This is a genomic window from Paracoccus sp. S-4012 (genome assembly GCF_009674885.1).
Taxonomy (GTDB): Bacteria; Pseudomonadota; Alphaproteobacteria; order Rhodobacterales; family Rhodobacteraceae; genus Paracoccus.
Map to the genome: position 1 here is coordinate 443,200 of NZ_WKKA01000001.1, position 55,858 is coordinate 499,057.

Annotated in this window: 53 protein-coding genes (2 of these 53 running past the window's edge); 25 read left to right on the forward strand and 28 right to left on the reverse strand. The window is 71.7% G+C overall.

From position 1 onward, the window contains the following. The 3 genes from nusA to pip all read right to left on the reverse strand — a co-directional run. Nucleotides 1-1,083 carry the 5' portion of a transcription termination factor NusA gene (nusA, locus tag GI374_RS02200; protein WP_154335360.1) on the reverse strand. It extends 555 nt beyond the left edge of the window, so the window shows 1,083 of its 1,638 coding nt (coding positions 1-1,083); its start codon is at nt 1,081-1,083; its stop codon lies beyond the left edge, outside the window. A gap of 7 nt (nt 1,084-1,090) precedes the next feature. Then, on the reverse strand, nt 1,091-1,732 hold the full coding sequence (gene rimP, locus GI374_RS02205; RefSeq protein ID WP_154335361.1) for a ribosome maturation factor RimP: 642 nt from the start codon (nt 1,730-1,732) through the stop codon (nt 1,091-1,093). Between the two features lie 211 nt (nt 1,733-1,943). After that, nucleotides 1,944-2,912, reverse strand: a complete 969-nt coding sequence (pip, locus tag GI374_RS02210) for a prolyl aminopeptidase (RefSeq protein WP_154335362.1) — start codon at nt 2,910-2,912, stop codon at nt 1,944-1,946. Between the two features lie 51 nt (nt 2,913-2,963). On the opposite strand from pip, the gene ubiG reads away from it, so the two are divergent. Next, nucleotides 2,964-3,698 carry a bifunctional 2-polyprenyl-6-hydroxyphenol methylase/3-demethylubiquinol 3-O-methyltransferase UbiG gene (gene ubiG, locus GI374_RS02215; RefSeq protein ID WP_154335363.1) on the forward strand — a complete coding sequence of 245 codons (735 nt, stop codon included), beginning with the start codon at nt 2,964-2,966 and terminating at the stop codon, nt 3,696-3,698. A 4-nt stretch (nt 3,699-3,702) separates the two neighbouring features. Here ubiG and GI374_RS02220 read toward each other — a convergent pair whose 3' ends face one another. Genes GI374_RS02220 through GI374_RS02230 form a run of 3 tightly spaced genes read right to left on the reverse strand, consistent with a single transcriptional unit; the run spans nt 3,703 to nt 5,588 of the window. Then, complete coding sequence (locus tag GI374_RS02220; RefSeq protein ID WP_154335364.1) at nt 3,703-4,539, reverse strand: carbon-nitrogen hydrolase family protein; 837 nt, start codon at nt 4,537-4,539, stop codon at nt 3,703-3,705. Continuing rightward, nucleotides 4,539-4,805, reverse strand: coding sequence for a glutaredoxin 3 (gene grxC, locus GI374_RS02225; protein ID WP_154335365.1), 267 nt, complete (start codon nt 4,803-4,805; stop codon nt 4,539-4,541). Before grxC ends, GI374_RS02220 begins: the two co-directional genes overlap by 1 nt. A 33-nt stretch (nt 4,806-4,838) precedes the next feature. Continuing rightward, nucleotides 4,839-5,588, reverse strand: a complete 750-nt coding sequence (locus GI374_RS02230) for a double zinc ribbon domain-containing protein (RefSeq protein ID WP_154335366.1) — start codon at nt 5,586-5,588, stop codon at nt 4,839-4,841. Here GI374_RS02230 and GI374_RS02235 point away from each other — a divergent pair. Both GI374_RS02235 and hemH read left to right on the forward strand, forming a co-directional pair. After that, nucleotides 5,587-6,432: a methyltransferase domain-containing protein gene (locus tag GI374_RS02235; protein WP_154335367.1), complete on the forward strand. Its 846-nt coding sequence runs from the start codon at nt 5,587-5,589 to the stop codon at nt 6,430-6,432. The two genes, GI374_RS02230 and GI374_RS02235, sit on opposite strands and share 2 nt — an antisense overlap. Further along, a complete protein-coding gene (gene hemH / locus GI374_RS02240; RefSeq protein WP_154335368.1) occupies nt 6,429-7,463 on the forward strand; it encodes a ferrochelatase in 1,035 nt (344 codons plus the stop codon). Before GI374_RS02235 ends, hemH begins: the two co-directional genes overlap by 4 nt. 63 nt (nt 7,464-7,526) lie before the next feature. On the opposite strand, the gene GI374_RS02245 is transcribed toward hemH, so the two are convergent. Then, nucleotides 7,527-8,192 (reverse strand): L,D-transpeptidase, encoded by a 666-nt coding sequence (locus tag GI374_RS02245; RefSeq protein ID WP_370515091.1) that lies wholly within the window; start codon nt 8,190-8,192, stop codon nt 7,527-7,529. A 265-nt stretch (nt 8,193-8,457) separates the two neighbouring features. Between GI374_RS02245 and GI374_RS02250 the strand changes: the two genes are divergently transcribed. The 3 genes from GI374_RS02250 to GI374_RS02260 are packed head-to-tail and all read left to right on the forward strand — an operon-like array spanning nt 8,458 to nt 10,165. Continuing rightward, on the forward strand, nt 8,458-8,970 hold the full coding sequence (locus GI374_RS02250) for a CAP domain-containing protein (protein WP_154335370.1): 513 nt from the start codon (nt 8,458-8,460) through the stop codon (nt 8,968-8,970). Between the two features lie 38 nt (nt 8,971-9,008). After that, nucleotides 9,009-9,242 (forward strand): hypothetical protein, encoded by a 234-nt coding sequence (locus GI374_RS02255; RefSeq protein WP_154335371.1) that lies wholly within the window; start codon nt 9,009-9,011, stop codon nt 9,240-9,242. Beyond that, nucleotides 9,239-10,165 (forward strand): PLP-dependent cysteine synthase family protein, encoded by a 927-nt coding sequence (locus tag GI374_RS02260; protein ID WP_154335372.1) that lies wholly within the window; start codon nt 9,239-9,241, stop codon nt 10,163-10,165. Before GI374_RS02255 ends, GI374_RS02260 begins: the two co-directional genes overlap by 4 nt. Before the next feature lie 103 nt (nt 10,166-10,268). Here GI374_RS02260 and GI374_RS02265 read toward each other — a convergent pair whose 3' ends face one another. From GI374_RS02265 to GI374_RS02295, 7 genes are all read right to left on the reverse strand, one after another. After that, entirely contained in the window at nt 10,269-10,775 is a 507-nt protein-coding gene (locus GI374_RS02265) for a murein L,D-transpeptidase family protein (protein WP_154335373.1), read from the reverse strand. A 66-nt stretch (nt 10,776-10,841) separates the two neighbouring features. Beyond that, entirely contained in the window at nt 10,842-12,068 is a 1,227-nt protein-coding gene (locus GI374_RS02270; protein WP_370515092.1) for a class I SAM-dependent RNA methyltransferase, read from the reverse strand. Beyond that, nucleotides 12,065-13,918, reverse strand: a complete 1,854-nt coding sequence (locus tag GI374_RS02275; RefSeq protein ID WP_370515093.1) for an ABC transporter ATP-binding protein — start codon at nt 13,916-13,918, stop codon at nt 12,065-12,067. Before GI374_RS02275 ends, GI374_RS02270 begins: the two co-directional genes overlap by 4 nt. Further along, a complete protein-coding gene (locus tag GI374_RS02280) occupies nt 13,915-15,084 on the reverse strand; it encodes a CCA tRNA nucleotidyltransferase (protein ID WP_370515094.1) in 1,170 nt (389 codons plus the stop codon). The genes GI374_RS02275 and GI374_RS02280 overlap by 4 nt, the downstream gene beginning before the upstream one ends. Beyond that, the gene (locus GI374_RS02285; RefSeq protein WP_154335375.1) at nt 15,081-15,662 is read right to left on the reverse strand and encodes a CoA pyrophosphatase; all 582 of its coding nucleotides are present in this window, start codon (nt 15,660-15,662) and stop codon (nt 15,081-15,083) included. Before GI374_RS02285 ends, GI374_RS02280 begins: the two co-directional genes overlap by 4 nt. Continuing rightward, a complete protein-coding gene (locus tag GI374_RS02290) occupies nt 15,662-16,687 on the reverse strand; it encodes an Hsp33 family molecular chaperone HslO (RefSeq protein WP_154335376.1) in 1,026 nt (341 codons plus the stop codon). The genes GI374_RS02285 and GI374_RS02290 overlap by 1 nt, the downstream gene beginning before the upstream one ends. A gap of 241 nt (nt 16,688-16,928) precedes the next feature. After that, entirely contained in the window at nt 16,929-18,176 is a 1,248-nt protein-coding gene (locus GI374_RS02295; protein WP_154335377.1) for a PP2C family protein-serine/threonine phosphatase, read from the reverse strand. Between the two features lie 145 nt (nt 18,177-18,321). On the opposite strand from GI374_RS02295, the gene GI374_RS02300 reads away from it, so the two are divergent. Together GI374_RS02300 and mog are read left to right on the forward strand one after the other, a co-directional pair. Continuing rightward, nucleotides 18,322-19,557, forward strand: coding sequence for an argininosuccinate synthase (locus GI374_RS02300; protein ID WP_154335378.1), 1,236 nt, complete (start codon nt 18,322-18,324; stop codon nt 19,555-19,557). After that, nucleotides 19,554-20,096 (forward strand): molybdopterin adenylyltransferase, encoded by a 543-nt coding sequence (gene mog / locus GI374_RS02305; protein WP_154335379.1) that lies wholly within the window; start codon nt 19,554-19,556, stop codon nt 20,094-20,096. The genes GI374_RS02300 and mog overlap by 4 nt, the downstream gene beginning before the upstream one ends. A gap of 68 nt (nt 20,097-20,164) precedes the next feature. Here mog and dapD read toward each other — a convergent pair whose 3' ends face one another. Beyond that, nucleotides 20,165-21,013, reverse strand: a complete 849-nt coding sequence (dapD, locus tag GI374_RS02310) for a 2,3,4,5-tetrahydropyridine-2,6-dicarboxylate N-succinyltransferase (protein ID WP_154335380.1) — start codon at nt 21,011-21,013, stop codon at nt 20,165-20,167. Between the two features lie 96 nt (nt 21,014-21,109). On the opposite strand from dapD, the gene GI374_RS02315 reads away from it, so the two are divergent. Continuing rightward, the gene (locus GI374_RS02315; RefSeq protein WP_154335381.1) at nt 21,110-21,937 is read left to right on the forward strand and encodes an LOG family protein; all 828 of its coding nucleotides are present in this window, start codon (nt 21,110-21,112) and stop codon (nt 21,935-21,937) included. Nucleotides 21,938-21,940: 3 nt separating this feature from the next. On the opposite strand, the gene GI374_RS02320 is transcribed toward GI374_RS02315, so the two are convergent. From GI374_RS02320 to GI374_RS02345, 6 genes are all read right to left on the reverse strand, one after another. Then, nucleotides 21,941-22,840, reverse strand: coding sequence for a DMT family transporter (locus tag GI374_RS02320; RefSeq protein WP_154335382.1), 900 nt, complete (start codon nt 22,838-22,840; stop codon nt 21,941-21,943). Continuing rightward, entirely contained in the window at nt 22,840-23,352 is a 513-nt protein-coding gene (locus GI374_RS02325; protein ID WP_154335383.1) for an RNA pyrophosphohydrolase, read from the reverse strand. The genes GI374_RS02320 and GI374_RS02325 overlap by 1 nt, the downstream gene beginning before the upstream one ends. Before the next feature lie 8 nt (nt 23,353-23,360). After that, nucleotides 23,361-24,905, reverse strand: a complete 1,545-nt coding sequence (locus GI374_RS02330) for a S41 family peptidase (RefSeq protein ID WP_154335384.1) — start codon at nt 24,903-24,905, stop codon at nt 23,361-23,363. Continuing rightward, the gene (locus GI374_RS02335) at nt 24,902-26,236 is read right to left on the reverse strand and encodes a murein hydrolase activator EnvC (RefSeq protein WP_154335385.1); all 1,335 of its coding nucleotides are present in this window, start codon (nt 26,234-26,236) and stop codon (nt 24,902-24,904) included. Before GI374_RS02335 ends, GI374_RS02330 begins: the two co-directional genes overlap by 4 nt. Continuing rightward, on the reverse strand, nt 26,233-27,747 hold the full coding sequence (gene gpmI / locus GI374_RS02340) for a 2,3-bisphosphoglycerate-independent phosphoglycerate mutase (protein WP_154335386.1): 1,515 nt from the start codon (nt 27,745-27,747) through the stop codon (nt 26,233-26,235). Before gpmI ends, GI374_RS02335 begins: the two co-directional genes overlap by 4 nt. A gap of 73 nt (nt 27,748-27,820) precedes the next feature. After that, on the reverse strand, nt 27,821-29,230 hold the full coding sequence (locus GI374_RS02345; protein ID WP_154335387.1) for a coniferyl aldehyde dehydrogenase: 1,410 nt from the start codon (nt 29,228-29,230) through the stop codon (nt 27,821-27,823). Nucleotides 29,231-29,300: 70 nt separating this feature from the next. Here GI374_RS02345 and zapE point away from each other — a divergent pair, with 70 nt between their 5' ends. From zapE to GI374_RS02375, 6 genes are all read left to right on the forward strand, one after another. Further along, nucleotides 29,301-30,392 (forward strand): cell division protein ZapE, encoded by a 1,092-nt coding sequence (gene zapE / locus GI374_RS02350; protein WP_154335388.1) that lies wholly within the window; start codon nt 29,301-29,303, stop codon nt 30,390-30,392. A gap of 262 nt (nt 30,393-30,654) precedes the next feature. Then, nucleotides 30,655-32,067, forward strand: a complete 1,413-nt coding sequence (puuE, locus tag GI374_RS02355; protein WP_154335389.1) for an allantoinase PuuE — start codon at nt 30,655-30,657, stop codon at nt 32,065-32,067. Beyond that, nucleotides 32,064-33,008: a bifunctional allantoicase/(S)-ureidoglycine aminohydrolase gene (locus tag GI374_RS02360; RefSeq protein ID WP_154335390.1), complete on the forward strand. Its 945-nt coding sequence runs from the start codon at nt 32,064-32,066 to the stop codon at nt 33,006-33,008. The genes puuE and GI374_RS02360 overlap by 4 nt, the downstream gene beginning before the upstream one ends. A gap of 52 nt (nt 33,009-33,060) precedes the next feature. Then, nucleotides 33,061-33,540, forward strand: coding sequence for an ureidoglycolate lyase (locus GI374_RS02365; RefSeq protein ID WP_154335391.1), 480 nt, complete (start codon nt 33,061-33,063; stop codon nt 33,538-33,540). Next, nucleotides 33,537-34,166, forward strand: a complete 630-nt coding sequence (locus GI374_RS02370; protein ID WP_370515095.1) for a ribonuclease HII — start codon at nt 33,537-33,539, stop codon at nt 34,164-34,166. The genes GI374_RS02365 and GI374_RS02370 overlap by 4 nt, the downstream gene beginning before the upstream one ends. A gap of 84 nt (nt 34,167-34,250) precedes the next feature. Continuing rightward, a complete protein-coding gene (locus GI374_RS02375) occupies nt 34,251-35,378 on the forward strand; it encodes a site-specific DNA-methyltransferase (protein ID WP_154335392.1) in 1,128 nt (375 codons plus the stop codon). Between the two features lie 145 nt (nt 35,379-35,523). Here GI374_RS02375 and GI374_RS02380 read toward each other — a convergent pair whose 3' ends face one another. After that, entirely contained in the window at nt 35,524-36,654 is a 1,131-nt protein-coding gene (locus tag GI374_RS02380) for an alkane 1-monooxygenase (protein WP_154335393.1), read from the reverse strand. Between the two features lie 110 nt (nt 36,655-36,764). Here GI374_RS02380 and GI374_RS02385 point away from each other — a divergent pair, with 110 nt between their 5' ends. Beyond that, the gene (locus tag GI374_RS02385) at nt 36,765-38,126 is read left to right on the forward strand and encodes a mechanosensitive ion channel family protein (protein WP_154335394.1); all 1,362 of its coding nucleotides are present in this window, start codon (nt 36,765-36,767) and stop codon (nt 38,124-38,126) included. 3 nt (nt 38,127-38,129) lie between these two features. On the opposite strand, the gene hrpB is transcribed toward GI374_RS02385, so the two are convergent. Continuing rightward, nucleotides 38,130-40,535 (reverse strand): ATP-dependent helicase HrpB, encoded by a 2,406-nt coding sequence (gene hrpB / locus GI374_RS02390; protein ID WP_370515096.1) that lies wholly within the window; start codon nt 40,533-40,535, stop codon nt 38,130-38,132. Nucleotides 40,536-40,640: 105 nt separating this feature from the next. On the opposite strand from hrpB, the gene GI374_RS02395 reads away from it, so the two are divergent. Then, the gene (locus GI374_RS02395) at nt 40,641-42,020 is read left to right on the forward strand and encodes a YcjX family protein (protein WP_154335396.1); all 1,380 of its coding nucleotides are present in this window, start codon (nt 40,641-40,643) and stop codon (nt 42,018-42,020) included. Further along, on the forward strand, nt 42,017-43,126 hold the full coding sequence (locus GI374_RS02400) for a YcjF family protein (protein ID WP_370515097.1): 1,110 nt from the start codon (nt 42,017-42,019) through the stop codon (nt 43,124-43,126). Before GI374_RS02395 ends, GI374_RS02400 begins: the two co-directional genes overlap by 4 nt. 271 nt (nt 43,127-43,397) lie before the next feature. Here GI374_RS02400 and GI374_RS02405 read toward each other — a convergent pair whose 3' ends face one another. Continuing rightward, nucleotides 43,398-45,062, reverse strand: a complete 1,665-nt coding sequence (locus tag GI374_RS02405) for an NAD+ synthase (protein WP_154335397.1) — start codon at nt 45,060-45,062, stop codon at nt 43,398-43,400. A gap of 177 nt (nt 45,063-45,239) precedes the next feature. Between GI374_RS02405 and GI374_RS02410 the strand changes: the two genes are divergently transcribed. Both GI374_RS02410 and GI374_RS02415 read left to right on the forward strand, forming a co-directional pair. After that, a complete protein-coding gene (locus GI374_RS02410) occupies nt 45,240-46,742 on the forward strand; it encodes a 2-isopropylmalate synthase (protein ID WP_154335398.1) in 1,503 nt (500 codons plus the stop codon). A 208-nt stretch (nt 46,743-46,950) separates the two neighbouring features. Beyond that, nucleotides 46,951-47,703 (forward strand): DUF2243 domain-containing protein, encoded by a 753-nt coding sequence (locus tag GI374_RS02415; protein WP_154335399.1) that lies wholly within the window; start codon nt 46,951-46,953, stop codon nt 47,701-47,703. Nucleotides 47,704-47,722: 19 nt separating this feature from the next. Here GI374_RS02415 and GI374_RS02420 read toward each other — a convergent pair whose 3' ends face one another. Then, nucleotides 47,723-48,403: a DUF1045 domain-containing protein gene (locus GI374_RS02420; protein WP_154335400.1), complete on the reverse strand. Its 681-nt coding sequence runs from the start codon at nt 48,401-48,403 to the stop codon at nt 47,723-47,725. A gap of 114 nt (nt 48,404-48,517) precedes the next feature. Here GI374_RS02420 and GI374_RS02425 point away from each other — a divergent pair, with 114 nt between their 5' ends. Beyond that, a complete protein-coding gene (locus GI374_RS02425) occupies nt 48,518-49,540 on the forward strand; it encodes an aspartate-semialdehyde dehydrogenase (protein ID WP_154335401.1) in 1,023 nt (340 codons plus the stop codon). Nucleotides 49,541-49,722: 182 nt separating this feature from the next. Beyond that, nucleotides 49,723-50,679: a calcium-binding protein gene (locus GI374_RS02430; protein ID WP_154335402.1), complete on the forward strand. Its 957-nt coding sequence runs from the start codon at nt 49,723-49,725 to the stop codon at nt 50,677-50,679. Between the two features lie 39 nt (nt 50,680-50,718). Here GI374_RS02430 and GI374_RS02435 read toward each other — a convergent pair whose 3' ends face one another. Then, the gene (locus GI374_RS02435) at nt 50,719-51,363 is read right to left on the reverse strand and encodes a carbonic anhydrase (RefSeq protein ID WP_154335403.1); all 645 of its coding nucleotides are present in this window, start codon (nt 51,361-51,363) and stop codon (nt 50,719-50,721) included. Between the two features lie 151 nt (nt 51,364-51,514). Between GI374_RS02435 and GI374_RS02440 the strand changes: the two genes are divergently transcribed. Genes GI374_RS02440 through GI374_RS02450 form a run of 3 tightly spaced genes read left to right on the forward strand, consistent with a single transcriptional unit; the run spans nt 51,515 to nt 54,153 of the window. Further along, nucleotides 51,515-51,892 carry a hypothetical protein gene (locus GI374_RS02440; RefSeq protein WP_154335404.1) on the forward strand — a complete coding sequence of 126 codons (378 nt, stop codon included), beginning with the start codon at nt 51,515-51,517 and terminating at the stop codon, nt 51,890-51,892. A gap of 60 nt (nt 51,893-51,952) precedes the next feature. Then, nucleotides 51,953-53,335 carry a M17 family metallopeptidase gene (locus GI374_RS02445; RefSeq protein ID WP_154335405.1) on the forward strand — a complete coding sequence of 461 codons (1,383 nt, stop codon included), beginning with the start codon at nt 51,953-51,955 and terminating at the stop codon, nt 53,333-53,335. After that, nucleotides 53,332-54,153 (forward strand): C40 family peptidase, encoded by an 822-nt coding sequence (locus tag GI374_RS02450; protein WP_370515098.1) that lies wholly within the window; start codon nt 53,332-53,334, stop codon nt 54,151-54,153. The genes GI374_RS02445 and GI374_RS02450 overlap by 4 nt, the downstream gene beginning before the upstream one ends. Here the strand turns inward: GI374_RS02450 and truB are convergent. Next, on the reverse strand, nt 54,143-55,036 hold the full coding sequence (gene truB / locus GI374_RS02455) for a tRNA pseudouridine(55) synthase TruB (RefSeq protein WP_154335406.1): 894 nt from the start codon (nt 55,034-55,036) through the stop codon (nt 54,143-54,145). The genes GI374_RS02450 and truB overlap by 11 nt on opposite strands. A 147-nt stretch (nt 55,037-55,183) precedes the next feature. Continuing rightward, nucleotides 55,184-55,858, reverse strand: partial view of an alpha/beta hydrolase gene (locus GI374_RS02460; protein WP_154335407.1) — the 3' portion only. Its footprint extends 108 nt past the window's final position; only the last 675 of its 783 coding nucleotides appear in the window; its start codon lies off the right edge, out of view; it ends in the stop codon at nt 55,184-55,186.

Below are 55,858 nucleotides of genomic sequence, written 5' to 3' on the forward strand. Positions count from 1 at the left end.
GGCGTTGAACTCGGCCTGGCGACGCTTGCTCTCCTCCTCCTCGGTGAGGATGTCGATGTCGAGGCCGGTGAGCTGCGAGGCGAGGCGCACGTTCTGGCCGCGCCGGCCGATGGCCAGCGACAGCTGCTCCTCCGGCACCACGACCTCGATCCGCGGCGCGTCCTCGTCGACGACGACCTTGCTGACCTCGGCCGGCTGCAGCGCGTTCACGAGGAAGGTCGCCTGGTCCTGCGACCACGGAATGATGTCGATCTTCTCGCCCTGCAACTCGCCCACGACGGCCTGCACGCGCGAGCCGCGCATGCCCACGCAGGCGCCGACCGGGTCGATGCTGTTATCATAGGAGATGACGGCGATCTTGGCCCGGCTGCCCGGATCGCGGGCCACGGCCTTGATCTCGATGATGCCGTCATAGATCTCCGGCACTTCCATGCGGAAGAGTTCCGCCATGAACTGCGGGTCGGTGCGGCTGAGGAAGATCTGCGGCCCGCGGGCCTCGCGGCGGACGTCCTTGACATAGGCGCGGATGCGGTCGTTCGGGCGATAGCTCTCGCGGCCGATCTTCTCGTTGCGGCGCAGGATCGCCTCGCCGCGGCCCACGTCCACGATGATGTTGCCGTATTCCTCGCGCTTGACGATGCCGTTGATGATCGTCCCGGCGCGGTCCTTGAACTCCTCGTACTGGCGGTCACGCTCGGCCTCGCGGACGCGCTGCAGGATCACCTGCTTGGCCGATTGCGCGGCGATCCGGCCGAGCTCGACCGGCGGCACCTCGTCCACGATCATGTCGCCGACCTTCGGGTCGTCCAGGTAGGGCCGCGCCTGATCGACCGTCAGTTCGGCCTGGTAATTCTCGACCGCCTCGTCCTCGACCACGGTGCGGACGCGGGTGAAGCGGGCGTTGCCGGTCTTGCGGTCGATGCTGACGCGGATGTCCATCTCGGCGCCGTAGCGCGACTTCGCGGCGCGGGCGAGGCTGTCCTCCATCGCCTCGATGACGAGTTCCGGCTCGATCATCTTCTCGCGCGCGACGGCTTCCGCGGTCTGCAGAAGCTCGAGCTGGTTGGCTGCGGTAATGGCCATCAGGCGATCACTCCTTGGCGCCGGTCGCAGGACCGGCTTCGTCGGTTGCAATGTCGTCGTCGGTGTCGGCTTCGGTCTCGATAGCGTCGAAGGCGCCCTCGTCGAGGGCGGCGTCGTCGAGCGTGCCCGCCTCCTTGCGCTGCTTGAGCATCTCGGCGATCAGCTCGTCAGTCAGCACCAGCTTGGCGTCGGTCAGCCATTCGAAGTCGAGGCCGATGGTCTGCACCTGCCCCTGCTCCTCGAGGTTCAGCAGCACCTCATTGCCCTCCACGCCCGCCAGCACGCCCTTGAAGCGCTTGCGGCCGTCGATCGGCTGGCTGGTCTCGAGCCGGACCTCGTAGCCCTCGAAGGTCTCGAAATCTTTGAGGCGGGTCAGCGGCCGGTCGATGCCGGGGCTGGAGACCTCCAGATGATAGGCGTCCTCCAGCGGGTCTTCCACGTCGAGAACCGCGCTGACCGCGATCGAGATGTCGCCGCAGTCCTCGACGTTGATGCCGCCCTCGGGCCGGTCGGCCATGATCTGCAGCGTGGCCGTGCGGCCCCCCTGCAGCCGCAGGCGGACGAGTTCGTAGCCCATGTCCTGGATCACCGGCTGCACGATCTCGGCGAGGCGGCGGTCGATGGCGGTCTTGGCGATGAGGTCGCTCATGCGGGTCGTCCTCGGCGGGGCGGGGGTCGGGAAACGAAAAACGGGCCGTCAGCGGCCCGTGCGGAAGCATCCGGTGGGGCAGGGGGTGGAAGCCTGCTCCGCTGTTGGAAGGCATATAGCGAGGCCGGGGCGGCGTTGCAAGGGATGCGGCGGAAAGGGTCGATCCTTCTGCGAAGGATCGTTCCGGTTTCTCGCAGGGAAATCGCTTTTGTCAGCCCATCTCCCGCCAGTCGTCCATCACCCGCACCAGCATCGCCGCGATCGCCGGCTCGCTCAGCGCATGCCCGGAGGACGGCACCATCCGCAGGTCGGCCGCAATCCAGCCATCGGCCAGCTCATGCGCCGAGACCGGCGGGCAGACCATGTCGAAGCGCCCCTGCACGATTGCCGCCGGCAGATGCTCGATCCGGTGCCGCTGCGCGAGAAGCTGGCCCTCCTGCAGAAAGCAGCGGTTGGCGAAATAGTGGCATTCGAGCCGCGCGAACACGCGCGCGTAGTCCGACGGCGCCGGACCCCCGCCAGTGTCGCCGAACCCCGCGAGCGAGTTCTCCCAGGCCAGCCAGGACTGGGCATGCGTGGCCTCCACCGCCGCATCGCCGCTGAACAGCCGCCGGTGATAGGCCGCGATCATGTCGCCACGCTCGTCCTCTGGGATCGGCGCCTGGAAGCGCGCCCAGAGCTCGGGGAAGAACCGCGCCGCCCCGCCGCCGTAGAACCAGTCGAGCTCGCGCCGCCGCCCGAGGAACACGCCGCGCAGGATCAGCCCCGCCACCGCCTCGGGCCGCGCCTGCGCATAGGCGAGCGCGAGCGTCGCCCCCCAGCTGCCGCCAAACAGCAGCACCGGGCCGAGGTCCAGCGTGACGCGGATCGCCTCGATGTCCTCCAGCAGATGCGCCGTCGTGTTGCGGGCCACGGAGGCGCGCGGGGTCGAGCGGCCGCAGCCCCGCTGGTCGAACAGCACCACGCGGTAATGCGCCGGGTCGAAGAAGCGCCGCATGAAGGGCGAGCAGCCGCCCCCCGGCCCGCCATGCAGCACGACGACCGGCCGCCCCTCGGGATGGCCGAACTGCTCGACATAGACGCGATGCCCGTCGCCCATGTCGATCTGCCGCCGGTCGAAGGGCTCGCCCCCTGGATAGAGCCGCCCGCCCGCGCCGATTTGACCGTGTTCCCTGTCCATGCCTCAGCTATACCCTTGGCCGGCGACGCCCGCCACCGGAGGACCGCGAAGATGAGCAGCATCGACGAGGGGGAACTCGCCAAGTTCGAGGCGATGGCGGCCGAGTGGTGGGACCCGAAAGGCAAGTTCCGGCCGCTGCACCTGATGAACCCGGTGCGGCTGGACTATGTGGTTGGGCAGGTCGCGGCGCAGGTCGGGCGCGACCGGCGGGCGGAGCGGCCGTTCGAGGGGCTGCGATTGCTGGACATCGGCTGCGGCGGCGGGCTCCTCAGCGAGCCGATGGCGCGGCTCGGGGCCGAGGTGGTCGGCGCCGACGCGGTGGCGCGCAACATCGAGGTCGCGCGGCTTCATGCAGCGCAGCAGGGGCTGGCGATCGACTATCGCGCCACCACCGCCGAGGCCCTCGCCGCCGCGGGCGAGCGGTTCGACGCGGTCCTCGCGCTCGAGATCGTCGAGCATGTGGCTGATCCCCCCGCCTTCGTCGCCACCTGCGCGGGGCTGGCGCGGCCCGGCGGCCTCGTGATCGTCTCGACGCTGAACCGCACCGCGCGCAGCTTCGCGCTCGCCATCGTGGGCGCGGAGTGGGTGATGCGCTGGCTGCCGCGCGGCACGCATGACTGGCAGCGGTTCATCACCCCCGACGAGCTTGCGGGCATGATGCGCGGGGCTGGCCTCGCGCCGGTGGACCGCCGCGGCATGGTCTTCAACCCGGTCTCGTGGAGTTGGTCGCTCTCGGATCGGGATCTCTCCTGCAACTACATCGCCACCGGGTTGAAGCCGGCCTGAGGCGTCACGGCCCGGAGAACTCGCGGTCGCCCTTGAGCGAGGCGATCCGCCGCCGCGCCGCCGCCACGGCCTCGGGGTCGATCTCGACCAGCGTGACGCCGGGCGCGGTGCCGCCATCCGCCAGCACCTCGCCCCAGGGGGCCACGGCGAGGCTGTGGCCGTAGCTGCGCCGGGGTCGATCGGTCGGCCTCCGCGACGGGTGCGTGCCGCATTGCGCCGGGGCCAGCACATAGCAGCCGGTCTCGATCGCGCGGGCGCGCAGCAGCACCTCCCAATGCGCCTCGCCGGTCGGCACGGTGAAGGCGGCGGGGACCGTCAGCACCTCCGCACCCGCTTGCGCGAGGCGGCGGTAGAGCGCGGGAAAGCGCAGGTCGTAGCAGATCGTCAGGCCGAGCGGCAGCGGCTCGCGCACCATGACGGCCGCCTCGCCGGGGCGCACGGCGGCGCTCTCGCGGTAGCTCTCGCCGGGGCGGGGGTCGGCGTCGAACATGTGGATCTTGTCGTAGCGAGCGGCGATCCGGCCGTCCGGCGCGAGGAGCAGGCTGCGATTGACGAGCCGCTCCTCCGCCGGGTCGTCGGCGCGCAGCATCAGCGAGCCGATGAGCAGCCAGACGCCACGCGCCGCCGCCTGCGCCCGCAGGGCGGCGAGGGTCTGGTCCTCGGCTTCCGTCCGCAGCACGGCGCGCTGATGGGCACGGTCGCTGCTGACGATGTTGGTGCATTCCGGCGTCAGGATCAGCCCCGCGCCCGCGCCCGCCGCCTCGTCGATGAGCGCCTGCGTCTCGGGCAGGTTCGCCTCCGGGTCGTCGCCGGAGGTCAGCTGGACCAGCCCGGCGCGCATCAGAGGCCGAGCATCGGGTCGAGCTTGCCCATCCGGTCGAGCGCGTGGATGTCGTCCGACCCGCCCACCGGCCGCCCGTCAATGAAGATCTGCGGCACCGTGCGGCCGCCATTTGAGCGCTGCGTCATCTCGGCCCGGCGCGAGGGATCGGCGCCCACGTCGACGACCTCATAGGAGACGCCCTTCTGGTCCAGCAGCCCGCGGGCCATGTGGCAGTAGGGGCAGCTGCGGGTGAGATAAATCTCGACTTTCGGCGCATCGGCCATCATCCGGCTCCTTCGTTCGGGGTCAGCCCCGATCTAGTCATCCTTCACCGCCCTTGCCACCACGGCGGCGGTGATCGGCCCTGCGCCTGCCGCCGTCAGCGCCTCGGCCGCCGCCGCCATCGTCGCGCCAGAGGCCATGACGTCATCCACTAGCAGCACCGGCCTCCCGGCGATGCGCGCGGCATCCGGGAGGGAAACGCCGATCGCGCCCCGCTGGTTCTCGAACCGGTCCGCGAGGCTGCGGTGGTCCTGCATCGGCGTGTGCCGCAGCCGCCTCAGCGCGGAGGGCCGGTGCGCCAGCCCCAGCCGCCGCGCCACCGCCGCCCCGATCAGCGCCGCCTGGTTGTAGCGCCGCCGCAGCAGCCGCCGCGGATGCACCGGCACCGGCACCACCACCGCGCCCTCTGCCGCACCCACCGCATCCGCCAGCCACCGGCCGAGCAACGGCGCGAGGTCGGGCCGGTCGCCATGCTTCAGCGCCAGCACGAGCCGCCGCCCGGTGCCGGAATAGCGCAGCGCCGCCACCCCCCGCGCCCAGGGCCGGGCGAGCGCCATGCAGTCGTCGCAGACCAGCATCCCCGCCGCGCCTTCGCCGGGCGAAGGCAGGGGGCTGCCGCAGGCGTCACATGCCGCGCCCGTGATGAACCCCGCCTCGCGCCAGCAGCCGGGGCAGAGGCCGCCGTCCTCGGCCACCGGCGTGTCGCAGGCCGGGCATTGCGGCGGATAGATCAGCCGCAGCGCGCCTTTCCATGCCGCGCCGATGGCACTAGGTTCCGCCCCCATGACTTCCGCGCCCTCCTCGCCACGCCGCCTCACCGATCGCGCCCGGCTCGAGCTTGGCCGCGCCCGCGCCCGGCGGCAGGGACCCGTGACGCTCCTCCACGACCTCGCCGCCGACGAGATCAAGGATAGGCTGGCAGAGATTAACAGGCGGTTTACAGACCTCGCCGTCGTCAGCGGCTGGCCCGATACCTGGTCGGCCCGCTTCCCGACCGCACGGCAGGTCGCGGATGCTGAGGTGCTGGACCTCGCCCCGGCCTCGCTCGACCTCGTGATCCATGCGCTGGCGCTGCACTGGGCCGACGATCCGGTGGGGCAGATGGTGCAGGCTGCCCGCGCGCTGCGTCCCGACGGCCTCTTTCTCGCCGTCCTGCCCGGCGGCGAGAGCCTCGCGGGGCTGCGCGCCGCCCTGTCGCAGGCGGAGGTCGAGCTGACCGGCGGCCTCTCGCCTCATGTCCTTCCGATGGGCGACCTGCGCGATCTGGGCGGCCTCATCTCCCGCGCAGGCCTCGCGCTGCCGGTGGCCGATTCGGTGCCGGTGACGCTCAGCTACCGCGACATGCTCCACCTGGGCCGCGAGCTGCGCGCGATGGGCGAGGGCAACGCCATGGCCGACCGTCGCCGCCAGCCGCTGCCGCGCGCGGTGCTGGCCCACGCGGCGCAGCTCTATGCCGAGGCCAATCCCGATCCCGACGATCCCGCCCGCGTCCTGGCGCGGATTGAACTCATTTTCCTCACCGGCTGGGCGCCCGCGCCCTCGCAGCCGAAACCCCTGCGGCCGGGCTCGGCCACGGTGTCGCTGGCCGACGCCCTCGCCCGCGCGCGTCCTTCCGAAAGCGAGCCATGACCCATCAGCCCGCCCATGCCCCGGCCGACCATCCGGCCCTGCCAAAGCCGAAGGTCGGCGTCCTGATCGCCAACCTCGGCACGCCCGACAACCACGACTACTGGTCGATGCGCCGCTATCTGAGCGAGTTCCTCAGCGACCAGCGGGTGATCGACTATCCAAGGTGGAAGTGGCAGCCGCTGCTGCAGGGCATCATCCTCAGCAAGCGGCCCTTCACTTCGGGCGCGAACTACCGGCTGATCTGGAACACCGAGAAGAACGAAAGCCCGCTGATGACCATCACGCGGGAGCAATGCGAGAAGCTGGCCGCGACGCTGGCCGAGACCTACGGCGACCGCGTGCTGGTCGATTTCGCCATGCGCTACGGCAATCCCTCGACCCCCTCGGTGGTCGATCGCATGGTCAAGGCCGGCTGCGAGCGGCTCCTGTTCTTCCCGCTCTACCCGCAATATGCCGGCTCCACGACCGCGAGCGCCAACGACCAGTTCTTCCGCGCGCTGATGGCGCAGAAATGGCAGCCCGCGAGCCGCACGGTCGCGGCCTATTTCGACCGCCCCGACTATATCGACGCGCTCGCCGGGACGATCGAGCGGACGCTCGAGGGCCGCGTGCCCGAGAAGCTGGTGGCGAGCTATCACGGCATGCCGAAGCGCTACCTGATGGAGGGCGACCCCTATCACTGCCAGTGCCAGAAGACCTCGCGCCTGCTGGCCGAGCGGCTGGGCTGGCCTGATGGCGTGATCGACACGACGTTCCAGTCGGTCTTCGGCAGCGAGGAATGGCTGCGCCCCTACACCGTCGAGCATGTGGCCGACCTCGCCCGCGCGGGCGTACGCGACCTCGCCATCATCTCGCCCGCCTTCGCCTCCGACTGCATCGAGACGCTTGAGGAGATCAACGGCGAGATCCGCGAGAGCTACGAGGCCGCGGGCGGAACGGGGTTCACCTATGTGCCCTGCCTGAACGCCGGGGGGGCGCATATCGCGCTGATGGCGCGGCTGGTGGAGGAGAACCTGCAGGGCTGGGTCTGAACGAAAATGCGCCGGACCGCGGTGAAGCGGGCCGGCGCCCTAGACCTCGCCCCGACGGACGCCTCAGATGATGAGCACCTGCGTGCCGACCTTGGACCACGCGAAGAGCTGCGCGATGTGCTCGTTATAGAGGCCGACGCAGCCGTTCGAGCTCTTGCGGCCGATCTTGCGCGTGTCGTGGGTGCCATGGATGCGGTAATACTGCCAGCTCAGCCACAGCGCATGGGTGCCCATCGGGTTGTCCGGCCCCGGCGGCACGAAGTCCGGCCATTCGGGGTTGCGCGCCTTCATCGCCGGGGTCGGCGACCAGGAGGGGCCGTCCACCTTCTTGACGATCTCGGTGCGGCCTTTGCGGGTCAGGTCCTCGCTGACCGGGATCGAGGTCGGGAACACGCGGACGATCGATTCGTCCTCGGACCAGTAGGTCAGCGCGCGCGAGGTGAAGTCGATCAGGATCGCGCCGTTGGCGAGGTTGCTGAAATAGGGCCGCCAGTCGTTATGCGCACGCCACGACGAGATGTTGTGGCGGATGTCGGCGTTCGGGTCGGTCTGCACCAGCCCCGCATCGGGTGTGGCCCCCCCGGCCGCGCCCTGAAGCGGGTTGCCGGTGAAGGGGTCGAGCGCCTGCGCCGCCGCCGGGAGCGCGAGCCCCGCGGCGCCGAGGCCGGCGGCCGAGGCGCCGAGGAAGCCGCGCCGGCTGAGGCGCGCGGGGGAAGGGGTTCGGGTCACTTTGCTGTCTCCTCTCTGCGGGCCGTTCCCGGCCTCTTGCGGGGGCGAAACACTGCCTGCCATTCCCCTACCGCACCGGACCTTTTTCAACAATTCAAACCGCCGCGAGAGGTTCCCGACTCTGGCACCGGTGCAACAGCCCGCCGCTTCACGCAATCTTGGGTTTGAAGCGCGGACTCCGGGTGACTAGGAGCGGATAGCCGACCCGCCACGACAAGATCCGGCCGCGCCTCCGGCGGCGCGCGCCCAGAGGACAATGACACCGATGACCAAGCTGCCCCTCCTCGCCCTCTGCTCGGCCCTCGCGCTGGCGGCCTGCGCGCGTCAGGCGCCGGTGCAGCTCGGCCCCGACGGCCTGCCGCTGCCGGTGGCCTACACCATCACCGCGCGCGAAAGCGCCGCCATTGCGCCGCGCATCCTGGGCGAGGTGAACGCGCTGCGTGCGGCCTCCGGCGCGCCGCCGGTGCAGCTGAACCCGCAGCTGACCGCCGCCGCCGAGGCCCATGCCCGCGACATGTCGGCTCAGAACCGGGCCTGGCACTTCGGCTCGGATGGCAGCTCGCCCATCGACCGGGTGCAGCGCGCGGGCTATGCTGGCCGCCTGATCGGGCAGAACATCTCCGAGACCTACGAGAACGACATCGCGACGCTGAACGCCTGGATGCGGACCCGCGACACCCGCGACGTCATCATGGACCCGACCGCCCGTGACCTCGGCATGGCCTGGTACCAGGAGCCGTCGGGCAAGATCTGGTGGACGCTGGTGATGGGCGGCTGAGGCTATACGGCCGGGCGCGGATGCGGCAGTCTGGCCGCATGGAGACAGCGGCCCGGCTCATCGTCCTCGGCCTCGGCGAGGGGCGGCGCTACGTCATGGGCGCCGTCCGCGCGGTGTTGAAAGCCGACCCGGCCGAGGTCGGCGAGCGCTTCTCGATCCCGGATCGGTGGCTCGAGCCGATGGGCGAGGGGCCGGGCGCTTATGAGCACGACGCGATCGCGGCCTGGTTCCGCGGGCATCCGCCGTCGGACATTGCGGGAGGAGCCCGATGATCCGCGCCTCGGCCGTTGACCTGATCGGGCGCACGCCGCTCGTTGCCCTCGACCGCATCCATCGCGGGCCGGGGCGCGTCGTCGCCAAGGCCGAGTTCCTGCAGCCGGGCGGCAGCGTCAAGGACCGGGCGGCGCGGGCGATCATCCTCGCCGCGCGCAAGGATGGCCGCCTGAGCCCCGGCGCGCCGGTGGTCGAGATGACCAGCGGCAACATGGGCGCGGGCCTCGCCGTGGTCTGCGCCGCCCTCGGCCACCCCTTCATCGCCAGCATGTCGGCCGGCAACAGCCCGGCGCGGGCGCGGATGATGGAGGGCCTCGGCGCGCGGGTGGTGCTGGTCCCGCAAGTGGACGGCTTGCCCGGTCGCGTGACCGGCGCCGACATCGCCGCTGCCGCCGAGGTCGCGCGGCGGATCGCGCACGAGGAGGGCGCCTTCTTCGTCGACCAGTTCAACGCGGCCGAGGGCATCACCGCCCATGCCAGCACCACCGGGCCCGAGATCCTCGAGCAGGTCGGCGGCCCCGTCGACGGCTGGGTCGCGGCGGTCGGCACCGGCTGCACCTTCATGGGCGTCGCCCGCGCGCTGAAAGCCGCGAACCCCCTCACCCTCTGCGCTGCGGTCGAGCCGGAGGGCAGTCGCCCGCTGGCGGGGGAGCCGGTGGTGAAGCCGGGCCACATCATCCAGGGGACCAGCTACGGCGCCGTCCCGCCGCATTGGGACGCCAGCCTGATGGACCTCAGCATTCCGGTGACAGATGACGAGGTGCGCGACTGGCACCGGCGGCTGGCGGTGGAGGAGGGCCTCTATGTCGGCCTCTCGGCGGCGGCGAATGTCTGCGCGGCCGCAAAGCTGCTCGAGTCCGGGCGCCTCGCGGAGGATGCGACGGTGGCCACGGTCCTGTGCGATACGGGACTGAAGTATTGAGGCGTAGGGTGCGTGCTTTGCACGCACCGTCTCGCCCCGCGGTGCGTGCAAAGCACGCACCCTACCTCGCCCGGGACCGTTCGCGGCGAGACGCCTCACCGCCTCACGGCACGATGGTGATCGGCACCCCGGCACGCACGATCTGGAAGATCTCCTCCATCTCCTCGTCGGTCACCGCGATGCAGCCCGCGGTCCAGTCGCGCATCTGCTTCGACAGCGCCTGACCCTCGGGGCCCTGGCCGTGGATGAAGATGTCGCTGCCGGGGCTGACGCCCATGGCCCTTGCCCGCTCGATGTCCTGCGGCGCCGGGTAGGAGATGCCGAGCGACAGGTGATAGCGGCTGTTGGGATTGACCCGGTCGATGAAATAGGTGCCCTCGGGCGTGCGACCATCGCCCTCGAACATCTTGGTGCCGTCCGGCGCGAAACCGAGGCCGACCTCATAGGTCTTCACGATCTGGTTGCCGCTCAGCAGATGCATCTTGCGCTCGCCCTTCTGGACGAGGAGTTGCGTAACCGGCCCGACAAACGGCTCCTCCCCGCGATTCGCGCAGCCGGCCACAACGGCCAGCATCACCAACCCGGCGGCTGCCTGGAAAAGTCTTCTCATCACTGCCCCTGACGCTTTTTATCTCGCGTTCGTGAGCAGAATTTAGCATGCGGCGCGACCGTGTCGCTAGCGTCGAGTCAAATGCGCCGCAGTTTCCACATGCGGGGACCAGCGGAACTGGTCGATGACCTGCAGCTGGTCGATCCGCCAGCCTGCAACCACGAGATGTTGAAGGTCGCGCGCGAATGTCACCGGGTCGCAGGCGATCCAGACGGCGCGTCCGACGGTGCTTGCAGCGATTTCGCGGGCCTGCGCCTCGGCCCCGGCGCGGGGTGGGTCGATCACGATCGCGTCAAATCGTCCCAGTTCCGATGCCAGCAGGGGGCGTCGCGCGAGGTCACGCACCTCGGTGGTGACGCGATGCAGCCCCTTGGCTGCCCGCCAGCCCGAATCAAGGGCGGCGAGGGCGGGGGCCAGCCCCTCGACCGCATGCACCTCCGCCCGCGAGGCGAGGGGAAGCGCGAAGGTGCCGCAACCGGCGAAGAGGTCGAGGACGCGGCCCGCCCCGGCGCTGCCCTCCAGCACCGCGGCGACGAGGGCCGCCTCGCCCTCGGCCGTGGCTTGCAGGAAGCCGCCCGGCGGCGGAACCACCCGCGCGGCCCCCATCGGCAGCCAGGGCGCGCGGCGCGTCAGGGTCTCGCCGTCCCAGTCGAGCCGGGCGAGGTCGCCCTCGGCCGCGATTCCGGCCAGCCTGGCCATGAGCGGGGGATCTGCCGGCTTGCCTCCGCGCACCGCAACATCGAGGCCCGCCGGTCCCTCCGTCACCGTCATCGCCAGCTCGCCCGAACGCGAGGCGCCTGCCACCGTGATCTCAGCCAGCAGCGGCAGCGCGTCGCGGATCGCGGGGCGCAGCACGAGGCAGCCGGGAACCTCCACGATCACCCCCGAGGCCCGGGCGTGAAACCCCACGAGCGCGCCCTTCTTCGTCCGCCGCCCGGCCAGCACCGCGCGCCGGCGCGAGCGCGGCGGCGAGGTCCGCACCGCCTCCACCTCTGCCTCGATGCCGCGCGCGGCGAGTGCGGTCTCGACCACCTGCGCCTTCCAGCCCGCGACGAAGCCCTCCGATCCATGCATCAGCGAGCAGCCGCCGCAGGCGCGGTAATGGGGGCAGGGCGCGGCGACCCTCTCGGGCGAGGGCGTGACGATCCGCGGCTGCGCGATGCGCCCGTCCGACGCCTCGCCCGAAATCGCCTCGCCGGGCAGCGTCAGCGGCGCAAGCGCCCGCGACCCGTCCGCCGCGACCGCCACGCCATCGCCGCGCCGGCCCAGCCGTTCGACCGTCCAGAGGCTCACTCGGCCGCTTCCCGCGGCTCGTCGGTGCCCAGGAACCCGCCCGACTGCCGCTCCCAGAAGCGGGCGTAGCGGCCGCGCTTGGCCAGCAGCTCGGCATGGGTGCCCTGCTCGACGATGCGGCCCTCGTCCAGCACCACGATCCGGTCGAGCTCGGCGATGGTCGAGAGGCGGTGCGCGATCGCCAGCACCGTCTTGCCGCGCATCACCCGCGTCAGCGCGTCCTGCACCTGCGCCTCCACCTCGCTGTCGAGCGCGCTCGTCGCCTCGTCCAGCACCAGGATCGGCGCGTCCTTGAGGAAGGCGCGGGCCAGCGCGATCCGCTGCCGCTGCCCGCCCGAGAGCTTCACCCCGCGCTCGCCCAGATGCGCGTCGTAGCCGGTGCGCCCCGCGAAATCCTTCAGCCCGAGGATGAACTCATGCGCCTCGGCCGCCTTCGCGGCCGCCACGACCTGCTCCTCGGTCGCCCGGGGTTGCCCGTAGAGGATGTTCGCCCGCGCGCTGCGGTTGAACATCGCCGTTTCCTGCGTGACCATGCCGATCTGGCGGCGCAGGCTCTCCTGCGTGACCTCGCGGATGTCGCGGCCGTCGATGCAGACCGCGCCCTTCTCGACGTCGTAGAGGCGTAGCAGCAGCGCGACGAGCGTGGTCTTGCCCGCCCCGGACTGGCCGACGATGCCAACCCGCTCGCCCGGCGCGATGTGCAGGTCGAGTTTCTCGAGGCCCCCGGCGCCGCGGCCATAGGTGAAGGTCACGCGGTCGAACCTGATCCGCCCCTCCGCCCGCTCGAGCGCCTGCGCGCCGGGCGCGTCGGTCAGCGCATGCGGGGGCGCGAGCGTCTCCATTCCGTCCTCGACCTCGCCGATCGAGCCCCAGACCCCCATCAGCGCCATGCTGACCCAGCCGGTCATCTGCGCGAGGCGAATGGCGATGGCGCCCGAGGCCGCGATATCGCCTGGCGTGGCCTGCCCCTGCCGCCACAGCATCAACGCCGCGCCGACCAGCAGCACCGGCAGAAGGCCCGCGATCAGCATCAGCGAGAAGCGGAACCAGGTCGAGACGCGGCCGAAGTCGAGCGCGGCCTCGCGGAAGCCCTCCATCGCGCCCAGGGCGGCGCGGTCCTCGTGGCTGGCATGGGCGAACAGTTTCACGGTCTTGATGTTGGTGATCGTGTCCACGACCTGCCCCGAGACCATCGCGCGGGCCGAGGCGCGGCCCGCGGAACTCGTGCGGATGCGCGGCAGGAAGAAGCGGATCAACGCGAAGTAGAGGACCAGCCAGACGAGCAGCAGCAAGCCGCTGCGCGAATCGACGGTGATGAGATAGACGGCGGAGCCGAGGACCGAGGCGAGGGCGAAGGTGACGGTATTGACCGCCTCGGAGGCCACATCGGTCACGGCGCGGGCGGTCTGCATCTGCTTTTGCGCGATGCGCCCGGCGAAGTCGTTGTCGAAGAAGGTCACCGCCTGCCCCAGCGTCCAGCGGTGCAGGCGCGACAGGACCAGCGGCAGGACGTTGGGGCCGATGATGACGTTCGAGGAGGCGGTCGAGAGGCCGTAGATCAGCGGCCGCGCGACGAGGAAGAAGACGATAAATCCCGCGATCAGCAGCCCGTGGTCCGCGACCAGCGTCGCGGGGGTGGAGAGCGTCACCGCATCCACCACGGCGCCGAGCAGCGTGGCCGAGAGCACGTCGGCGATGCCGCCCGCGGCGGAGGCGACGGCGGCCACGGCGAGGCCCGGCCAGGCGCCCGCGAGGCACCAGCGGAAGAAGGCCAGCAGCCGGCGCGGAGGCGGTCCCTCGGCCGGGCGGAAGGCGTCGATCATCCGCGCGAAACGGTCGTGGAACATCATTTCCCGGTCTCCGCCACGGTCAGCGCCACGTCGATCAGGCCGGGCGCCGGCATGGCGAAACCCGAGTCGATCCACGCCTGTTCCGCCGCGCGCAGGCCCTGGCCGATGGCGGGACCCTGAAGCGGCGGCGACAGGTCGGCGGCGGAGATGGGGAGGGGTGAGGCCGCGGCCTCGGCGAGGCGCTGCGGCCAGTCCTCAGGGAGAGGCTCGCCGCGGGCTTGCGCGAGCAGGGCGGCGTCCCGGCCCGCGCTCTCGCCGAGGCGGTAGCCCGCGGCATCGACCGAGAAGCGGCCCGGCACGGGCGCGAGGCGGGCGAGCCGCGCAGCCTCGGCGCGCGACAGGCGCAGCGCTTCGGCCGGGTCGTCGCCGTGCAGCGAGGCGAGGCGGCGCAGCCAGTCGGGAGCGACGCCCGCCCCACGCTCGGCCGCGATCAGGGCCGGCAGGGTGGCAGGATCGGCGCCGGGCAGAACCTGGGCCAGCACCCCCGCGCCAGCCATCAGCGCGACAGCTTCGGACGGATCGGGCGCAGCCAGCAGCTTGCGCGTCTCGGCCCCGATCCGCTCGCGCGACAGCCGCGCCATGCCGGGCGCACCCTCGGCACAGGCCGCGAGCGCCTCCGGGTCGGCCGCTCCGGGCGCGCCATACCACGCATGAAACCGGAAGAAGCGCAGGACGCGCAGGTAGTCCTCAGCGATGCGGGCGGCCGGGTTGCCCACGAAGCGCACCTGTCGGGCGGTGAGGTCGGGCAGCCCGCCCACCGGGTCGATCACCTCGCCCCCGGCCGTGGCGTAGAGCGCGTTCATGGTGAAGTCGCGCCGCGCGGCGTCCTCCTCCACCCGGTCGGAGAAGGCGACGACGGCGCGGCGGCCATCGGTCTCGACGTCGCGGCGGAAGGTCGTGACCTCGAAGCCGCGACCGCCGGTGACGACGGTGATGGTGCCGTGGTCAATGCCGGTCGGCACCGCGCGAAGGCCCGCCGCCTGCGCCAGTTCCTGCACCCGCGCGGGCAGCGCGTCGGTGGCGATGTCCACGTCCTCGACCGGCGCGCCGATCAGGCCGTTCCTGACCGCGCCGCCGACAATCAGCGCGGCGTGACCCCCGTCCGAGAGCATCGCCAGCACCCGCTGCAGGCGCGGCTCGGCCGTGATCGCCTCTGGCAGCCTCACGCCGCGAGCCTCAGCGCCAGGCCACGCAGGACGCGGGCGGTTGCGCCCCAGATGTAATAGGGGCCGAACGGCGCGACGTAGTAGGAGCGCCAGTCGCCGCGCCATTGCCGCCGCTCGATGTGGTAGCGGGCCGGGTCGGCGATATGGGCGAAGGGAACCTCGAAGACTTCCTCGACCTCGCCGGCCTCCGCGACGGGCGTGAAGGGACCGTGGATCAGGCCGACGACGCCGACCATGGCGAAACCGGTGACGGTGCGATGCGCGGGCAGGCGGCCCAGCACTTCGACTTGGCCCGGCGGCAGGCCGACCTCCTCATGCGCCTCGCGCAGGGCGGCTGCGGTCTCGTCGGCGTCGCCGGGATCGACCTTGCCGCCCGGCAGCGCGATCTGGCCGGGATGGTGGCGCAGGCCCGAGGCGCGCTTGGTCAGGATCAGGTCGCCCGTATCCGCGCGGAACGCCGCCAGCACCCCGGCCGAGCGCAGCCCGGCCCCCGCGGGCCTGAGCCCGTCGAGGTCGTAGTCCGAGGACGGCCCCGCCTCGGCGGCGAGGGCCGCCGTGAGGCGCGCGCCCAGGTCCATCACTCGGCCGCCGCGCCCGGCAGGGGACGGCCCTCGGCATCGACCGTCGCCTCGAAGCCGAGGCTCGCCGGGTCGAATTCGTAATGCGCGCCGCAGAACTGGCAGTCGGCGGTCACGCGCCCGTCCTCGGTGGTCATGTGGCCGATGTCCTTGGCCGAGTAGATCGAGAGCGTGCCCCGCACCCGGTCGGCCGAGCAGGAGCAGCCGAACTCCACCCGCTGCGGATCGAAGACGCGCGGAACTTCCTCGTGGAAGAGGCGCACGAGCAGGTCCGTGGGCGCCACGGTCGGCCCGATCAGCTCCAGCGGCTCGACGGTCTCGAGCAGGTGGTTGGCGCGGTTCCAGTCCTCGGACTGCGCGCCCTGCAGGATGTCGGCCGCCTCGATCAGCCCGCCCTCCCCGCTGCCGCCCTCGCCCGAGGCGCTCATCGGCTGCGCGGGAAGGGTCTGGAGCATGATGCCGCCCGCGCGCCATTGCTCCGGGGCGCTCGGCCCCAACTGCGAGCGGCCTGAAGTCAGGGCGAAGCGGGTCGGCAGTTGCTCGGACTGCGCGAAATAGGTCTGCGCGCAGGTCGCGAGGCTGCCGCCCGTCAGGGGCGTGATGCCCTGGTAAGGCACGGTGCCCGGTCCCTGGTCGATCAGGATGGCGAAATAGCCCTCGCCGATCTGGCCGAAATGCGGCGCGGTCTCGTCGAGGCGCTCGGCGTCGAAGCTGGCCCAGGCGCGCATCCGCGCCGGTCCGCCCTCGGTCTCGGGCGCATACCAGTCGCAGGCCAGCGTGCGGATCGCGCCGTTGCCGCGCACCTGCAGCGACAGCTTCCAGCGAAGCTTGATGGTCGGCCCGATCAGCGCGGTCAGCAGCGCGATCTCGGCCACCGCGGCGGCGACCGGCTCGGGGTAGTCGTGGCGCGAGAGGATGTGCTCCAGCACCCCGTCGAGGCGCGCGACCCGGCCGCGCACGCCCGAGCGGTCGAGCTGGAAGGGCAGGACGGTATCGTCCCAGGCGATCTGGTTGAGCTTGGACATGGGCCCTCGGGAAACGGATGCGGGCGGCTGTGAGGCCGCGGGTTGGGGCCAATATAGGGAGCGGGGTCACGCCGGAACAGGGCGGGGCGCTGCCTGCCCGCCCACCCGCGAGGCCCTCGTCCTGCACCCCAGGGACATGGACTGGCGCGGGCGAAGATGACCCCGGGAATCCTCGGCCGGGCGCTGCTGGCTGTGGGAAGGGAAGGATGGATATTTGTAGACAGAAGAAGTCTGGAGCCTGCTATGGCGGCGGCGCCTCGCGCTCGAGCAGGACGGCCGAGATGTCGTCCTTGCCCTGGCCGCGGGTGAACTGCGCCACCGACCAGCACAGCGATTCCAGCAGCGGCTCGCCCGAGAGGAAGGTGTTGGTGCGCAGGATCGCGGTGAGGCCCTCCTCGCCCAGCTGCACGCCCTCGGGGTTCACCGCGTCGGTGATGCCGTCGGAGCCAAGGAACAGCCGCGCCCCCGGCTCCAGCACGAAGCCGACCTCCTCCCAATCAGCCTGCGGCAGCACGCCCACGGGCAGGCCGCCGCGGCCGAGGACCTCGATGCGGCCGTCCGGGTGCTGCAGCATCGGATGCGGATGGCCCGCCTGCACCAGCCGGCCGCGCCCGGAGAGCGTGTCGAGATCGACATAGACCATCGTGAAATAGGAATCGCCAGCCACCTCCTCCAGCATCAGGCGGTTGAAGAGCCGCGCCACTTCGACCGGCGGGCGGGCGTCGTAGAGGTCGTGCTCATCCAGTCTCAGCGCCAGGTTCTCGCCCGAGCCGGGGCTCAGATGCGCGGCCACCCGCGCGGCCAGCAGCGCCGCGGCCACCCCGCTGCCGCAGACATCGACGGCATAGGTCGCGATCCGGTGGCCGTTGATCGGAAAGAGGCCGACCAGATCGCCGCCGACATGCCCCGCGGGCCGCAGCAGCAGCGAGACCGTGACCGCGCCCAGGTTCACCCGCCGCGGCCCGATCAGCCCCTGTTGCAGCCGCCGCGCCTCCGACAGGTCGGCCTCCATCGCCGCCTGCGCGGAGCGCAGCTGCGCGAGCGCCGCTTCGACCTCGCGCTTGCTGGCCCGCACGCGGTCGGCCATGTCCAGCAACCGCAGCCCGGCGCTGACGCGGGCCTGCAGTTCCACCGCCTCGAACGGGACGGCGAGGATGTCGTCGGCGCCCGCCGCGAGCGCCGCCTGCGCCGCCGCGCGTTCGCCTGCGGGGACCAGCATCAGGACATAGGCATAGTCCTCCGGCCCCTCCTCTTCGCGCAGGAGGCGGCAGAGGGCGTCGGCGCCCGGCGGGCCGAGGCTCCAGTCGAGCAGCACCATGTCCGGCGGACCCTGCGACAGCTGCGCCGCCGCATCCGGGCCGCACCCCGCGCGGATCACCTCGACCCCCGCGCGCCGCAGCGCGGTTGCGGCCGCCGTGCCCTGCATCCCCGCCGCGCAGGCCAGTAGCGCGCGCCGGGGGCTGCGGCCCGCAGGCGCGCCCGTTTTCATCCCCCTCTGTCGATCCCGCTCGCGCACCGGCGCGGCATAGCAGGCCCGCCTGAAAGGGCGGTTAACGCAAGGCCGCCTCACTTGCCGGGCGGGGCGTTTCGGCCTATGCCGCGCGGGATCAGCCGCTCATGAGGGACGCCAGCAGATGCCGCAGGATGACGCGCCGAAGAAGGTCGTGCTCGCCTATTCGGGGGGGCTCGACACCTCGATCATCCTCAAGTGGCTGCAGACCGAATACGGCTGCGAGGTCGTCACCTTCACCGCCGATCTCGGCCAGGGCGAGGAGCTGGAACCGGCGCGGGCCAAGGCCGAGCTGCTGGGCATCGCCCCGGAAAACATCCATATCGAGGATCTGCGCGAGGAGTTCGTCCGCGACTTCGTCTTCCCGATGTTCCGCGCCAATGCGGTCTACGAGGGGCAGTATCTGCTCGGCACCTCGATCGCGCGGCCGCTGATCGCGAAGCGGCTGGTAGAGCTGGCGCATCAGCACGGCGCCGATGCGGTGGCGCATGGGGCGACCGGCAAGGGCAACGATCAGGTGCGCTTCGAGCTTTCCGCATATGCGCTCGACCCGGCGATCAAGGTGATTGCGCCGTGGCGGCTCTGGGACCTGACCAGCCGCACGAAGCTGATCGAGTTCGCAGAGAGAAACCAGATCCCGATCGCCAAGGACAAGCGCGGCGAGGCGCCGTTCAGCGTCGATGCGAACCTGCTGCATACGTCCAGCGAGGGGAAGGCGCTCGAGAACCCGGCGGAGGCGGCGCCGGAGTATGTGTATCAGCGCACCGTAAACCCCGAGGACGCGCCGGACGCACCGGAGTTCATCGAGATCGGCTTCGAGCGCGGCGACGCGGTGTCGATCGACGGCGAGGTGCTCTCGCCCGCGACGCTGCTGACTCGGCTGAACGAGATCGGCGGGCGGCATGGCGTCGGGCGGCTCGACTTCGTGGAAAACCGCTTCGTCGGCATGAAGTCGCGCGGCATCTACGAGACGCCGGGCGGCACCATCCTCCTGGAGGCGCATCGGGGGATCGAGCAGATCACGCTCGACAGCGGCTCGGGGCATCTCAAGGACAGTCTCATGCCGCGCTATGCGGAGCTGATCTACAACGGCTTCTGGTTCTCGCCCGAGCGTGAGATGCTGCAGGCGCTGATCGACAAGTCGCAGGAGCATGTCTCGGGCACCGTGCGGCTGAAGCTCTACAAGGGATCGGTGCAGTGCGTGGGCCGCTGGTCGGAGCAGAGCCTCTATTCCGAGGCGCATGTGACCTTCGAGGAGGACGCCGGCGCCTATGACCAGAAGGACGCGGCGGGGTTCATCCGCCTCAACGCGCTGCGCCTGAAGTTGATCGCGGCGCGGAACGCGCGGGGGCGCGGATGAGCGGGCAGCGGACCACGGCGCGGATCGCGGTGGTCACGGTCTCGGACCGGGCCGCGCGGGGGGATTACGAGGACCGCTCCGGCCCCGCGATCGAGGACTGGGTGCGCCGTGTGATCACATCGCCGATCGAGGTTGCGCGGCACGTCATCCCCGACGGCCGGGCGGGCGTGGCCGACACGCTCCGCCAGCTCTGCGACGACGATGGCGCCGACCTGATCCTCATCACCGGCGGCACCGGCCCGGCGCCGCGCGACCAGACGCCGGAGGCGGTGGCCGACGTGATGGAGAAGGAGCTTGAGGGCTTCGGCGAGGAGATGCGCCGGGCGAGCCTCGCCGAGGTGCCGACCGCGATCCTGTCGCGCCAGACGGCGGCGATCCGGCAGAAGAGCCTCATCATCATGCTGCCCGGCAAGCCCGCGGCAATCGACACCTGCCTGCGTGCCGTGTTCGCTGCGGTGCCCTATTGCCTCGACCTCATGGGGGCGGCGCGGATCGAGACGGACGAGAGCATCATCAAGGCGTTCCGGCCGAAGGGGTGAGCCGGCGCGTGGAAACCACGTACCCTACACGGACGTAGGGTGCGTGCTCTGCACGCACCGCCGCCCGCTCAATCCCGCAGCAGCTCGTTGATGCTCGTCTTGCTCCGCGTCTTCGCGTCCACGCGCTTCACGATCACCGCGCAGTAGAGATGCACACCGCCCTTCGACGGCATCGACCCGGCGACCACGACCGAGCCCGCCGGCACCTCGCCATAGCTCACCGCGCCCGTCTCGCGGTCGAGGATCTTCGTGGACTGCCCCAGGAACACCCCCATTCCGAGGACCGATCCCTCGCGCACGATCACCCCCTCGACCACCTCCGAGCGGGCGCCGATGAAGCAGTCGTCCTCGATGATCGTCGGACCCGCCTGCATCGGCTCCAGCACGCCGCCGATGCCGACGCCGCCCGACAGGTGCACCCGCGCGCCGATCTGGGCGCAGCTGCCGACCGTGGCCCAGGTGTCGACCATCGTGCCCTCGCCGACGTAAGCGCCGAGGTTCACGAAGGAAGGCATCAGCACCACGCCCTTGCCGATGAAGGCCGAACGGCGGACGATGCTGCCGGGCACCGCGCGGAAGCCCGCCGCGCGCCATTCCTCAGGTCCCCAGCCCTTGAACTTGGTGTCCACCTTGTCCCACCAGCTGCTGTCCTGCGGCGCGCCGGGCATCGGCTCCATGTCGCGCAAGCGGAAGCCCAGCAGCACCGCCTTCTTGGCCCATTGATGCACCCGCCAGCTGCCGTCCGCGTCCCGCTCGGCCACCCGCAGCAGCCCGCGGTCGAGCGCCTCGAGCGTCTCCTCGATCGCCTCGCGGGTGCCGCCGCCGGTCTCGGGCGTGATCGCCTCGCGCGCGTCCCAGGCGGCTTCGATCGCGGTCTCGAGGCGCTGCAGGTCGTCGGGGGTGGGAATGGCGGTCATCGGGCAGTCCTCCGGCGGGGTGGCGTAAACTCGGCTTGGCCTATATGGCGGCGGCCGGGCGCGCAATGCGGGCCCTGACAACCGGAAGGACCGCCGATGACCGATGAGGAGCGCCACCAGAACGTCTTCCGCCGCAGCCCGGAGGATGCGGCGGTCGCGGAGCGCGATCCCTCGACGCCGCAGACCCGCGCGCCGTCCTATCGCCTGGCGTTCCTCGACACTGATTTCATGCTGCGCGAGGATCTCCGGCCCGTGCGCCTGCAGCTGGAACTCCTGAAGCCCGAGATCGTGATGGACGAGCGCGGCATCCGCTCGACCGTCGTCATGTTCGGCGGCTCCCGCATCCCGCCCCCCGAGGCCGCCGACCTCGCCGCGACGCCCACGCTGCGCGACCTGACCCACTTCTACGCCGAAGCCGAGCGCTTCGCCTATCTCGTGACCGAGCGCAGCATGGCCCATTACGGCCATGAATGGGTGATCTGCACCGGCGGCGGCCCCGGCGTCATGGAGGCCGGCAACAAGGGCGCGCAAGAGGCCGGGGGGCACTCCATCGGTCTTGGCATCGTGCTGCCGCACGAGCAGGCGCCGAACCTTTATGTCACCCCCGACCTCAGCTTCAACTTCCACTATTTCGCCATCCGCAAGATGCATTTCCTGATGCGGGCGCGGGCGATCACGGTCTTTCCGGGCGGCTTCGGCACGCTCGACGAGCTGTTCGAGTCGCTGACCCTGATCCAGACCGGGCGCATGCGGCGGGTGCCGTTCCTGCTGTTCGGGCGCGAGTTCTGGGAGCGGATCGTGAATTGGGAGGCGCTCGCCGAGGCAGGCACGATCTCGCGCGAGGACCTCGACCTCTTCACCTATGTCGAGACCGCGGAGGAGGCCATCGCGATCCTCGACGCGGCGCCCGAGGACCCCTGCTGAGCCTCAGCGGCGGGCGAGCATCAGCCAGACCCCGGCGAAGGTCAGGGCGGCGGCGAGCGGGAACACCGGCGTCAGCCGCTCGCCCAGCAGCAGGACCGCCCCGAGCGGACCCGCGATGCCAGCAACGGGGCCGATCAGCGACAGCATGACCGGGCCGCCGGCCTGCTGGAGGCGGAAATAGGTGATGTATTGCGCCGTCAGCACGGCGACGAGGGCGAGAGCCACGGGCCAGACGCCGGGAGCGGCGAGGCCGCGCACAGCGGCAGAGCCTTCCACCACGAGGGCCAGCGGCAGGGCGCAAACCGCCGTGCCAAGCAGCATCATCCCGGCGAGGAAGATCGGTGCCGCGCCCGGCGGCCAGTAACGCGTGCGGTAGACGTTGCCGAGCGCAAGGAAGAACGGGATCGCCGTTGCCGCCAGCGTCCAGCCGACGCTGCCCGTCCCGGCGGCGAGCTGCCCCGCCGTCAGCACCACCCCGCCGCCGAGGCCCAGCAGCACCGCCAGCAGCCTGCGGGGCGAGCGGCCCTCGAGCCCGATCAGCCGCGCCAGCACCCAGGTCAGCAGGATCGGCAGCGCGTGCATGAAGGCGACATAGCCCGCGCCCGCATGGGCGACCGAGCTCCACGCCACCGCCGCCGGCAGCGCCATCAGCAGACCCGACCCGGCGGAATAGGCCAGCACCCGGCGCGTGAGCGGCCCCAGCTGGCCGCTCGCGCGGGCAATCGCCAGTTCCGCCAGCCCTGCGCCTGCCATCGCCGCCACGAGCAGCCACAGCATCGGCGCGCCGCGGTCGGCGCCGACGCGGGCGAGCAGGATCGACGCGGCGAGCAGCGTGCCGGTCACGGTGAGGTAGAACGGCACCCGCCCCTGTTCGGCGCGAGCCGGGGCGGAGGCGGGATGCATCAGCGTTGCGGGTGCAGGTGGCCTGCGAAGGCGTCGAATACCGTCCGGTAGACCTCGCGCTTGAAGGGCACGATCTTCTCTATCAGCGCTTCGGGGGCCATCCATCGCCAGCGGTCGAACTCGGCATGCTCGGTCGCGATGTCGATGTCGCGGTCCTCGCCGAGGAAGCGCATCAGGAACCACTTCTGCCGCTGGCCGCAGAACTGGCCCTTCCAGATGCGGCCGAGCAACTCGGGCGGCAGGTCGTAGAGGACCCAGTCCGCCTCGCCCTCGATCTCGACATGGGCCGGGGCGACGCCGGTCTCCTCGCCCAACTCGCGAAGGGCGGCCTCGCGCGGGGTCTCGCCCGCGTCGATGCCGCCCTGGGGCATCTGCCAGGCGTCGGTCGGGTTGTCGATGCGGCGGCCGGCGAAGACGAGGCCCTGGCGGTTGACCAGCACCACCCCGGCGCAGGGCCGGTAGGGCAGGCCGAGGGCGCCGCGGGCGTTCTCGGCGTCGCTCTGGGCGCCCATGCCCCGGCTCACTCGGTCGCGGGCCGCGGCTCGGGCGCGTCCTCGCCCTCCGCCGCGGGTGCGGCCGGCGCCGCCTCGACCGGCGCGGCATCCGTCCCGCCCGCCTCCGGCGCAAGCTCCGACACCGGCGCGCCTCCGGTGCCGCTGCCCTCGCCGGTCACCGCGGGCTTCGCCGCCGCGGGCACCTGATCGGCGTCATAGGCGACCGCCGAGAGGCCCTTGAGGATGTCCACGGCATAGGCGAGCTGGTAGTCCTCCTCGCGCAGCGCCGCCGAGGCCTCGGCGGCTTCCATCTCGGCCTCGATCTGGCGCTTCTGGTCGTCCGTGATGCTGTCGTTGTTCAGCGCCCCGCGCAGGTCGGCCTCCGAGCGGTTGAAGCTCGACGCCGAGCGCGGCGTGTTCGCGTCCTCCTCCTCGGTCTCGGCGGTCTGCGGGCCAAGCTGCGCGCGCGGCTGCGCCACCACGATGTCCGGGCTGATGCCGAGCGCCTGGATCGAGCGGCCGGAGGGCGTGTAGTAGCGCGCCGTCGTCAGCCGGATGGCGCTGTCGGCGGTCACGGGCATGACCGTCTGCACCGAGCCCTTGCCGAAGCTGCGCTCCCCCACCACGATCGCGCGGCGCTGATCCTGCAACGCCCCCGCCACGATCTCGGAGGCCGAGGCCGAGCCCCCGTTGATGAGGACCACCATCGGCTTGCCCTGCGCCAGATCGCCCGCCTCCGCGTTCCAGCGTTCGGTATCCTCCTCGTGGCGGCCGCGGGTCGAGACGATCTCGCCCTTGTCGAGGAAGGCGTCCGAGACGCTGATCGCCTGATCGAGCAGCCCGCCGGGGTTGTTGCGCAGGTCCAGCACGAAGCCGGTAATGCGGTCGATGCCGCCCGCTTCCTCGACCGCCTTCGCCAGCTCGGTCTCCAGCGTCGAGAGGGTCTCGTCGTTGAAGGTGGTCACGCGCAGCACGATCGCGCCGCCCTCGGTGCGGGTCCGCACCACGGTCAGCCGGATCGTGTCGCGGGTCATGGTGAGGTCGAAGGGCTCGGTCTCGCCCTGCCGCAGGATGGTGATGGTGATGTCCGAGCCGACCGGCCCGCGCATCTTGTCCACCGCCTCGTCGAGCGTGAGGCTCATCAGGCTCTCGCCGTTCACATGGGTGATGAAGTCGCCGGCCAGCACGCCCGCCTCGGCCGCCGGGGTGCCGTCCATCGGCGCGATGACCTTGACCAGCCCCTCCTCCATCGACACCTCGATCCCGAGGCCGCCGAAGCTGCCGCGGGTCTGGGTCTGCATGTCGGCATAATCGTCGCTGCTCAGGAACGACGAATGCGGGTCGAGCGAGGTCAGCATGCCGTTGATCGCCGCCTCGATCAGTTCGCGGTCGTCGGCCTGCTCGACATAGTCCTGGCGCACGCGCTCGAACACGTTGCCGAAAAGCTCGAGCTGTTCGTAGACCGAGGCGTTCTTCGACGCCTCCTGCGCGATCAGCGGACCGGCAAGCTGCGTGGTGAGAAGCAGCCCGGCAAGCGCGCCGCCGAATCCGGCGAGAAGGTAGGTCTTCATCCGTCTGTCCCGTCCTCTGCGGCCCCGTCCGTCGCCGGCGCCAGTGTCACGTTGCCCGTCGCGTCCGCCGCGCTCTCCGCGAGGTCGGGTTCGGCGGCGTCGCCGCTCGGCTCGGCCTCGGCCGCGCCCGGCGCAAGCGGAGGCGCCACGGCATTGGCCACGAACCAGTCGGCGGGGTCGAGCGTTTCCTTGCCTTTCCGCAACTCGATGTAGAGCGTCTCGGCCTCCGGCGCATCGGTCCCGCGGGCGGCATCGACGACAAAGTTCACGCCGAACTCGCGCGGGGTGCCTTCGGCCCCGCCCATGAGGCCCACCGGATCGCCCGCCGCCAGCACGTCGCCGGTCTCGCCGAACACCTGCGCGAGCCCGGCGAAGACCAGAAGATAGCCGCGCGACGGTTCGAGGATCATCACGTTGCCGTAATCCAGCAGCGGCCCGCGGAAGCGGATCGTCGCGGACCACGGCGTGGTGACGAGGGCGCGGGGCCGGGTGGCGACGACGATGCCGGGCCGGGGCACGCCCGCGCGGTCGGCCTCGCCGTAGCCGCGCAGGACGGTGCCCATGACCGGCATCGGCAGGCCCCCCTCGGCCCCCTCGAAATCGGTGAGCGGCGGGCCGACATCGGCCTCGAGCGACGCCACGCCGGTGGCGAGGGCGTCGAGGCTGTCGGCCGAGGCGGTCAGCGCCTGCAGCTCCGCCGGATCGTCGAGGAAGCGCGTCGGGATCGTCGAGCGGTCGGTGACGGCCGAGGCCAGCAGCCGCCGCGCCTCCTGCACGCGGCCCAGCCCCTCGGCCAGCGTGACCGCCGCTGCCTCCTGCACCCGGCGCACCTCGGCGATCTCGTCGAGGCCCCGCCGCATCGCCTCGGCTTCGGCCTGAAGGGCGGGCGCGACGGTGGCCATCACGAGGCCCGAGCGCGCCGTCGCCTCGGCCCCGGCGGGATGCAGCAGCAGCGTCGTCTCGGGCGCGCGCTCGACCGTCGCCATGACGGCGAGGACGCGGCCGAGCGTGTCGCGGCGCGCGTTGAAGGCGGCGCGGATCTCGGACTCGCGGGCCGAGGCGCGGCGCAGCCCATCGCGCAGCGCCGCCTGCGCCTCCTCGTAGGCGCGGATGAGGCCGGTCAGCGCCACGACCTGATCGTCGGCGCTCAGCGCCTGCTCGAGCCGCGCGGTCGCCTCGCGGATCGACGCCGCGGCCGCCATGGTCTCGGCCGCAGCCGTCGCCGCCGCGGAGGGCACCTGCGCGCCGGGAGCCTCGGACACGGCCTGCGAGCCCGCGGGGGCGGCGATGAGTGCCGCCACCGTCAGCGCGGCGAGGAACGGCCGCCTCATGCGCGTTCGATCAGCGAGCGGCCGGTCATCTCCGGCGGCTGGTCGAGGCCCATCAGGTCGAGAACCGTGGGCGCGATGTCCGCGAGCCGCCCGTCGCGCAGCCGCGCGCCCGGCGGGCCGCCATGGACGATCACCGGCACCGGGTTCAGCGTATGCGCGGTGTGCGGGCCGTTCGTCACCGGGTCCCACATCTGGTCGCAGTTGCCGTGATCGGCGCAGATCACCGCCGCCCCACCGACCGCATCGAGCGCCGCGACCATCGCGCCGAGGCCGTGGTCCACCGCCTCGCAGGCGCGGATCGCGGCGGGCAGGCTGCCGGTGTGGCCGACCATGTCGGGGTTGGCGTAGTTCACCACGATCAGGTCGTAGCTCCCGCCAATCGCCTCCACGAGGCGGGCCGTAACCTCGGGCGCGCTCATCTCGGGCTGCAGGTCGTAGGTCGCGACCTTGGGCGAGGCGGGCATCACTCGGTCCTCGCCCGGCTCCGGCGCCTCGCGGCCGCCGTTGAGGAAGAAGGTGACGTGCGGGTATTTCTCGGTCTCGGCGATGCGGAACTGGCGCAGGTGTTTCGAGGCCACCCAGTCGCCCAGCGTGTTCGTCAGCTGCGGCTTGGGATACATCGCTGCCATGAAGTCATAGTTGGCCGCGTAGTCGGCCATGCCGATGACCGCGGCCCAGGCGGGACGGCGGCCGGGGTCGAAGGCGTCGAAGCCGGGCTGCGCGAGCGCCGCCATGATCTCGCGCGCGCGGTCGGCACGGAAGTTGAGGCAGAAGAGCCCGTCGCCGTCCCGCGCGCCGTCATAGCCCGCGATCACCGCCGGCTCGATGAACTCGTCGGTGACGCCCTTCCTGTGCGAGGCGGCCACTGCCTCCGGCGCGTCGATGGCCGGCGTCCCCTCGCCATGCAGGATCGCCGCGGCGGCGCGCGCCACCCGCTCCCACCGATGATCGCGGTCCATCGCCCAGTAGCGGCCGGTCACGGTGCCGATGCAGGCCCCTTGAGGCAGGTTCCCGGCAAGCTCGGTCAGGAACCCGAGGCCGCTGTCGGGCGCCACGTCGCGGCCGTCGGTGATGGCGTGGATCACCACCGGCACGCCCTCGGCCGCGATCAGCGCTGCGGCGGCCTGCAGGTGGCGGATGTGGCCGTGGACGCCGCCGTCCGAGGCGATCCCCAGCAGATGCGCCCGCCCGCCCGTCGCCTTCAGCTTCTCGACGAAGCCGGTCAGCGAGGGGTTGCGCCCGAAGCTGCCCTCCTCGAGCGCGAGGTCGATCTGGCCGAGGTCCATCGCCACCACCCGGCCCGCGCCGATGTTGGTGTGCCCGACTTCCGAGTTGCCCATCTGCCCGCGCGGCAGGCCCACGTCCGGGCCATGGGTCACGAGCGTCGCGTGCGGGTCATGCGCCCAGAGGCGGTCGAAATGCGGGGTGCTCGCCTGCGCCGGCGCGCTCCACTCGGGCACGGGGCCGATGCCCCAGCCGTCGAGGATGCAGAGCACCACGGGTTTCGGCATGACGTCTCTCCGCTCCGGTCGCGGGGGGCGTTCTACGCCGCGCGGTTGTGCCCGGCAACCGCAGGCGCGCGCTCTAGCGCGTCATCAGCCGCATGAGCCAGCGGAAGCGCGCCCCGTAGGGCGGCGCCATCATGCCCATCGCGTTGCGCCGCGACTGCGCGAAGACCGGCATCATGTGCGACATGCGCCGGAAACCCGCCTCGCCGTGATAGGCGCCCATGCCGCTGTCGCCGACGCCGCCGAAGGGCAGGGCGGCGGGTCCGGCGTGCAGCAGCGTGTCGTTGAGCGTGACGCCGCCGGCGAGGACGTGGCCGAGGATGTGCGCGCGCGCCTCGGGGTCGTCGGTGAAGGGGTAGAAGGCGAGGGGGCGGGGACGCGGGGCGATCTCGGAAACCGCGTCTTGCAGGCGGCGATAGGGCAGGATCGGCAGAATGGGGCCGAAGATCTCCTCGCGCATGAGGCAGGTATCCGCGGGCGCATCGAGGACGGCGACCGGCGGCAGCAGCCGCTCGCCCGCATCGGGCTGCGCGTCGGTCAACGGCACGAGGCGCGCGCCGGACGCCTCGGCCTCATCGAGCCAGCCTGTCAGGCGCGCGAACTGGCGGTCGTTGATGATGCGGCTGTAGTGGGGGCTCTCGGCCAGCCGCGGATAGTGGCGGCGGGTCCAGCCGCTCGCGGCGTCGAGGAAGGCCTCCACCCTGTCCTCGGGCACGAAGACATGATCCGGCGCGATGCAAGTCTGCCCCGCGTTCAGCAGCTTCCCCGCCATGATCCGCCCTGCCGCGTTCTTCAGCCGCGCGCCGGCCACATCCAGGGCAATCAGCGCCGGCGACTTGCCGCCGAGTTCCAGCGTCACCGGCGTCAGGTTCGGCGCCGCCGCCGCCATGACCCGGCGCCCGACCTCGGTCGAGCCGGTGAACAGCAGGTGGTCGAAGGGCAGGCGGGTGAAGGCTTCGGCAGTGTCGGGGCCGCCGAGGACGACCGAAAGCTCTTCGGCGTCGAACCGCGCCTCGGCGAGCGCGGCGAAGGTCTCCGCGAAGGCGGGCGCGTGTTCCGAAAGCTTCAGCATCGCCCGGTTGCCGGCCACGAAGGCCGATGTCAGCGGCCCGACCGAGAGCATCAGCGGATAGTTCCAGGGCGCGACGATGCCGACGACGCCCAAGGGTCGCTGCTCGATCCGCCCCGTGGCGGGCCAGAACCACCGGCCGAGCGAGGTCCGACGGGGCCGCATCCAGCGTTGCCCCTGCCGAAGCGCGTCGCCGAGGCCGTCGAGGACCGGGAAGACCTCGGCCAGTTCGCTCTCCGCCGCGGGCCGCCGGCCGAAATCCTCAGCGATCGCCTCCGCCAGGGCCTTGCGGCCGTCGCGAACGAGGGCGCGCAGGCGCGTGAGGCGGTCGCGGCGCTGCTCCCATGGGACGACGGGAAGCGCGCGGGCAGCGGTGTGGATGGCGTTGAAGCGGGCGCGGAGTTCGGCGGGGTCCATGCGGCCACAACCGCGCGGCGCGCGCCGCGTTCCCCTTGCGGCCGCGCGCCGGATTTGAGACCTGCGCCCGATGACGAGCGTGAGCGAACTCTACGAGGCGCGGGTGCGGGCGGGCGCGCTGGAGGGCGATCCGGCCCAGCGGGGCGTGCTGCCCGCGCTCGACCGCGTGACCGCGGGCCTCGCCGCAGCACCGGCGGCCGCGAATGGCGGCTGGCTCGGGCGGTTCTTCGGCACGCCTGCGCCCGCCGCCGAGCGCGCGCGCGGCCTCTATCTCTGGGGCGGCGTCGGGCGGGGCAAGTCGATGCTGATGGACCTCGTGATGGAGGCGGCACCGCTGCGCGAAAAGCGCCGGGTCCATTTCCACGCCTTCATGCAGGAGATCCAAGCCGGTCTGAACGAGGCCCGCCGCGCCGGCGCGCAGGACGCGGTGCGCCCGGTGGCCGAGCGGGTCGCCGCGGAGGCGCGGCTTCTCTGCTTCGACGAGATGCAGATCACCGACATCGCCGACGCGATGATCGTCGGGCGGCTGTTCCAGATCCTGTTCGAGAAAGGGGTGACGGTGGTCACGACCTCGAACCGGGTGCCCGAGGACCTCTACAAGAACGGCCTGAACCGCGAGCTGTTCCTGCCCTTCATCGCGCTCATCCGCGAGCGGATGGAGGTGGTGGAACTCGCCAGTCCCCGCGATCATCGGCAGGACCGGCTGCATGGCGGGCAGGTCTGGTTCACGCCGCTCGGCGCCGATGCCGAGCGGGCGATGGACCGCCTCTGGGCGGACCTCACCGATTGCGCCGAGACCCCGCCGCTGGAGCTGGAGGTCCACGGCCGCCGCCTGTCGCTGGGCGCGGTCTGCGAGCGGGTGGCGCGGGCGAGCTTCTGGGAACTCTGCGGCCGCCCCCTCGGCCCCGCGGACTTCCTCGCCGTGGCGGAGGCCGTGGACGTGCTGCTGATCGACGCCATACCCCGCCTCTCGGCCGCGAACTTCAACGAGGCGCGTCGGTTCGTGACGCTGATCGACGCGCTCTACGAGGCGAAGGTGCGGCTCATCGCCTCCGCCGCCGACCGCCCTGCGAGCCTCTATGTCGAGGGCGAGGGGGCGTTCGAGTTCGAGCGGACGGCGAGCCGGCTCATGGAGATGCAGGCGGCGGATTGGGGGCGGTAGCGGCTGCTGCGCAGCGGAGGCTGCCGCGCAAGGGATTGGGGCGAGTGACCCAATCCCGCTTGGTCCGACGAAGATGCGAAACAGAGGGTCCGCGCACGCACGAAGGTGGGCGCGATCGCGCCCGCCTGTGGGGCGGGCGGGCGCGGACCCGTCCGCTTTGGCGGACGGGCGGCACATAGCTGAAAGGTCAGGAGAGAGGGGCGACCCTTGCATCCCTCCCGTCCGCGTGGGCATCCTCCGCCCGCTTATGAGGAGGCCAAGAATGCGCTACAGCCGGGACATGCGGGGCTATGGGGAGGTCACGCCCGATCCGCAATGGCCGGGCGGCGCGCGCATAGCGGTCAGCCTGGTCCTCAACTACGAGGAAGGCGGCGAGAACAGCGTCGAGCATGGCGACGCCGCCTCCGAGGCGTTCCTGTCCGAGATCGCGGGCGCGCAGCCCTGGCCGGGGCAGCGGCACTGGAACATGGAGTCGATCTACGACTACGGCGCCCGCGCCGGGTTCTGGCGGCTCCACCGGATGCTCTCGGGCCTGCCGGTCACGGTCTTCGGGGTCGCCACGGCGCTTGCCCGCGCGCCCGAGCAGGTCGCGGCCATGCAGCGCGCCGGCTGGGAGATTGCCACGCACGGGCTGAAATGGATCGACTACCGCGACATCCCGCGCGACACCGAGGCCGCGCATCTGGCCGAGGCCGTGGCGCTGCACACCCGCGTCACGGGTGAGCGGCCGCGGGGTTTCTACCAGGGCCGCGCCTCGATGAACACGGTGGCGCTCGGCTGCGAGGAGGGGGGCTTCGACTGGCTCTCGGACAGCTACGCCGACGAGCTGCCCTACTGGATCGAGCATGAGGGGCGGCCGCAACTGGTGATCCCCTACACGCTCGATGCCAACGACATGCGCTTCGCGGCCGGCAGCATGAGCACCGGGGAGGATTTCTTCGCCTATCTGCGCGACAGCTTCGACTGCCTCTGGCGTGAGGGCGGCCATGGCGCGGCGAGGATGATGTCAGTGGGCCTGCATTGCCGCCTCGCCGGTCGGCCAGGCCGGGCCGAGGGGCTGCGGCGGTTCCTCGACCATGTGCGCGACCATGAGGGCGTCTGGCTCGCCACCCGCGGCCAGATCGCGGAGCACTGGCGCCGCACCCACCTTTTCGTGGCGCGCGAGCGGATCTCGCGCATGGACCGCGCCCGCTTCATGGCGCGCTTCGGCGGCGTCTTCGAGCATTCGCCCTGGGTGGCGGAGCGCTTCTTCGACGGCGAAGTCGGCCCGGTCCACGACAGCCCCGCGGGCCTCGCCGCCGGCATGGCGCAAGCGTTCCGCGGCGGCTCGGACGCGGAGCGGCTGGCGGTGCTGCGCGCCCATCCGGACCTCGCCGGGAAGCTGGCGGCGGCACGACGGCTGACGGTCGAGAGCACGGCCGAGCAGGCCTCGGCCGGCCTCGACGCGCTGACCGATGCCGAACGCGCGCACTTCGAGGCGCTGAACGCGGCCTATGTCGAAAAGCACGGCTTTCCCTTCATCATCGCCGTCCGCGACCATGACAAGCAGGGCATCCTCGCCGCCTTCGAGCGGCGGGTCGCCCATGATACTGCGGCCGAGCGGGCCGAGGCCGAGCGGCAGGTGGAGCGGATTGCCGCGCTCAGGATCGCCGCGGCGATGGAGGATGGGGCATGACCGACGACACCCGCGAGCCGCTGCCCGAGACCCCGGACGAGGCGGTCGGCGGCCCGGCCACTGCGCCCACCGGCGACCCCGCGCCCGCGCTGCCGCGTGCGCCCGCCCCGCGCGCCGCGCCGCCCTATGCCGGCCCGGTCAGCGGCCTGCCGCCGCAGACCGGCCTGACCACCGACACCGCGGTCTTCACCGAGGCCTACGCCGTCATCCCGCGCACCGTCATGCGCGACATCGTCACCTCCTACCTGCCCGGCTGGCAGGGGATGCGGATGTGGATGCTGGCCCGCCCGCTGACCGGCTTCGCGGAGACCTTCTCGCAATATGTCGTCGAACTGGCCGAGGGCGGCGGGTGCGACACCCCCGAGGACGACCCCGAGGTGCAGGCGGCCCTCTTCGTCACCGGCGGCGAGATGGACGTGACCATCGGCGGCGCCCGCCACCGCCTGCGCGAGGGCGGCTTTGCCTATATCCCGCCGGGGATGGCATGGTCCGTCCACAACGCCACGCGCGGCAACGCCGGTTTCCACTGGTTCCGCAAGCGCTGGCAGCCCGCCGCCGGGATCGCGCCACCCGACCCGATCGTGACCAGCGACGCCGAGGTCGAGCCCTCGCCCATGCCCGACACCGAGGGCGCCTGGGCCACCACGCGCTTCGTCGACCCGGCCGACATGCGCCACGACATGCACGTCACCATCGTGACCTTCCGCCCGGGCGGCTCGATCCCCTTCGCCGAGACGCATGTGATGGAGCACGGGCTCTATGTGCTGGAAGGCAAGGCGGTGTATCGCCTGAACCGTGACTGGGTCGAGGTCGGGCCGGGAGACTTCATGTGGCTGCGCGCCTTCTGCCCGCAGGCCTGCTATGCGGGCGGGCCGGGGCGGTTCCGGTATCTGCTCTACAAGGACGTGAACCGGCACGCGCCGCTCTGGCCGCTGCGGTAAGGCCGGGGGCTTCGCGCCCCCGAACCCCCGCGGGATATTTGAGGACAGAAGAATGCAGCAGATACACGCGCGGGCGCTGACGGCCGAGGCGTTCGCGCCGTTCGGCGAGGTGATCGCGCCGCGGGCGGAGCCGACGCGGATCATCAATGCCGGGCGTTGCGAGCGGCATCATGCGCTCGGGCGGGTGACGGTCGAGGGAGGCGAGGCGGTCATCTCAATCTTCCGCAGCGAAGGGGTGGAACTGCCTTATATCTGCCGGCTGGTCGAGCGGCATCCGCTGGGGAGCCAGGCGTTCATGCCGCTCGGGGCTGCGCCGTGGCTCTCGGTCGTGGCCGAGGATGCGGGCGGGCGGCCGGGCGCCGTGCGGGCGTTTCTGGTGCCCTCCAGGGTGGGGCTGAACCTGCGCGCCGGAGTCTGGCACGGGGTGCTGACGCCGCTCGGCGGGGCGGCGGATTTCCTCGTCGTGGACCGGGAGGGGCCGGGGGCGAACCTCGAGGAGGTGGAGATCCAGCCGGTGGAGATCGTCGCGTGAGGCCGTCGCTGAAGTTCGAGCGCGCGGCACTGGCCGAAGGCGCGCTGCTGGTCGCGGGCGTGGACGAGGTCGGGCGTGGGCCGCTCGCCGGGCCGGTGACGGCGGCGGCGGTGATCCTGCCCGCGCGCGGGATTCCGCGGGGGATCGACGACAGCAAGAAGCTGACCGCCCCCGCGCGCGAGAAGCTGGCGGCGCGGATCATGGCGGTGGCGGAGGTCTCGGTCGCCCATGCCAGCGTCGAGGAGATCGACGCGCTGAACATCTACTGGGCCAGCCACCTGGCCATGCGCCGCGCCGTCGCGGGCCTGACGCGCCGCCCCTGCGTGGCGCTGATCGATGGCAACCGCATCCCGGCCGATCTCGGCTGCGAGGGGCGAGCGGTGGTCTCGGGCGATGCGCTATGCCTTTCGATCGCGGCGGCCTCGATCATCGCCAAGGTGTTGCGCGATCGCATCATGGTGGATTTGGCGCAACAGCATCCTGCCTATGGGTGGGAGCGGAACGCGGGTTACGGCACCGCCGAGCACCGCGCCGCGCTTGAACGCCACGGGCCGACCACACACCATCGCCGCGGCTTCAGGCCGGTGCACAACATCTTGTGCCAAGAAGAAACAGCAACCGGTTGATTCAATAAAGCTTTTGACGCGGCGATTCGGTTCGGCCAGATTCTGTCCACAAGAGACCGGCACAGGCCGGCATGGGGCAGACAGATGCGAACGACCGAGACACCGGGCCGCGCCACGGCGCGCGCCCTGCCGCTGGACCGCATCCTTGCGGGCGATTGCATCGAGGTGATGGCGGGCCTGCCAGACGCCTCGGTCGATCTGGTCTTCGCCGATCCGCCCTACAACCTGCAGCTCAAGGGCACGCTGCACCGGCCCGACAACAGCCGCGTCGCCGCCGTGGACGACGCCTGGGACCAGTTCGGCAGCTTCGCCGCCTACGACGCCTTCACCCGCGCCTGGCTGGCCGAGGCGCGGCGGGTGTTGAAACCGGACGGCGCGCTGTGGGTGATTGGCAGCTACCACAACATCTTCCGCGTGGGCAGCGCGCTGCAGGACCTCGGCTTCTGGATCCTCAACGATGTCATCTGGCGCAAGTCGAACCCGATGCCGAACTTCCGCGGCAAGCGGCTGACCAACGCGCATGAGACGCTGATCTGGGCCAGCCGCTCGGAGGGCGCGCGCTACCGCTTCAACTACGAGGCGCTGAAGGCGCTGAATGACGGCGTGCAGATGCGCTCGGACTGGACCTTCCCGATCTGCACCGGGGGCGAGCGGCTGAAGGGCGCCGATGGCGCCAAGGCCCATCCGACCCAGAAGCCCGAGGCGCTGCTGCACCGGGTCCTGGTCGGCACGACCGAGCCGGGCGACGTGGTGCTGGACCCGTTCTTCGGCACCGGCACGACCGGCGCGATGGCGAAGATGCTGGGCCGCCACTGGATCGGGATCGAGCGCGAGGCCGGCTACATCGCCGTGGCCGAGGCGCGGTTGGCGAAGGTGCGCCGGGTCGAGGACGCGGCGCTGGCCGTCACCACGCCCAAGCGCGCCGAGCCGCGGGTGCCCTTCGGCCAGGTGGTCGAGCGGGGCATGCTGCGGCCGGGCGAGGAGCTGCATTCGCTCAACGGCCGCCACAGCGCGCGGGTGCGCGCCGACGGCACGCTGATCGGGCGCGACGTGAGGGGCTCGATCCACCAGGTCGGCGCCGCGCTCGAGGGGGCGCCGTCCTGCAATGGCTGGACCTTCTGGCACTTCCGCCGCGAGGGCGCGCTGATCCCGATCGACCTCCTGCGCCAGCAGATCCGGGCCGAGATGGAGGCCGAGACAAGGCCCTCCTGACCCTTTCCCGTTCGCCGGAGTCCCGACCGCGTGGATTACCCGCGGTTCGGGGCCAACTTGGCCCCGCCTCGGCCGATGCGCCGTGGCGGGGCTATTTTCTTGAGCGCAACGGCCTGGCACGTGCGAGGCTCTTGACCCGTCCGCCTCACAGCGCCGAGCGCGGCATCGGCGTCTCGCCCCGCGTGTAGGGGCCCCAGTCCTCGATCTCGGGATAGAACTGCCGCCGCCACGCCCGCACGCGGGGGTTCATCCGGCGCCGCCAGAGAGGCGGGATCAGGGCCACGAAGGTCATCAGCGGGTAGCCGTGCGGCAGCTGCGGGGCCTCGTCCTCGGCGTAGGTTTGCAGCAGCGGGAAGCGGCGGTCGGGCTTGTAGTGGTGGTCCGAATGGCGCTGCAGGTTGATGAGCAGCCAGTTCGTCGCGGTATGGGCCGAGTTCCAGGAATGACGAGGCATCACATGCTCGTAGCGGCCATTCCCGAGGTATTTTCGAACGAGCCCGTAATGCTCGACGTAGTTCGTCAGCTCAAGTTGCCAGACGGCGACGAAGGCCTGCCAGACTAACAGCAGCGCCCCCTCCCAGCCGCCGATCAGGGCGGCGAGGGCCAGCATCCCGAGTTGCAGCGCAGCGTAGCGCCAGAAGGGATTGCGGCGGTCCCAGACTGTGCGCTTCGCGCGGGCGAGCAGGTTGCGTTCCGCGCGCCACGCGCTGCGCGGGCAGTCGCGCAGGACGCGCAGGAAGAAGCGGTGGAAGCCCTCGTTGTAGCGGGCCGAGACCGCGTCGCGGGGCGTCGCCACCCAGGAGTGATGGACCAGCAGATGCTCGGTGCGGAAGTGGGAATAGAGCACGCTCGCCAGCAGCAGGTCGCCCAGCCACCGCTCGAACCCGACCCGCTGGTGGAGCAGCTCGTGGGCATAGACGATGCCGATGGTGCCGGAGGCGACGCCGATGCCGAAGAAGAGGCCGATCTTCTCCCAGCCCGACAGGTGGCCGGTGTGGGTCACGTACCAGAGCGTGCCGAAGATCAGCACGAACTGGATCGGGAACCAGGCCCAGGTGATCGCGCGATACCAGAAGAGCTGCTCGAGCGGCGTCTCGGTGTCGGGGTTCGCCTCGTTGAGGCCCAGGACTGCGTCGAGGCCCGTGACCAGATACCACGCATAGGCCGGCAGCAGCAGGAACCACCCCGCGCCTTGGGTCGCCGCGAGGACGACCAGCGGCACCATCCCGAGGGAGAGCCAGAACGGAAGGGCGTCGCGCAGGCGGGGTCCGATCATGGCCGGGCCTATACGCGGCCGCGCCGGGCCGGGAAAGCCCCGCAGCGCTTGCCGGCGGCGTCCGGCAATGTTGTGATCGGGGCCAAGCAGCAGGGGAACGCCGCCGCGCCATGGACAACCTGACCCCGGAACTGGTGGAGGCGGCGCGGGGCGTCTGGACGCAGCTCTACAGCTTCCTGCGGATCATGACGCTGCCCTACCGGCTCTGGCAGCTGGCGGCGATCCTCGGCTTGATGGCGATTGCGCATCTGGCGCGGAACTGGCTCGCGCCGCGGCTGAACCTCTGGCTGAGGCAGCGGCAGAACTGGCCCAAGTGGCGGCTGCGGTTCGGCATCCTCGTGCAGCGCAAGCTGCGGGTGATCCTGTTCGCGGCTCTCAGCTGGGCCGTGGTGCTGGTCATGCGCGAGCTGACCTGGCCCTCGCGCAGCCAGCTGATCGCGCTTGCCGCCGCGCTCTCGGCCGCCTGGGTGGCGATCGAGTTCGCGGTGCGGATCATCGCCAACCGCACCTTCCGCCGCTGGGTCTGGTGGGGCCTCTGGATCTGGGTCACGCTGCATTTCTTCGATCTGACGACCTCGGTGGGGCGGGTCCTCGACAGCATCGCGCTCGCCATCGGCGACTACAGGCTGTCGGTGCTGGGGGTGCTGAAGGCGGTCGCACTGACGGCGCTACTGATCGTCGTCGGGCGGATCCTCTCGCGGCTGATCGCGGGCAGCATGGCGCGCAATGCCGACCTGACGCCGACCATGCGGGTGCTGCTGGCGAAGCTGCTGCAGATCGTGCTGCTGGTCGTCGCCGTGGTGACGGGGCTGCGCGCGCTCGGCCTCGACCTGACCGGGCTCACGGTGTTTTCCGGCGCCATCGGGCTCGGGATCGGCTTCGGGCTGCAGAAGGTGGTGTCGAACCTGATCTCGGGCGTCATCATCCTGCTCGACGAGTCGATCAAGCCCGGCGACGTGATCTCGCTGGGCGAGACCTTCGGCTGGATCGACGCGCTCGGCGCGCGCTACGTCTCGGTGGTCACGCGCGACGGCAAGGAATACCTGATCCCGAACGAGGACCTCGTCACCGGCCAGGTGGTCAACTGGTCGCATACCAACGACTTCGTGCGGCTCGACCTGGAATTCCGCTGCTCCTACGCGGACGACCCGCACGAGGTCAGCAAGACCGCGGTCAACGCGTCGATGACGGTCAAGCGCGTGCTGGCGCATCGCACGCCGGTCTGCTGGGTGACGGAGTTCAGCGATTTCTCGGTGCGCTACGTCCTGCGGTTCTGGATCTCGGACCCCGAGAGCGGGCTGACCAACGTGCGGGGCGAGGTCTATCTGGCCCTCTGGGACGCCTTCAAGAAGAAGGGCATCACCATTCCGCTGCCGCAGCGGGAAATCCGCATCGTGACCGACCCGCCCGACCCGCCGCCGGAGATCAACGACCCCGACGCGGACGCGAAGCCCTCGACGGCGATGACCTGAGCCTCACGCGCGCGGCTTGGCGCGGGTGGTCGGCTGGGCCGCGCGCGGGTCCTCGGGCCAGGGGTGGCGCGGGTAGCGGCCGCGCATCTCCTTGCGGACCTCGGGCCAGGAGCCGTCCCAGAAGCCCGGCAGGTCGGTCGTGACCTGCACCGGCCGCCCGGCAGGGGAGAGGAGCGCGATCCGCAGCGGCTGGCCGCCCACGGTCGGGTGGGCGCTGACGCCGTAGAGTTCGGGCAGCTTGACCTCGATCGAGGGTGTTTCTGCCGCGTAGTCGATCGGGATGCGGCGGCCGAGGGGCGTCTGGAAATGCGAGGGTGCGATCCGGTCGAGGGCTTGCCTCCCGTCCCAGCCGAGGCGGGCGAGGAGCGGCTCGCTCAGGTCGAGCCCGCGCAGGTCGGCGGCGGTGCGGCGGTGGTGGAGGAACGGCAGCAACCAGCCGGGATCGGCGAGCAGCGCGGCGTCGGACGTGTCCTCGCCGGTCAGCGCGATGCGGGCGCGGAGGCGCGCGGCGGCGGGGGTCCAGGGCAGGCCGAGGGCGCGCAGGCCATCGAGCGCGGCGGCGGCGATCGCCTCGGGGTCGGGATCGGGCAGCGGCGCGTCCGAGAGGGCGAGCGCGCCGAGCCGCTCCTGCCGCCGGGCGAGGACGCGGTTCTCGCGTGCGGACCAGACGACGCTGTCCTCGCGGGTGATGCGGCCGCCGTGGAGGGCGCGGAGTTCGGCCTCCGGCAGCGCCGCGGCGAGGCGGATGCGCGGCTCGCGCCCGGCGCCGTCGAGATCGAGGGCGACGATCAGGGGCGCGTCGCGGAGCGGGTCGGCCGCGTCCAGCACCGCGCCGCGGCCACCGGAGAGCAGGAAGCGCGGCGCCTCGCCGGGACGGCGCAGGCCGATCCGGTCGGGATAGGCGAGCGAGGCCATGCCGCCCGGCGAGAGGCCCGGATGCGGCGCGGTCGCGGGCGCAAGGCGGGCGAGGCGACGGGCCTCGGCGCGGATGCGGGCGAGGGCGGCGGCGTCGGCCTCGGCGGCCACGCGCCCGCCGCGGATGGCGGCGAGGCGCGGGGCCAGGTCGGCGCCCCCGCCGCGCAGCGGGTCCCGGTCGGAGAGCAGCGCCGCGATCTCCGCCGCCCCGCACCCGGCGCGCGCCAGCATGTGCCCCAGCCGCGGGTGCAGGGGCAGCTTCGCGAGCGCCTGCCCATGCCCGGTGATCCGCCCCTCGGCGTCGAGCGCGCCAAGCTGGGCCAGCAGCATCCGCGCCTCGGCAAGCGTCCCCGCGGGCGGCGGCGTGAGAAACGCCAGCCCCTCGCCCGCCTGGCTGCCCCAGGCGGCGAGTTCGAGGGCCAGCGGTGCGAGGTCGGCGGTCTCGATCTCGGGCGGCGCGAAACCCGGCATCGCGCCTTCCTCGGCCTTGGCCCAGAGGCGGTAGCACACCCCCGGCGCCACGCGCCCTGCACGGCCGCGGCGCTGCTCGGCCTCGGCCCGGCTCGCGCGCTCGGTCACGAGGCGCGACATGCCGGAGGCCGGATCGAAGCGGGCACGGCGGGCGCGGCCCGCGTCCACGACCACCGTGACGCCGGGAATGGTGAGGGATGTTTCCGCGATGCTGGTCGCCAGCACGATCCGCCGCGGCGCGTCCGGCGCGGGCGACGCAAGGGCGGCGCGTTGGGCGGCGTAGGGGAGGGCGCCGTAGAGCGGCAGCACCTCGGCCGGAAGGTCCGCAAGGAGGCCGAGGACGCGCCGGATCTCGCCCTCGCCCGGCAGGAAGGCGAGGATCGTGCCCTCGGCGGTCTCATCGAACGCCCGCGCGATCAGCCGCGCCGCCTCCGCCTCCAGCCGAACCCCGCCCGGCAAGGGCCGCTCGAGCCACCGCGTCTCCACCGGAAACGCCCGCCCCTCGGCCCGGATCACCGGCGCATCGTCCAGCAGAGCCGCGACCGGCGCGGCGTCCAGCGTCGCCGACATGACAACGACCCCAAGGTCCGGCCGCAACGCCCCCCGCGCCTCCCAGGCGAGCGCAAGGCCGAGGTCGGCGTTGAGGCTGCGCTCGTGGAACTCGTCGAAGATCACCGCGCCGATGCCCGGCAGCGAGGGGTCGGATTGCAGCATCCGCGTGAGGATGCCCTCGGTCACGACCTCGATCCGGGCGCCGGGCACCGCCTCGCCGCGGATGCGGAAGCCGACCGCGCCGCCGGGCGCCTCGCCGAGGGCCTCCGCCAGCCGCTGCGCGGCGGCGCGGGCGGCGAGGCGGCGGGGCTCCAGCATGACGATGCGGCCGCGAATGTCGGGCATCAGCGCGAGCGGGACGCGCGTGGTCTTGCCCGCGCCCGGCGGGGCGACGAGGACCGCCCGGCCCGCGCGCTGAAGCGCCGCGCGCAGTTCGGGGAGAACTGGATCGATGGGCAGCGGCTCGGTCACGGTGACGCTTATGCGACAGGGCGCGGGCGGCGGTCCAGCGGCGAGCCCTACACATCCCCCGCGGGCCCGCCTATCCTGCGCGGGCCGTCCAATGCAGGGGTCCATATGGGTCTGGGCGATCTCGCCGCCGACATGATGCAGGGCCTCGGGTTGTCGGACCCGGTGATGCGCCTCGGCGTGACGGGCCTCAGCCGCGCGGGCAAGACGGTGTTCATCACCTCGCTGGTCGCGAACCTCATGGACCGCGGCCGGATGCCCGCGCTGCGGGCCGCCGCCGACGGCTCGATCCGCGCCGCCTGGCTGCAACCGCAGCCCGACGACACCATCCCCCGCTTCGACTTCGAGCGCCACCTCGCCGCGCTCACCGGCCCCGAGCCGCACTGGCCCGAGGGCACCCGCGCCGTCAGCGAGCTGCGCCTGTCGCTGCGGGTGCAGCCGAAGGGGCTGTTCTCGGGGATGCGCGGGGTGCGCACGGTGCATCTCGACATCGTGGACTATCCCGGCGAGTGGCTGCTCGACCTGCGGCTGATGGAGCGCGACTTTTCCACCTGGTCCGCCGAGGTGCTGGAGCGCATGGACCGGCGACCGGGGGCCGAGGCGTTCCGCACGGCGCTGAACGCCGTCGACCGCGACGCCCGCTTCGACGAGGTCGAGGCGCAGCGCCTGACCGCCGCCTATACCGCGCATCTCGAGGCCGCCCGCGACGCCGGCTTTTCCGACGCGACGCCCGGGCGGTTCCTGCTTCCCGGCGAGCTCGCCGGGTCCCCCGCGCTGACCTTCGCGCCGCTCGCGCCGGAGCTTCGCGGCGCGAAGCTGTGGCGCGAGTTCGAGCGCCGCTTCGACGCCTACAAGGCCCGCGTCGTGCGCCCCTTCTTCCGCGACCACTTCGCCCGCATCGACCGGCAGGTGGTGCTGGTGGACGTGTTGGGCGCGATCCATGCCGGGCCGCAGGCGCTCGAGGACACGCGGCGGGCGATGGCCGACATCCTCTCGGCCTTTCGACCCGGCCGGGCGGGGTGGCTGGCGCAGCTTCTCGGCGGGCGGCGGGTGGAGCGCATCCTCTTCGCCGCGACCAAGGCCGACCACCTGCACCACACCCAGCACCCGCGCCTCGCGGCCATCGTCGGCGCAATGCTGCGCGAGGCCCGCGACCGCGCCGATTTCTCCGGCGCGCGGACCGAAGCGATGGCGATCGCGGCGCTGAGGACCACCACCGAGGACGTGATCCGCCAGAACGGCGATGTGCTGCCCGCCGTGCGCGGCACGCTGATGGACGGGCGGCAGGCGGCCTTCTATCCGGGCGAGCTGCCCGCCGATCCGGGCGAGCTGCTGACCCCGGCGCGCGACGGCGAGAGCCGCTGGCTCGACGCCGACTACGCGGTGATGAACTTCGCCCCGGCGCCCTCGACGCTGAAGCCCGGCGACGGCCCGCCGCATATCCGGCTCGACCGGGCGGCGGAGTTCTTGATCGGGGACCGGCTGTGAGCGACGAGGGCAAACGCCGCGGCCCGGTGCTGGTGGAGCTTGGCGGCCCCGCGCGCCCGCCGATCCCGCCGCGCGGCCCGGCGCCCGAGGGCCCGTCCCCGCCGCTGCGGGACGAGCCGGACGCGCCGCGCGTGGAAATGGCCTCCGGCCCCGCCCCATCCCCCGCCGACGCGCCTCCCATCGACGACGGCCTGCCCCCCGGCCCATCGCCCCGCGCGATGGACCTCGTCACCCGCCTCGCCGGACGCGAGCCCCCCGCCGCCGTGAAGCTGTTCGTGAATGCCGGCGGCGCGCTGCTGACCTTCATCCTGTCCGTCGCGGCGCTCGGCTTCATCGACGACCTGCTGACCCGCCACCCTCTGCTGGGCTGGATCGGGGTCGGCCTGTTCGCGCTCTTCACCCTCGCCACGCTGATCCTCGCCCTGCGCGAATACGCGGCCTACCGGCGGCTGCGGCGGCTCGACGCCATCCATCGCGACGCGAGAGCGGCCCTTACCGGCCGCGACCTCGCGCTTGCGCGGCATGCGGCCGACGCCCTCGACCACCTCTATGCCGGGCGCGATGAACTGGCCCGCGGGCGGCAGCGCCTGCGCGAGGCGCGCGCCGACAGCTACGACGCCGCTTCGCTGCTGGCGACCGCCGAGGCGGAACTCATGGCCGGCCTCGACCAGCAGGCCCGGCGCGAGATCGAGGCCGCCGCCCGCATCGTCGCCGCCGCCACCGCCATCGTTCCCATCGCCTTCGCCGACGTCGCTGCCGCGCTCTTCGCCAACCTCCGCATGATCCGCCGCATGGCCGAGATCTACGGCGGCCGCGCCGGGGCGGTCGGCGGCTGGCGGCTGGCGCGCACGGTGATGACGCATCTGGTAGCGACCGGCGCCGTGGCCGCGGGCGACGACCTGATCCACACCGTCGCCGGGGGCGGCGCCCTGGCGAAACTCTCGCGCCGCTTCGGCGAGGGGGTGGTCAACGGCGCTCTGACCGCCCGCGTCGGCATCGCCGCGATGGAGGTCTGCCGCCCGCTGCCCTTCATCCACCAGCCGAGGCCGCGGGTGGCGAACCTGCTGAGCCGTGGCTTGCAGGGGCTGTTCGGGCGCGAGGGCTGATCCGTTCCGGGGGGCGCTGCCCCCGCCGCCCGTTCGGGCGTCTCCCCCGGGATATTTTTTTTGCAGAAGCAGGCAGGGTTTACCGTTCCTCAATCTCTGCCTGCCAGATTGGGCGCACGGTACAGGCGGGGACGCCGATGACCGTCAGAAGCAGGGCGCCTCGTCCCTTGATCGGGGCGAGGCGTTCCGATCCTGCTTCTGAGGAAAATATCCCGGGGGAGGCGCATCGCGCCGGGGGCAGCGCCCCCCAGCAAGGCGCGCAGGAGGCGGATCAGCCGAGGCTGTCGCGCCAGCGGTTGACCAGCGGGTAGCGCCGGTCGAGCCAGAAGGCGCGGGGGGAGAGGCGGGGGCCGGGGGCGGCCTGGTAGCGTTTCCATTCGCTGGCGTAGAGGAGGCGTTCGACGCGCTGTACGGTGCCCGCGTCGAAGCCTTGGGCCACGAGATCGGCGAGGCCGAGGTCGCGCTCCACCAGCCCTTCGAGGATCGCATCGAGGACCTCGTAGGGCGGCAGCGAGTCCTCGTCCTTCTGATCGGGGCGCAGCTCGGCCGAGGGCGGCTTGTCGATCACGCGGGGCGGGATCACCTCGCCCGGCGGCCCGGCCATCCAGGGACGGTGGTTGGCGTTCCGCCAGCGGCAGGTCTCGAACACGCGGGTCTTGTAGAGGTCCTTCAGCGGATTGTAGCCGCCGGCCATGTCGCCGTAGATCGTGGCATAGCCGACCGCGACCTCGGACTTGTTGCCGGTGGAGAGCAGGAGTTCGCCGAACTTGTTGCTGATCGCCATCAGCAGCAGCCCGCGCAGGCGCGACTGGATGTTCTCCTCGGTGATATCGGGTGCGGTCCCCGCCAACAGCGGCCCGAGCGCCTCCGCTACCGCATGGCGCGGGGCCTCGATCGGTACCGTGTCGAGGCGGATGCCGAGGCGCCGCGCGACCTCCTCGGCGTCCGCCAGGCTCGCGGCCGAGGTGTATTCGGTCGGCAGCATCACGCCCCGGACATTCTCCGGCCCGAGCGCATCGACTGCAATTGCCGCCACGATCGCGCTGTCCACACCGCCCGAAAGGCCCAGCAGCGCCCTGGAAAAGCCCGACTTCCGCATGTAGTCGCCCAGGCCCAGGACCATGGCGCGGTAATCCTGCTCCCAGGCATCAGGTTGCGGCGCCATCTCGCCCTGCTCGCAGCGCCAGCCGGTCCCGGTGCGGGTGAAGTCGAGATGCGCGATCCGCTCCTCGAATGGCGGCAGCTGCACCAGCTTCTCCACCGGCTCGGGGTTCAGCACGAAGCTGGCGCCGTCATAGATCTGATCGTCCTGACCGCCGACCGAGTTGAGGTAGACCAGCGGCAGCCCGCTCTCGACCGTGCGCGAGACCATGTGGCCCATGCGCAGGTCGAGCTTGTCGCGGTGGTAGGGCGAGCCGTTCGGGACCAGCAGGATCTCGGCGCCGGTTTCGGCCAGCGTCTCGGCCACCGTCGGCCACCAGGCGTCCTCGCAGATCGGCGAGCCGATGCGGACGCCCGCCACCATGTAGGGCCCGGCGATCGGGCCGGGGTCGAAGAGGCGCAGCTCGTCGAAGAGCTGCTTGTGCGGCAGCTCGTGCTTGAACACCTTCGCGGTGATGCGCCCGCCCTCGAGAATGAGGTAGGCGTTGTGGAGAAGCTCGCCCTCGCGCCACGGCCCGCCGATGGCGAGTGCCGGGCCGTCGGCGCAGTCGCGGGCGAGGGCCTCGACGGCGGCCATCGCCTGCGCGGTGAAGGCGGGCTTCAGCACCAGGTCCTGGGTCTGATAGCCGGTGATGAACATCTCCGGCAGCGCGACCAGCTGCGCGCCCGCCTCGCGCCCGGCCTCCCAGGCGGCGCGGGCCTTCGCGGCGTTGCCGGGCAGGTCGCCCACGGTGGGGTTCGCTTGGGCGATCGTCAGGCGGAAGCGGTCGGTCATTGCGGGCCCTCGGCGGTGGCCCGTCCGTGATAGGCGCGCGCGGCCGCGGGGGAAAGGACGCCGATCCTTCGTATGAAGGATCGGTTGCAAATCTTCGTACGAAGATTTGCGGGGCCACGCTTTGCGCGGGCGGCGGTTTGGCGCTAAGCGTGGCGCCCGGCGACGAGGGGGACACCCATGCGGGCAACGATCTTGGCGGCGGTGCTGGCGGGCTTGACCGGCGGAATGGCGGCGGCCGACCCGGTGGTCACCAAGCAATACGACGACGGCGGCGTCTACGAGGGCACCTTCCGAAACGGCCTCCAGCACGGCCGCGGCACCTACCGGCTTCCCTCGGGCTATGTCTATGAGGGCGACTGGGTCGATGGCGCGATCATGGGGCAGGGCCGGGCGACCTATCCCAACGGCTCGGTCTACGAGGGCGCCTTCCGCGCCGGCAAGCCGCATGGCAAGGGCAAGATCACCTATGCCGACGGCTCCTCCTACGAGGGCGACTGGAACGAGGGGCAGATCACCGGCGAGGGCATTGCCCATTATGCCGATGGCTCGGTCTATACGGGCGGCTTCGCCGACGCCCGGCATGACGGCAAGGGCCGGCTCGAGATGCCGGGCGGCTATGTCTACGAGGGCGACTGGCTGCAGGGCGTCAAGCAGGGGCAGGGGCGAATCACCTATGCCGACGGCTCGGTCTACGAGGGCGCGATGGCGAAGGGCGAGCGCGCCGGGCGCGGCCGCCTGACCATGCCGGACGGGCTGATCTATGACGGCATCTGGGCCCATGGCGAGATGAGCGGGCCGGGCCGCCTCGTGCAGCCGAACGGCGACGTCTACGAGGGGCCGATGGTCGCCGGCAAGCGGCAGGGCGAGGGGGTCATCACCTATGCCAATGGCGACAGCTACACCGGCAATTTCTTCAACGACCGGCGCGACGGGCAGGGCACCTTCCGCGATGCCGACGGCTTCATCTACACCGGCGCCTGGGTCGAAGGCCGGATGGAGGGTGAGGGGCGGATCACCTACCCCGACGGCTCGGTCTATGAGGGGACGCTGAAGGCGGACCTGCCGGATGGCAAGGGCAAGATCACCTATCCCGACGGCTCGACCTATGAGGGCGACTGGAAGGCGGGCGTGATCGAAGGGCAGGGCGTTGCGGCTTACGCCGACGGCATGGTCTACGAGGGCGGCTTCGTCGGCGGTCAGAACGAGGGACAGGGGCGCATGACGCTGCCCTCGGGCTATGTCTACACCGGTGCCTGGTCGAAGGGGCAGCGCCACGGCGAGGGGCAGGCCACCTATCCCGACGGCACGGTCTATACCGGGAGCTTTGTCAACGGCGAGCGTGAGGGGCAGGGGCGGCTGACGACTCCGGCGGGCTTCACCTATGAGGGCGGCTGGGAGGCGGGCCAGATCCACGGGCAGGGCGTGGCGACCTATGCCAATGGCGATGTCTATACCGGCCAGTTTGTCGAGGGCCGCCGCGAGGGCGCGGGCGAGATGCGCTACGCCACCGGGCAGGTGGCGGCGGGAACATGGGCGGACAACCGTTTCGAGACCGAGGCCGGCGGCGGCGGCGAGGAACTGCGCCCGGACACCGCGGACCCGGTCGCCGGGGCCGAGGCGGCGCTGGGCGAGGTGCTGCAGGTCCTGAGGCCGGACCCGGCCGGCACGGAGGAGCCGTGAATCTCGTCGTCGCCCGCGTGCCGGACCAGCGGGGCCTGCGCCGGACGTTCGACGACAGCCACGACTGACTTGCGCAAGCGCGCCGGAACCCCGCGGGCCTGCGCCGGCGCGGCTGTCTTCGGCCCTGCGTTCACGATCATCGGACCACAGGGCGGGAACAACGCGCCGGCCCGCCACGTTCCGCCCGGCTGGCCGGACGGAGGAGCCGATGATCGCGCGGCGCTGGATGTGGGCGGGAGGCATCCTCGGCTTCGCGCTCGGCGGGTTCTTCGACGGCATCCTGCTGCATCAGATCCTGCAATGGCATCACCTGCTGAGCCTCGTGCCCGGCATCGGCGACCTGCGCGCGCAGATCGTCTGGGACGGCGTGTTCCACGCTGCGATGTATGTGGTCGCGGTCTGGGGGCTGGTTGCGCTGTGGCGCGCCTATCGGCGCGACCCGGTGGTGCAGGGCGGGGTCCTCGCCGGCGCGCTGCTGATCGGCTTCGGCGCCTGGCACATCGTGGACACGCTGCTGTCCCACTGGCTCCTCGGCATCCACCGGGTCAAGCTCGACAGCCCCAATCCGCTTCTGTGGGATCTGGTCTGGCTGGTCGCCTTCGGCATCCTGCCGCTGCTGCTCGGCCTGTGGCTGCGCGGCCGGGGCGGCATGGGCGGCACGCCGTCGCGCGGCGTCCTCGCAGTCCTGGCGCTGGTCACGCTGGGCGCGGGCGCATGGGCGCAGCGGATGTCCCCCGACATGCCGCTGACCGCGATCGTGTTCCGCCCCTTGGTCAGCCCGGATCAGGTCGCCGCGATCCTCGACGCGGCCGAGGCGCGGCTGGTCTGGGCGGACCCGAAGATGGCCGTGGTCCTCGTCGACATCGCCCCTGACCGGCGATGGAGCCTCTACCGCAGCGGCGCCATGATGGTCGGCGGCTCGGGCGTGCCGGCCGGCTGCTTCACCTTCAGCCGCGCGTGAGCGGCGGTGGGCCGGCGCCTCAGCCGCCGCCGAGCGGCAGATGCGCGAGGCGGTGGAAGCAGCCGTCCTCGTCCTCGCCCATCAGGCTCAGGGTCGTGAGCGGATAGGGGTTGGGGATCGGCGGGAGGCGGTCACGCAGCGCCGCTTCCAGCCGGTCGAGCGTGGCGGCATCGAGGTCGCCCGAGAGCGTCATGTGGAACCGAAACTCGTCCTTTACATAGGGGTAGCCCCAGCGACGGAGGTTCTCGCGCTGCCGCTCCGTCAGCCGATCCGGGCGGCGGCTGGCGATCTCGTCCCTCGTCAGCGGGGCGCGGAAGCGGTCCATCGCCTCCACCAGCCGCGACTCGAGCGCGCTCAACGCATCGCTCGACCCGGCCGGAATCAGCGCCAAAAACCCGTGCAGCCGCGCGAGATGGAGACCACCCGTAAGCGCGGCCGGCGCCTCGCCCCGGCAGAACGCCGCGAGCGTCGCGCGCAACTCATCCGCACCGATCCCCACCGCCGGACGGAACGGCGCCGCCATCGTCGCATGGAACCCGTAGCGCCGCGGCGTCCGCGTGACCGCCTCGATGTCCACGCCCTCGACTCGCGGCTGTTCGACCCCACGTCCCTCCGCCGCGTCCCAGCCGAGCCATTCTGCCCCGAAGCGGCCCAGGTCGCCTTCCGCCATGTGATAGACCGCGAACCGCCGGAAAGTCATCGCCCCTTCCCCCTGCGGCGCCCTGCCGCACCCTTGCCTCGCCACCGCCATTGCGGCTAAGGGCTCCCGTTCCCCGGCCGCTCCCGGGGGCCGATCTTCGAAAGGATCACGCCGATGGGCTACAGAGTCGTCGTCGCCGGCGCCACGGGCAATGTGGGCCGCGAAATGCTGAACATTCTGGCGGAGCGCCAGTTCCCCGTGGACGAGATCGCGGTGCTCGCCTCGCGCCGCTCGCTGGGGACCGAGGTCAGCTTCGGCGACAAGACCCTGAAGACCAAGGACCTGGAAGGCTTCGACTTCACCGGCTGGGACATGGCGCTGTTCGCCATCGGCTCGGAGGCGACGAAGAAATACGCGCCGCTGGCCGCCAAGGCCGGCTGCGTGGTGATCGACAACTCCAGCCTCTATCGCTACGACCCCGAGATCCCGCTGATCGTGCCCGAGGTGAATGCCGAGGCGATCGACGGCTATGCCAAGAAGAACATCATCGCGAACCCGAACTGCTCGACCGCGCAGATGGTGATCGCACTGAAGCCGCTGCACGACCGGGCGCGGGTGAAACGGGTGGTGGTCTCGACCTACCAGTCGGTCTCGGGCGCGGGCAAGGACGGGATGGACGAGCTCTGGGACCAGACCAAGGGCATGTACGTGCCGGGTCAGGAGAAGGAGCCGAAGAAGTTCCAGAAGCAGATCGCCTTCAACGTCATTCCCCAGATCGACGTCTTCATGGAAGACGGCCAGACCAAGGAGGAATGGAAGATGGTGGTCGAGACGAAGAAGATCATCGACCCCTCGATCAAGGTGACGGCGACCTGCGTGCGCGTCCCGGTCTTCGTCGGCCACTCCGAGGCCGTGAACATCGAGTTCGAGGAGTTCCTCGACGAGGACGAGGCTCGCGACATCCTGCGCGAGGCGCCGGGCCTGATGGTCGTCGACAAGCGCGAGCCGGGCGGCTACGTCACCCCGGTCGAATGCGTGGGCGACTTCGCGACCTTCGTCAGCCGCATCCGCACGGACCCGACGGTCGAGAACGGGCTGAACATGTGGATCGTCAGCGACAACCTGCGCAAGGGCGCGGCGCTGAACGCGGTCCAGATCGCCGAGCTGCTGGGCAGCCGCTGCCTGAAGAAGGGCTGACGCGCCCTCACGCCGACCTCCCTGCAAGGTGAAGGAACGCCGCCCCGCTCGGGCGGCGTTTTCTGCACGTGGTCCGGTCCTCGCGATCCGGTCACGTCATGCGCCGCCAAAGGTGACGCAGTCCCGCACCGTGGGCGTGGTAATCGCGTCCGCATGGTTGCTTCCAGGGAGGCACGAGGCAGATGAGCTACTATGGAAGACTGAACACCGGATTCCAGGTCGGACAGAGCATCTCGCCGCTGGGCGAAACCGACACCTTCCAGACCGCCTTCATCCAGGGCCTGACCTACAGCGTGACGGCTCGCGGTGCGGATTCGGGCGGGGGGACGCTTGGCGATCCGCACATGTCGATCACCACGACCGGCGGCACGCAACTCTACTACGACGATGACGACGGCACCGGCCGCGACGCGCAGATCGTGTTCACCGCCGGCACCACGGGCGACCTCTTCGTCAACGTTGCCGAGAACGGCAACAATGCGACCGGCACCTACACGCTCGTGATCTCGCCCGGCTACGCCTCGAACTTCAACGACAGCGTGACCGGGACCGTCCATGGCGATGCGATCGCGGGGATGGCGGGGAACGACTCGCTCGCCGGGGCCGGGGGCGACGACTATCTCTACGGTCAGGACGGAAATGACCGGCTCTGGGGCGGCGCGGGAACCGACCGGCTGTTCGGCGGCAATGGTGCCGACCAGCTGTTTGGCGGCGACGCGCGGGACATCCTGTGGGGTGCGGATGGCAACGACACCCTGATGGGCAATGCGGGCAGCGATATCCTGACCGGTGGCCTCGGGGCCGATCGTTTCGTCTTCGACGACGGCGACTCCACGACTGCCGCAATGGATCACATCACCGCCGGCGGCGGCGGCGCGGCCATCGACGGCGCGGGTCAGGCCGGGGGCGACGTGATCGACCTGTCGCTGATCGACGCCAATATCTACCTTGCAGGCGATCAGGCCTTCCGCTGGGCGACCACCGGAGAGGCGGGGACCGCCCTCCTCTACGAGTATCAGGGCAACACGATCGTTTACGGCTACACCGACAACGTCGCCGGTGCCGACGTGGCGATCTTCATCCAGGACGGCGCCGGAGTGACGGCCAACACCTACATCACGTCCGACTTCATCCTCTGACGGGCCAGGGTCCGCGGTCTCGGCCGCGGGTCCCTGTCGTCACACCGGATGGAACGCGCTCTCGCCGTCATATTGCGAGAGCGTCCCGCTGCCGATATCATGCACAAGGCCGTGCAGAGTCATCTGCTCGGCCTCGAGCGCCTCGCGCACGAAGGGGAACGTCAGCAGGTTCTCCAGCGAGATCACAACCGCCTGCTGCTCGAGCGCGGGGACCTGTTGCTCCTGCGGCAGGTCGCGCACGCGCTCGTAGCCGGGGCGCAGGATGTCCATCCAGCGGCCGACGAAGCTCGACTCCAGCTCCAGTTCCGGCGCGTGGCCGGCGCACATCGCGTGGCAGCCAGCAACACCGCCGCAGCGCGTGTGGCCCATCACGATCAGCTGCGCCACGCGCAGCGTGTTCACCGCGTATTCCACCGTCGCCGAGGTGCCGTGATGGTCGGAGTCCGGTTTGAACGGCGGCACCAGGTTCGCGATGTTGCGGTGGATGAAGAACTCGCCCGAATCCGCGCCGAAGATCGACGTCACATGCACCCGCGAGTCGCAGCACGAGATCACCATGGCCCGCGGCCGCTGCCCCTCGTCGGCGAGACGGCGGTACCAGCTGCGGTTGTCCTGGTAGCCGGTCGCGTGCCAGCCCTTGTAGCGCTGCACGAGGTAGGGCGGCAGGGGACGGGTGAGGGGCATGGTTTCTCTCCACTCTCGACTGGCGAGGCGGTGATAGACGCGCGGTGCCGACAATTCGAGGGGAAAGCGACATACTCGGCGGCGGAACCTCGACGCGGGATCGGGTATTCCGTCCCCGGTGGCTGGAATCGTACGAGGGGGTGGGGGTGCCGTGGGCAAGGTGATGGTGCTGGAATGGGACGACACCGTCCAGGTGGACGGCAACGTGGTCGGCGAACTGGTCCTCGAACTGGGGCCGACCGGCGCCTGGGACGTGGTCGGCGACGCGGTCGGCGCCATGCGGGCGGATCTCGCCGCGCTCAGTCTGGCGATGGCTGAGGGGCGGCTCGCGGATGTGGTGCGCGGCGGCGATTCGATCTCGCGCGTGGCGTGGGAGATCGGGCTCACGACGCTTTCGGCGGTGGCCGTGGACCTCGCGCTCTGTGCCGAGCGGGGCGACATGGCGGCGCTGCCCGCGGTGCATGCGCGGCTGCACCGGGTCGCAGGCCGGTCACTGACCACCGAGCCGGGGGAGGCGCTGCGCGGCTGAGCTTGCGGGCGCGGCGCGGGGCTGTAGGCTCCGCGCCTGACTGCGCGCGCCGGAGGTGACATGGCTGACCCGCTCCGCTTCACGGACCCCGATCCCGCCGCGCGCCCGCTCTGGCTGGTGGCGCAGGACGCGCCGCTGCCGGAGGGCGCGGCGGACTGGGCCGCGGCCTGCGATTTCACCGGGCGCGCGGGGCAGATATGCCTTTTGCCGGACGCCTCGGGCGGGGTCGCGGGCGCGCTGCTCGGCCTCGGCAAGCCGGCGAAGTCTGCGCGCGACCGCTTTCCCCTCGCGCGCGCCGTCTCGCTGCCGCCGGGCACATGGCGGCTCGCCGGGGTCCCGGACGGCTTCGACCCGGACATGCTGGGCCTCGGATGGCTCCTCGGCCTCTACCGCTTTGGCCGCTACAAGCCCGCGCCCGCCAAGGCGCGCCCGGCGCTCATCTGCCCGGAGGGCGCCGAGCGCGCGCGGATCGAGGCGATGGCCGCGGGCGAGGCGCTGACGCGCGACCTCATCAACACCCCGGCCTCCGACATGGGGCCGGACGAGCTGGAGGCCGCCGCCCGGGACCTCGCGCAGCGTTGCGGGGCCGGGGTCGAGGTCACGACCGGCGAGGCGCTGCTGGCCGCGAACCTGCCGATGATCCACGCCGTCGGCCGCGCCGCCGCCCGCGCGCCGCGGCTGATCGACCTGCGCTTTCCGGGCGACGGGCCGGCGCTGACGCTGGTCGGCAAGGGCGTCTGCTTCGACACCGGCGGCCTCGACATCAAGCCCGCTTTCTCGATGGCGCTGATGAAGAAGGACATGGGCGGCGCGGCGACCGTGCTGGGGCTGGCGCAGATGCTGCATGACCTGGGCGAGACCGCGGGGATGCGGTTCCGGGTGCTGATCCCGGCGGTCGAGAACGCGATCGGCGGCGCCGCCTTCCGCCCCGGCGACGTGCTGAAGAGCCGCAAGGGCGCGACGGTCGAGGTCAACAACACCGATGCCGAGGGGCGGCTGGTCCTCGCGGATGCGCTCGCGCTCGCGGCCGAGGAGCGGCCCGACTGGCTGATCTCAATGGCGACCCTGACGGGCGCGGCGCGGGTGGCCCTCGGGCCCGACCTCGCGCCGCTCTTCTGCGATGACGACGCCGCCGCGGCGGCGCTTTCCGAGGCCGGGGCGCGGCTGGCCGATCCGGTCTGGCGCCTGCCCTTCTGGGATCCCTACGAGGCGATGATCGAGCCCGCCATCGCCGACCTCGACAACGCCCCCTCCGGCGGCATGGCGGGCGCGATCACCGCCGCGCTGTTCCTGCGCCGCTTCGCGGACGGCGCGGGGCGTTACGCGCATTTCGACATCTATGGCTGGCAGCCGAGCGCCGCGCCGGGGCGACCCAAGGGCGGCGCGGGGCAGGGGGCGCGGGCGATCCTCGGGGCGCTGCCGAAGCTGATGGGGCGCGCGTGACGGACCGCCGCACGACCCCGGCGACGGCGCGGGTCGCGCTCGCGCGGCTTGCCGGGATGATCGACCGCCCGGCCTATACCGAGGGGCGTCCGGCGCGGGTGGCGGTGCCGCTGACGGACCTCTGCCGGGCGCCGGGCGGGGCGCGGGACCGGCAGCTTCTGTTCGGGGTCGAGGTGACGGTGATCGACTCCGAGGACGGCTGGTCCTTCGTCGAATCAGAGGACGACTATTGCGGCTGGGTCGCCGACGCGTCCCTGACCGACAGCCGCCCCGCCGTCACCCATCGCGTCTCCGCCCCCGCGACGCATGTCTATCTCGAGCCCGACATCAAGCGCGGCGAGGTCATGTCGCTGCCGCTCGGCGCCCGCCTCGCCGGGACCGGGAATGAGGGGCGGTTCCTACGCCTCGCGGGGGGCGGCTTCGTGCCCCTGGTGCATGTGTCCGACACCCCCGCGGCGGACCCGGTTGCCGTGGCCGAATCGCTGATCGGCACACCCTATCTCTGGGGCGGCAACAGCCGCTGGGGGATCGACTGCTCGGGCCTCGTCCAGGTGTCGCTGCATGCCTGCGGGATCGACTGTCCCGGCGACAGCGACCAGCAGTTCGCCGAGTTGGGGGAGCCGGTGGACGACGCGCCGCAGCGGGGCGACCTGGTGTTCTGGTCCGGTCACGTGGCCATGGTGGCCGGCCCCGACCGGATCATCCACGCCAACGGCCACGACATGGCGGTGGCCTTCGACGGGCTGCGCAAGGTGCGGGCGCGGATCAGCGCGGCGGGCGAGGGGGCGTTCCTCGGGCTGCGGCGCCTTACAGGTTGAACACCCGCTCGGGCTGCACCGTGCCGCCGAAGTAGCGACCGACGCAGAGCGGGCGGCCGCCGCGGCTGGCCCAGACCTGCGCGCCGTAATCGGTGTGGTCGAGCACCTCGCCCGGATTGCCGTTGCGGATGCGCACCGCGCCGGCCTCGGTCGCGCGCATCTGCGGCAGGCCCGCGAGCGCGCTCTCCAGCGGCTGGATCAGCGCCTCAAGCTCGGCGGCATCGCCACGCTCCAACATCTCCGGCGTCACCGCGGCGTCGAGCGTGAACGGCCCGCTCCACACCCGCCGCAAGCCCGCGACATGGCCGAGGCAGCCGAGTTCGCGGCCAAGGTCGCGGGCAATGGCCCTGACGTAGCCGCCCTTGCCGCAGACCATCCGCAGCCGCGCGGTGTCGCCCTCGGCCTCCAGCAGCGTCAGTTCTGCCACATGCAGCGGCCGCGCCGCCAGTTCCACCACCTCGCCCGCGCGGGCGAGGTCGTAGGCCCGCGCGCCGCCCACCTTCACCGCGGAGACCGCGGGCGGCACTTGCATGATGTCGCCGCGGAACTGATCCAATGCCGCCTCGATCGCCCCGCGTTCGGGCCGCGCGTGGGAGCGCGCCAGCACCTCGCCCGAGGCGTCGTCGGTCCCGGTCTCGGCCCCCCAGGCCACCGTGAAATCGTAGGCCTTCAGCGCCTCCTCGACGAACGGCACCGTCTTGGTCGCCTCGCCGAAGGCCACCGCCAGCAGCCCCGTCGCATCCGGGTCAAGCGTCCCCGCATGCCCGGCCTTCTTCGCGTCGAGAACCCGGCGCAGGCGCGAGACGACCTCGGTCGAGCCCATGCCCGCCGGCTTGTCCACGATCAGCCAGCCGTGGATGTCGCGTCCCTTCTTGCGTGCCATGGCGCCCCCGGAAATGAAGCTCCGGCTGCTAGAGGCGCGCTTGCCCCCGGTCAAGCCTCGCTCCGGCTCGGTCGCCTCGCGCAGCGACCGTCAGGCCTAGCCAGTTCGTGTCGTGGAGCAAGCTCCGGCCTCTCGGTCGCGCACAGGTCAGAGCCCGCCGACGAGCGCCTCGGTCAGCCCGCTGTCCGCGTCGGCCAGATCCTCGATCACGTCGAAATGGTGCCGCTGCGGCTCCTCGCGATGACGGATGGCAAGGCCTTGACCGCGCCAGACATTGGCCATCAGCGCCGACTGGCGCAGGAACTCGGGCCGTTCGTCGGCGCCGACCCAGACGGTCAGCGGCACGTCGGTCCGCGCCGCCTCCAGCAGCGCCGGGCTTTCCGCGCGCGCCTCGGCAAGGTCGAGGTGCAGCACCGCGTTCAGCTCCAGCCTGAGCAGCGGGCGCAGGTCGAACACGCCCGAGACCGGCACGCAGCGCACCACGCGCGCCGCGACCGCCTGGGGCAGCGGCTCGTCCGCGCAGAGCATCCGCGTGGCGAGATGCCCGCCCGCCGAGTGCCCGCTCAGCACCACCGGTCCTTCCACCTTGGCGGCCGCGGCCGCGATCCCCTCGGCCACCTGCCGCGTGATCGCGCTGATCCGCTGCTCTGGGGCCAGCGTGTAGCCCGGCATCGCCACCGCCCAGCCGCGGGCGAGCGGCCCGGCGGCGAGATGCGAGAAATGCGCGGGCGAGAAGCGCATCCAGTAGCCGCCGTGGACGAAGACCGCGAGGCCGCGTGGCGTGCCCTCGGGCCAGAAGATGCCCTCGCGCCCGGTCGCGGT

Coding starts and splice junctions, on each gene's coding strand:
- zapE (WP_154335388.1), top strand. CDS start 29,301: ATGACGAGCGTGAGCGAACTCTACGAGGCGCGGGTGCGGGCGGGCGCG.
- GI374_RS02275 (WP_370515093.1), bottom strand. CDS start 13,918: ATGATGTTCCACGACCGTTTCGCGCGGATGATCGACGCCTTCCGCCCG.
- rimP (WP_154335361.1), bottom strand. CDS start 1,732: ATGAGCGACCTCATCGCCAAGACCGCCATCGACCGCCGCCTCGCCGAG.
- GI374_RS02265 (WP_154335373.1), bottom strand. CDS start 10,775: ATGAGAAGACTTTTCCAGGCAGCCGCCGGGTTGGTGATGCTGGCCGTT.
- GI374_RS02255 (WP_154335371.1), top strand. CDS start 9,009: ATGGAGACAGCGGCCCGGCTCATCGTCCTCGGCCTCGGCGAGGGGCGG.
- GI374_RS02415 (WP_154335399.1), top strand. CDS start 46,951: ATGATCGCGCGGCGCTGGATGTGGGCGGGAGGCATCCTCGGCTTCGCG.
- mog (WP_154335379.1), top strand. CDS start 19,554: ATGAGCGGGCAGCGGACCACGGCGCGGATCGCGGTGGTCACGGTCTCG.
- GI374_RS02250 (WP_154335370.1), top strand. CDS start 8,458: ATGACCAAGCTGCCCCTCCTCGCCCTCTGCTCGGCCCTCGCGCTGGCG.
- GI374_RS02425 (WP_154335401.1), top strand. CDS start 48,518: ATGGGCTACAGAGTCGTCGTCGCCGGCGCCACGGGCAATGTGGGCCGC.
- GI374_RS02330 (WP_154335384.1), bottom strand. CDS start 24,905: ATGAAGACCTACCTTCTCGCCGGATTCGGCGGCGCGCTTGCCGGGCTG.
- GI374_RS02295 (WP_154335377.1), bottom strand. CDS start 18,176: ATGAAAACGGGCGCGCCTGCGGGCCGCAGCCCCCGGCGCGCGCTACTG.
- GI374_RS02320 (WP_154335382.1), bottom strand. CDS start 22,840: ATGCATCCCGCCTCCGCCCCGGCTCGCGCCGAACAGGGGCGGGTGCCG.
- GI374_RS02430 (WP_154335402.1), top strand. CDS start 49,723: ATGAGCTACTATGGAAGACTGAACACCGGATTCCAGGTCGGACAGAGC.
- GI374_RS02420 (WP_154335400.1), bottom strand. CDS start 48,403: ATGACTTTCCGGCGGTTCGCGGTCTATCACATGGCGGAAGGCGACCTG.
- GI374_RS02315 (WP_154335381.1), top strand. CDS start 21,110: ATGACCGATGAGGAGCGCCACCAGAACGTCTTCCGCCGCAGCCCGGAG.
- GI374_RS02360 (WP_154335390.1), top strand. CDS start 32,064: ATGACCGACGACACCCGCGAGCCGCTGCCCGAGACCCCGGACGAGGCG.
- truB (WP_154335406.1), bottom strand. CDS start 55,036: ATGGCACGCAAGAAGGGACGCGACATCCACGGCTGGCTGATCGTGGAC.
- GI374_RS02445 (WP_154335405.1), top strand. CDS start 51,953: ATGGCTGACCCGCTCCGCTTCACGGACCCCGATCCCGCCGCGCGCCCG.
- GI374_RS02285 (WP_154335375.1), bottom strand. CDS start 15,662: ATGGACCTGGGCGCGCGCCTCACGGCGGCCCTCGCCGCCGAGGCGGGG.
- GI374_RS02365 (WP_154335391.1), top strand. CDS start 33,061: ATGCAGCAGATACACGCGCGGGCGCTGACGGCCGAGGCGTTCGCGCCG.
- ubiG (WP_154335363.1), top strand. CDS start 2,964: ATGAGCAGCATCGACGAGGGGGAACTCGCCAAGTTCGAGGCGATGGCG.
- GI374_RS02410 (WP_154335398.1), top strand. CDS start 45,240: ATGCGGGCAACGATCTTGGCGGCGGTGCTGGCGGGCTTGACCGGCGGA.
- GI374_RS02325 (WP_154335383.1), bottom strand. CDS start 23,352: ATGGGCGCCCAGAGCGACGCCGAGAACGCCCGCGGCGCCCTCGGCCTG.
- hemH (WP_154335368.1), top strand. CDS start 6,429: ATGACCCATCAGCCCGCCCATGCCCCGGCCGACCATCCGGCCCTGCCA.
- GI374_RS02220 (WP_154335364.1), bottom strand. CDS start 4,539: ATGCGCGCCGGGCTGGTCCAGCTGACCTCCGGCGACGACCCGGAGGCG.
- GI374_RS02380 (WP_154335393.1), bottom strand. CDS start 36,654: ATGATCGGACCCCGCCTGCGCGACGCCCTTCCGTTCTGGCTCTCCCTC.
- GI374_RS02230 (WP_154335366.1), bottom strand. CDS start 5,588: ATGGGGGCGGAACCTAGTGCCATCGGCGCGGCATGGAAAGGCGCGCTG.
- GI374_RS02290 (WP_154335376.1), bottom strand. CDS start 16,687: ATGTCCAAGCTCAACCAGATCGCCTGGGACGATACCGTCCTGCCCTTC.
- GI374_RS02345 (WP_154335387.1), bottom strand. CDS start 29,230: ATGGACCCCGCCGAACTCCGCGCCCGCTTCAACGCCATCCACACCGCT.
- GI374_RS02395 (WP_154335396.1), top strand. CDS start 40,641: ATGGGTCTGGGCGATCTCGCCGCCGACATGATGCAGGGCCTCGGGTTG.
- puuE (WP_154335389.1), top strand. CDS start 30,655: ATGCGCTACAGCCGGGACATGCGGGGCTATGGGGAGGTCACGCCCGAT.
- GI374_RS02375 (WP_154335392.1), top strand. CDS start 34,251: ATGCGAACGACCGAGACACCGGGCCGCGCCACGGCGCGCGCCCTGCCG.
- GI374_RS02335 (WP_154335385.1), bottom strand. CDS start 26,236: ATGAGGCGGCCGTTCCTCGCCGCGCTGACGGTGGCGGCACTCATCGCC.
- dapD (WP_154335380.1), bottom strand. CDS start 21,013: ATGACCGCCATTCCCACCCCCGACGACCTGCAGCGCCTCGAGACCGCG.
- GI374_RS02405 (WP_154335397.1), bottom strand. CDS start 45,062: ATGACCGACCGCTTCCGCCTGACGATCGCCCAAGCGAACCCCACCGTG.
- GI374_RS02435 (WP_154335403.1), bottom strand. CDS start 51,363: ATGCCCCTCACCCGTCCCCTGCCGCCCTACCTCGTGCAGCGCTACAAG.
- GI374_RS02235 (WP_154335367.1), top strand. CDS start 5,587: ATGACTTCCGCGCCCTCCTCGCCACGCCGCCTCACCGATCGCGCCCGG.
- grxC (WP_154335365.1), bottom strand. CDS start 4,805: ATGGCCGATGCGCCGAAAGTCGAGATTTATCTCACCCGCAGCTGCCCC.
- gpmI (WP_154335386.1), bottom strand. CDS start 27,747: ATGCCGAAACCCGTGGTGCTCTGCATCCTCGACGGCTGGGGCATCGGC.
- GI374_RS02260 (WP_154335372.1), top strand. CDS start 9,239: ATGATCCGCGCCTCGGCCGTTGACCTGATCGGGCGCACGCCGCTCGTT.
- pip (WP_154335362.1), bottom strand. CDS start 2,912: ATGGACAGGGAACACGGTCAAATCGGCGCGGGCGGGCGGCTCTATCCA.
- GI374_RS02385 (WP_154335394.1), top strand. CDS start 36,765: ATGGACAACCTGACCCCGGAACTGGTGGAGGCGGCGCGGGGCGTCTGG.
- GI374_RS02300 (WP_154335378.1), top strand. CDS start 18,322: ATGCCGCAGGATGACGCGCCGAAGAAGGTCGTGCTCGCCTATTCGGGG.